This window comes from Williamsia sp. Y844 (assembly GCF_056786475.1).
The window spans coordinates 1,092,968-1,150,638 of the sequence record NZ_JBXCJB010000001.1; the positions used below are offsets into that span (position 1 = coordinate 1,092,968).

A 57,671-nucleotide genomic window follows, 5' to 3' on the forward strand; every position below is an offset into this window, starting at 1 on the left:
TAGTACACCCAGGTCCCGCGCCGCTCGCAGTCCAGGAGCCCGGCCTCGCGCAGCACCTTCAGGTGATGGGAGATGGTCGGCTGCGACAGTTCGAAGGATCCGGAGATGTCACAGACACAGGCCTCTCCCCCGGCATGGGAAGCGATCAGCGACAGCAACCGCAGGCGCACCGGATCACCGAGCGCCTTGAACATCCGGGCGAGGTCGGTGGCCCAGTCCTCGGTCAGCGGCTCCCGCACCAGCGGCGAGCAGCAGGCTTCATCCCGCGAACCTTGATTCGACATACGTCAATATTGACACATGTCGAATCAGCGTGGAAGTAGACCTCGGGTGGATGATGTTCCCGAGAACGGCACACCGCACACTCGGGAATGAAACGGACCGAAGTCCGGTTATATCGTGCGTACCGTCTCACCTGCTTCGAAGGAGCCAGCCATGCCAGCCGTGACCGCAGATACCTTGACCCTGCCCCGCATCGCCGGCTCCACCGCCGCCGACACCGAACGTCCGGTTCGGTCGGTGACCACAGGACCCCGTGGATACGAGGGCGAAGGGTTTCCCGTCGTCCGGGCTTTTGCAGGCGCATCGAAGACCGACCTCGATCCGTTTGTGCACATGGACCAGATGGGCGAGGTCGAGTACCAGCCCGGTGAACCCCGCGGCACCAACTGGCATCCCCACCGCGGCTTCGAGACCGTGACCTACATGATCGACGGACGTTTCCAGCACCAGGATTCGCACGGCGGCGGCGGTTTGATCTCGGACGGCGCCACCCAGTGGATGACCGCCGGTTCGGGCATCCTGCACATCGAGACCCCACCGGCACAGCTGGTGGAAAGCGGCGGTCTGTTCCATGGCGTCCAGCTCTGGGTGAATCTGCCTGCGGCCGAGAAGATGTCCGACCCCGGTTACCAGTCCATCGAAGGCAAGCAGGCCACCCTGCTCAGCTCCGCCGACGGCGGCGCGCTCGTGCGCATCATCGCCGGTGACATCGACGGGCATCGGGGACCCGGCTCCACCCGCACTCCGATCACCCTGGCGCACGCCACAATCGAACCGGGCGCCGAGCTCGACCTGCCGTGGAACCGCGACTTCAACGCACTGGTGTACGTACTGTCCGGGCGTGGCACCGTGGGTCCGGTCGGCAACCCGATCCAGCAGGGTCAACTGGCCGTGCTCGGTCCCGGCGACAGGATCTCCATCTCGGCAGCGGCACATCAGGATTCGAACCGGCCCGCGCTCGAGGTGCTGCTGCTCGGCGGACGTCCCATCCGTGAACCGGTGTTCCAGTACGGGCCGTTCGTGATGAACACCAAGGCGCAGCTGATCGAGGCGATGGACGACTTCAACGCCGGCAAGTTCGGTCAGATCCCACCCGGCGCATTGATGCCGCACACATCGGTCAGCCGACAGAACTGACGTACCGATGAGATCGTGGAACCCGAACCCGGGTTCCACGATCTTGTGCCGCGACCAGGCACCAGGAAGGACGTCACCGTGAACGACTCGACATTCTGGCCGGCGGTCGACAAGCACCTCATCCGCTACGGAGGGGCCTTCACGCCGCGGATCATCGAGCGCGCCAGTGGCAGTTACGTCTACGACAGCGACGGCAACGCCATCCTCGACTTCACCTCCGGCCAGATGAGTTCTGTTCTGGGACATTGCCATCCAGAGATCGCGGCAACTGTCGCCACTGCGATGACGGGCCTCGATCACCTGTTCAGTGGCATGCTCAGTCGTCCGGTGGTCGACTTTGCGCAAGCCCTGTCCGCCACACTCCCGGCCGGCCTGGACAAGGTGATGCTCCTGTCGACCGGCGCCGAATCGAACGAGGCCGCGCTGAAGATCGCCAAGCTCTACACCGGCAACTACGAGATCGTCTCGTTCGACCGGTCCTGGCACGGGATGACCTCCGGCGCGGCCGCGGCCACCTATTCGGCCGGTCGTAAGGGTTACGGTCCCCCGGTGCCCGGCAACTTCACCCTGCCGACACCGAACGCATACCGGTCGGTATTCCGCACACCGTCCGGCGACCACGACTGGCAGGCCGAGCTCGACTACGGCTTCGCCCTCATCGATCAGCAGTCCACCGACAGCCTCGCCGCCTGCATCGTCGAACCCATCGTCTCCTCCGGCGGACTCATCGACCTACCCGTGGGCTACCTCGCCGCACTGAAGACCAAATGCGTCGAGCGGGGCATGCTCCTCATCGCAGACGAGGCGCAGACCGGACTCGGCCGCACCGGCACGATGTACGCCTTCGAACGCGACGGCGCCGTGCCAGACATCCTGACACTGTCGAAGACTCTCGGCGCCGGACTTCCCGTGGCGGCGGTGGTCACCTCCGACGAAATCGAATCCTGTTGCCACGAGCGCGGATTCCTCTTCTTCACCACCCACGTATCCGATCCGCTGGCTGCGACGGTCGCAGGCACCGTCCTGGACATCGTGATCCGCGACGACCTGGTCGCACGAGCCGAAACCGCAGGCAAGCGCCTGCGTGATCATCTCCTGGAACTGCAGTCGCGACACGAGGTGATCGGCGACGTCCGCGGCCGAGGCCTGTTCTGCGGCATCGAACTGGTCGCCGACCGTGAAACCAAGGCGCCCGCAGATCAATTGGGACAGGCGGTCACCGACGCCTGCCTCGCCCACGGGCTGCACATGAACATCGTCCGGCTCCCCGGAATGGGTGGCATCTTCCGACTTGCGCCACCTCTGACCATCAGTGACAGCGACCTGGACCGCGGAATCGACATCCTCGACACCGCCCTGACGGAGACCACCCGCTCCCGGCAACAGTGACCAGCCGGCCGAAAAAAGGTTCGGGCAACCAGGCACCATGTGGTGCTGCCGCCTGTCCCACCAATCAACGGGAACGGGCGACAGCACCACACGCTTTTCACACTATGGAGTTGTCAAGATTGCATGCGCGGTCCCGGCGAAAAGCCGGGTGCGCCAGGGGAAGTCAATAGCGCCAGATCAGGCGGCGAGGGTCAAGGTTCGTCTGTTGTAGGCCGGTAGAGGTCTTCGCTGCGGATCGATATCAGCGGGCGGGATCAGCCACGGGTGTCCGTCGGATCCCATGATCACGTCCCAGCCGGTGTTGTGAACCGCCATATGGCAGGTGCGGCACAGCAGGCACCCGTTGTCGAGGGTGGTGAGGCCGCCGTCGGCGAAGTGCACGATGTGGTGACAGTCCGACCAGCCTGCCTTTGCACCACATTTCACACAGCAGGTGTCGCGGATGATGATCGCCTTACGCACAAGCCCTTTGAACAGCCGTTTCGGTGGACTCATATCGATCGGTACGTCCTGACCGTCGAGGGTGATCGAGCTGATTGACGAATCGCAGGCCAACGTTGCGGCGGTTGCTTCGGTGACCGGACCCATCCACGGTAACGAGGCGCCTTCGGGATGATCGGCGGGCACGGTGACCATCACTTCGGTCCGCGGCGCCGACACCAGTGTTTGTCCGCCACCACCACAATCCAACAGCTGGTGCAACGCATCGGCCCGGCGTTGGGTGGGGCTTCGACTGTCATCCGAGCCGTCGGGTTCGGGGCGTGCTTTGGACCAGAAGTCCAACGCGGAGAAGAGCTTTTCACCGATCACCGCATCCACATCAAACGTCCCGACACAGCGACCTTCACGGACTTTGTATTCCAGACTGTTCAAAGACCGGCCCTCGGCCGGCGGCAGACCACCAGTATCCCTGGCGACCTCGTTACCCAGCAATCGAGCGGCCGCACCGATCTCCGCCGGAGGCGCACCGGAAATGGCATGGCTCAACAGTTTCCGCTCGAACCCCATCCGCTGCTCGGCGGTGATCGGGTCCTGGGACCGGCCGACAACATGCTCCACACCCTTGATCACAGCGTCCACATGCTCAGACGAGAGAAACCCGTCCCGCGAATACCCGGCGGTGCGATCCAGGCCGACCAGACCTGGACCGATACGTAACCATCGATACGCCGATACCGGTGCTGCTCCGTTGGCCTGCAGCAACTTTGCCGTCGCCGACCCGGCCTTACGTGCGATGCCCGACTCATCGATCACACCAGCGCACACCGCGAGTTGGTGCTCGGTCGCGTTACGCAGGGTGATCAGATCCCTGGCCATACCCGGTACCGCGTGGGGATCATCGGGTAAGTCCAGGTCAACCAGGGAATCGACCGAATTGAGAAGCCGCATCACCAAACACCTCCAGGGCACGAAAGCAACAGGGAAGTTGATCAATTCTCGTGAAAGGCGATTTGCTCGACGTTGTCGTAGTCTCTGTGATCAACTGACCCCAGCCTACCGACTCGAACACGTGTTCGCAAGGGTTGATTTTTGCCAATCATGTTTTACTGCAACATCTTTCGATAGCCGAAGCAACTCACGGCGCCTCGGCTCGCCTCCAGGCAGGCTAACAGTCCGGTACGACACCCCTCCAGGAGCGGGCCTCACGCCAGGGCGAGAAAGAGTTTCTCGAGTTCGGCCTCGGTCAGTGGCGCCTGGGTGCCGTCCGCGGCGCTGAGGCACTGTCGCATCCCGGATGCGACGATCTTGAAGCCGGCGCGGTCGAGTGCACGCGAGACGGCGGCGAGTTGGGTGACCACGTCTTTGCAGTCACGCCCGGCCTCGATCATGGCGATCACTCCGGCCAGTTGACCCTGCGCCCTGCGTAGACGGTTCAGCACCGCCGACATCGTTTCTTCGTCACCGATCACTTTTTCACAAACCTTTCGTCTGGTTGCCCCACCACACGATACCCCAGGGGGTACGGCTCCGAGGCGGAGGCGTACTTGACCAAGCATACCCCCATGGGTATGTTCGAGCGCGTTCCTGCAATACCCATGGGGGTATGCAATCCGGACCCAAAGGAGTTCTCGCACCATGACCGGCACCACCCCGACCGAAACCAAGCCCGACTCCCCACCGACCCGGCCCTCCGGAGCCCTGGGACGCTGGGGCGCGACGATGGCGGGGCACTCTCGCCTGGTCTTCGGCGTCTGGCTACTGGTGTTGATCGGGCTGGGCGCGGCGGCTCCGTCGGTGTTCTCCTCTTTGGCAGGTGCGGGGTGGCAGGCCAATGGATCGGAATCGGTGCAGGTACGAGAGTTGGCGCAACAGCATTTCGGCGGGAACTCGTCGGCTGCGGTCCAGGTGGTTGTCCACTCTGACACCGACACCGTGACGAGCCCGGCCATGCAGGAGGTGATCTCCGAGGCGACCGCGGTCTTCGACGGCGACTCCCGGTTCGGCGAGATCATCCTGCCCGCGCCGGGGATGACGATCAGCCCGGACCAGCACACCGGCATTCTGCTCGCCGGTGCGAACGCGGACACGGACGACATGGTCCGGGCGGTCGATGACGTCAAGGAAGAACTCACCGGTCTCTCGGGTGACGGTATCGAGGTGTACCCGACCGGCGCCTCTGCGCTGTGGAGCGATTTCAACAAGGCCAATCACGACGCGATGATCAAGGCCGAACTGTTCTCGTGGCCGGTGACGCTGGCCATCATGGTCCTGGCATTCGGCTCACTGGTGGCGGCGGGGTTGCCCTTGTTGCTGACAATCGCAGGCCTGGTTGCTTCGGCCGGAGGGTTGGTCCTGCTCAACCAGATCACCCCGATCTCGGTGTGGGCCATGAACTTTGCGATGATGTTCGCCCTCGCTCTGGGTATCGACTATGCCCTGTTCATCGTGTCCCGATTCCGCGATGCCCTCAAAAACCACACGAACAGAGCGCAAGCGGTTGCCGAAACCATGGACACCGCGGGCAAAGCGGTTGTCCTATCCGGTATCACCGTCCTGGTGAGCTTGTCCGCGGTGCTACTCGTGCCGGCACCGGCGGTACGGACGATGGCCATCGGCATCATGCTCGCGGTGGCATTTGTCCTAACGGCCACCCTGACGCTGCTCCCGGCAACCCTTGGTGCACTCGGGACGAAAGTCAATGCCGCGTCCCTGCCGTATGCCAAACGCCAGCAACATCGTTCACCCCTGTTCGCGCGCTGGGGCAAGACCCTGCACAACCACCCCTGGCCTTTTGCCCTCGGATCACTGGTCGTGTTGATCGCACTGGCGATCCCGGTGATCGGACTGAAGGTCGCCATGCCCTCGATCTCCGTGGTGCCCGAGAATGCGCCGGTGCGGCAGGGATATGAACTGGTTCAACAGCAGATGGGCGAAGGCGCCCCTGGCATGCTGCAGATCGTCGCGCCGTCGGCCGATGCGCAGTCGGCGCTTGCGGCCGCCACGGCCACCGAGGGAATCGAGATGCTCACTCCACCACAACCCGCCGCCGACGGTTCTGACATCGTGATGCTGCAGGCACTGCCCTCGGTGGATCCCTCCGATGCGGCGCTGGGCACCATCGTGGACGATCTTCGCGATGCCCTACCCGCAAACGCATTGGTCGGCGGCGCGCCTGCAGAGAATCTCGATCTGCAACAGGCCCTGAACAACTACTTCCCGCTGATCGTCGCCGTGATCCTGATCCTGGGTTTTGTGCTGCTGCTCGTTGCATTGCAGGCCCCGCTCATCGCCTTGATCGGCACCCTCGTCAGTCTCCTGTCGACGGCTGCCGCGTTCGGGGTCGCGAAACTGATCTTCCAGGACGGCCACCTGTCCGGGTTGCTCGGATTCACCCCGCAAGGCTTCCTCGACGGCTGGGGACCGGTGTTCTTCTTCGCCATGATCTTCGCCATCGCCATGGACTACACCGTCTTCTTGCTAGCCACCGCCAAAGAACACTACGAACGAACCGGGGACCCCGACACCGCACAGATCGACGGGATGGCCCACTCCGGACGCATCATCTTTGCTGCAGCGGCGGTCATGGTCGCCGTGTTCTTCACATTCGCGTTCGCGGAGCCATTGCCTCCCAAGGAAATGGGGATCATCCTCGGAGTAGCGGTACTTCTCGACGCAGTCCTGATCAGGCTGATGCTGCTGCCGGCCCTGCTCCGACTGACCGGACGGGCGGCCTGGTGGTCACCGACCTGGCTGCGGCGCATCCTGCCCTCAATTTCGTTCTCCCACTGAGCGAATCGAAAGGATTGAAACGATGAACACCCCGGCAACGACCAGTCGGCCCTGGACGATCGAGCGGGTGGTTCCACTGCTCGCCGGCACCGTGGTCCTACTGAGTCTGGTGTTGGCCACCGCCTTCTCGACGTGGTGGCTGCTCCTGTCCGCCTTCGTGGCCCTGAACCTGGTGCTCTTCAGCGCCGTGGGCTGGTGCCCCGCCAGCCTGATCATGCATCGCCTGGGACTCCCCCGCCAGTGCGAACTGCGCTGAAGACCAACCCATCAAAGATCTGCAACCGATAGGAGAATTGTTGTGTCACTCGCTATTTCAACAGTCCTGCACGTCCCGTTCGACGAGGCGGTCGCCAAGACTCGAGCGGCGCTGGCCGATCAGGGTTTCGGCATCCTCACCGAGATCGACGTCAAAGCGACCATGAAAACCAAGCTCGACGAAGACATGGAGGACTACCTGATCCTGGGTGCCTGCAATCCCCAACTGGCCCACCGCGCCATCGGGGTCAACCGTCAGATCGGACTCCTGCTGCCCTGCAACGTCGTCGTCCGTGCGCACCCCGACGACGCGACGTCCTCGATCGTCGAAGCCATGAATCCGAATCTGATGGTCGACGTGTCCGGCGAGGCCGGACTCGTGCCCGTTGCCAAGGCCGCGACCGAGCAGCTACAGACGGCCATCTCCGCGCTCAACGGACAACCGGCAACCTGAGCCCGAAAAAGGCAAGATGTCGATTAACGGTTGACACTAGGCGGCCAATGTCTCACGCTTGAGACATGTCAAACAAAGTGTCGCACGCGGCGGGCTATGTGCTCCGTTCCGGCGACACTTGGCGCGATCCCTGGGAGATGTACGCCGATCTACGTGACCACGACCCCGTCCATCGCGTTCGATCAGCCGATCCCGACCACGACTTCTGGGTGCTGACGCGCCATGCCGACGTCTCGAACGCCGCCGACGACTGGCGGACGTTCACCTCAACTGGTGGCCTGACCACCACCTACGGCGAGCTGGAGAGCATCGGGCTGACGGACAATCCGCCGATGGTGATGCAGGATCCGCCGGTCCACACCGATTTCCGCAAGCTGGTGTCCCGCGGGTTCACACCCAAACAGGTCCACGAGATCGAGCCCGCAGTGCGCGATTTCGTCCGCTCCAGGATTGATGCGCTGATCGAATCCGGCGGCGGCGACATCGTCACCGATCTCTATAAACCGTTGCCGTCCATGGTTGTGGCGCACTACCTCGGTGTCCCCGAATCGGACCGGACGGCATTCGACGGATGGACCGAGGCGATCGTCGGCGCAGACACCTCCGACCTGGGCAAGGCCGGCGACACCGCCACCGCCGCAGTACTCGAGATGATGGCCTATTTCGGCACGCTCATCGAGTACCGGCGCACACACCCCGGAGACGACACGATCTCCCACCTGGTGGATGCGGGCGTGGGCGAGGACGACAGCACTGAGGGGTTGCTGTCGATCCTCGCCTTCACCTTCACCATGGTTGCCGGCGGCAACGACACCACCACCGGCGTTCTCGGCGGCGCCACCGAATTGCTCGGCGAGTATCCGGATCAGCGGGCAGCGCTCGTCGAGAATCCGGAACTCATCGATGATGCGGTCGACGAGTTCCTGCGCCTGACCTCACCGGTGCAGGGCCTGGCCCGGACCGCCACCACCGATGCCACGTTCGGCGAGCACACGATCCCGGCCGGACGCAAGGTCTTGCTCTGCTACGGCTCGGCCAACCGCGATCCACGAGCATTCGGCGACGACGCGGACCGCCTCGACATCACCCGACGCCCACGGCAGATCCTGACATTCAGCCGCGGCGCCCATTACTGCCTCGGGGCCGCGGCCGCACGGATGCAGACCCGCGTCGCCCTCACCGAATTGTTGGCCCGCGCTCCGGAGTTCACCGTCGATCCAGGATCGATCGCCTACGCAACGGGCAATTATGTACGTAGGCCGACCACCATGAACCTGACCGTCGGCCCATGAGCCGCAGATCTCCCGAGACCACTCGCCACCCCGAGAACGCCCAGGGCGCGGATTGGCTCGGTGCCAGCCGAACCGAAACCGCCGCGGCCCGCATCCTCGATGTCGCGGGCGATCTGTTCGTAACCCACGGGGTCGCCGCGGTGAACATGAACCAGATCGCCGCCACCGCCGGCTGCTCAAGGGCCACCCTCTACCGCTACTTCGCGTCCCGTTCCGATCTGCACCTCGCCTATGTCGAACGCGGGGCCCGCGCCCTGTCGGCGGCGGTGGCCGTACGCATCGCCGACATCGAGGACGTCGGCGAACGCATCACCGAAGCGATCCTGACCTCGGTGGAAGGGGTCCGCGCCGACCCTGTCATGCACAGCTGGTTCAGTCCGGAGGCCGCCGGACTCGCAGGCGCGATGGGCACCGAGTCGCCGGTAGTCAACCAGACCGCCGTCGAGATGCTGGCCGGTGAGACGTCCTCATCGGAGGCCGAGGTTGCCCTGCAGGCACGGTTCATCGTCCGAATCGTCATCTCGCTGCTGACGACGCCGGGCGCCGACGCGAACGAGGAACGCGAGATCGTCGAGCGGTTCGTCACGCCAGCGATCGTCAATCAGCACTGATTTTCACAAGTTGTCGGTAACGGTTATCATTAGCATCTGATAGATGGTCGCGCACCTCAGCCCTGCGCGGAACACCGTCCACCGATGCGAAAGGTCCTGCAATGGCAACCTGGTCCCGACTCCTGGGGGTCACCACCGCCCTGACCCTCGCGGTCGGCGTGGCCGCCGGCTGTTCCTCCGACAATGGCGGAACCACCGCGGACGGCAAGGTTTCCGTGGTCGCATCGACCAACGTCTGGGGCTCGGTCGCCGAGGCCGTCGGCGGTGAGCACGCCGAGGTGACGTCGCTCTACACCTCGCCCGACGGCGACCCGCACGAGTTCGAAGCGAGCGCCAAGGACACCGCCAAGGTTGCCGACGCCGGTGTTGTGGTCCTCAACGGCGGTCACTACGACGCCTACATGGAGGCCGCGGCGAAGAACTCGAAAGCGATCGTGGTCAATGCCTTCGACATCATGGAAGGCGACGAGCACGGCACTTCCGAACACACCGAGGACGATCACAGCCACGCCCCCGGCGCTGTCAACGAACACGTCTTCTACAACCTGACCGTCGTCGGTCAGGTCGCCGACAGCATCGCAAATGCGTTGTCCGAGAAGGACAGCGCCAATGCCCAGTACTTCCGCGACAATGCCGCCGCGTTCAACGAGCAGATCGACGAACTGCGCGGTGAACTGGCGGAGATCAAGGCCGCGAACCCCGGAGCGAAGGTCGTCCAGACCGAACCGCTGGCCGGGTATCTCCTGACCGAAGCCGGACTCGACGACATCACACCGGCGGGACTGCAGGATGCGGTCGAAGCCGGGCAGTCGCCGTCGGCCCGCGACGTCGCCGCGACCCAGGAACTGATCTCCGGCCGTGCGGCCCGCGCCCTGATCTACAACACCCAGGCCACCGACGACGGCACAAAAGCCCTGCTGGCGATTGCCGAGAAGGCAGGCGTCCCCGTCGTCGACTTCACCGAGACCTTCCCCGCAGGCACGACCGATTACATCGAATGGCAGCGGGCTAATGTTGAAGCACTGTCGTCGGCCCTGGCGGTCGGCGCAACCAGCACTTCTCGATAAGGCAATCCACCACATGACCCAGCCCGAACCGGCATCCGCGCCACCGCCCAGAGCAGCTGATCAGCGCGCTGCCGACGGCCTGAAAACCGTGCATCAAACCGCAGGCCGGGGTGCCGCGGTCACGATCACGGGCGCACGATTGTCCTTCGGCCAACGGGTCCTGTGGGATCACTTCGACCTCACGGTGGCGCGCGGCGAGTTCATCGCCATCCTCGGCCCCAACGGTTCGGGCAAGACGTCGCTGCTGAAAACGCTTCTGGGCAAATACACTTTGGACTCCGGCACGGTCACCGTCGAGGGTCGTGGACTGCGCAGCGGTGACAGCAAAGTCGGCTACATCCCCCAGCAACAGACCCACGATGAGGGCGTGCCACTGCGCGGCCGGGATCTCGTCGGTCTCGGTGTCGATGGCCAGGCCTGGGGTCTGGGGTTTCGCAATCGCAAGCGTCGCAATGCACTTGTCGACGATGCCATCGCCCAGGTCGACGCCCGCGACTTCGCCGACGCACCGCTCGGTTTGCTCAGTGGTGGTGAGCAGCAGCGTCTTCGAGTCGCACAAGCATTGTCGGGCAATCCCGCGGTACTGCTCTGCGACGAGCCGTTGCTGAGCCTGGATCCGGCCAACCAGAGTCGGGTCGCGGCGCTCATAGACCGCCGCCGCCGCGATCACGGCACCGCGGTGCTGTTCGTGACCCACGAGATCAACCCGATCCTGCCGTACGTCGACCGGGTCGTGTACCTCGTCGACGGCCGCTTCCGGATCGGCACACCGGCCGAGGTCATGACGTCGGAAACACTGAGCGAGCTGTACCAGACCCGCGTCGATGTCCTGCGCGTCCAGGACCGGTTGGTTGTTGTCGGGGCCGACGAATCGGCCTGCCATGGTGACCATTCGTCCACACCGTCAACCGAGGTACCCGAGTGAACCGCAGCTGGTCCGACCTCTTTGATTTCGCCGAGACCGCCAACCTCCTGTCGTACGGGTTCGTGCAGCAAGCATTGCTCGCCACCGCACTGCTCGGCATCCTCGGCGGGGTCCTGGGCCCGATGGTGGTCAGCCGACAGATGGCATTTGCCGTACACGGCACCGCGGAACTGACATTCACCGGCGCGGCCGGCGCGCTCTTGTTGGGGATCAGTGTGAACCTCGGCGGCCTGATCGGCGCGATCATCGCCTCGATGATCTTCGGGCTCCTGGGCAACCGTGTGCGCGAACGGGATTCGGTCATCGGCGTAGTGATGGCCTTCGGCCTGGGATTGGGTGTGCTGTTCATCGCCCTCTACGGCCGCACGGGTGCGGGCTTCAACCTGCTCACGGGACAGGCTGTGACCGCCGGAGCTCAGGGCGTCGCGGCCGTTGTGATCACCACGATCATCGTGGTTGTCGTGATGGCGATCATCTACCGTCCGCTGCTGTTCGCCAGCACCGATCCCCGGGTCGCCGAGGCCCGCGGCGTGCCGATGCGGTTGCTGTCGGTGGTCTTCGCCGTCCTGCTCGGTGCCGCGGTGGCACAGAGCGTCCAGATCATCGGTGCGCTGCTGGTGATGTCGCTGATCATCACCCCGGCAGCCGCCGCGATGCGGGTGTCGTCGAATCCGACCGCCGTCCTCGGGCTGTCGATCCTGTTCGCGGAAATCGCCGCGATCGCCGGGATCATCTTGTCGCTGGCGCCCGGATTACCTCCGTCGGTGTTTGTCACCTCGATCTCATTTGCGATCTACATGATCTGCCGAGTGGTCGGTTCGCGCCGTTCCCGCAACTCCGGCCGGCCGTCGACTCCGGCACCGGCCGACAACACATTCGCGAAAACCAAGGACACCGCGGAAAATTAGGCCAATCGGCCGTTCCCTTCGACCGCACGCGTCACCTAGGCTCTGAATTCACCGCTCTGAATCGCCCCCTACCCGGGTTCGATCAACACCCCGAGCGGGATCGGTGAGCGTCGAGTGGTGAAGGGCGGACATGCGCTATCAGCTACTCGGACCGCTCGCGGTACTCCGGGACTCCAGCGGCCACGCCGATGCACGAGTCGATCTCGGCTCTCCCAAACAACGAACCATCCTCGCGATCCTGCTGATCCACCGCGGCAAAGTGGTGTCGACGGACCGCATCTGCGACGCACTGTGGGGTGAGCAGGCACCGCCGAGCGCGACGTCGAGCCTGCAGGCCTACATCTCCAATCTGCGCCGCGCGCTCCGCAATGACGCGGGTACCTCTCCGATCCGGCGCCAGACCACCGGCTACGTCCTCGACGTGCCCGATTCCGACGTGGACGTCAGCGAGTTCCTCGATCTCGCCGACGTGGCGCAACGGCGGGCCGACAGCGAGCAATGGGCACCGGCTCTCGACGCCGCCGATCAAGCATTGAGGTTGTGGCGCGGGGAGTTGCTCGACGGTCAGGGCGACGAGGATTGGGTGCGCACGGAGGCGGCCGGGCTCGACGAGATCCGCAGTGGCTGCATCGAGAACCGGATCACCGCACTGCTCGCGCTCGGCAGGCTGTCACCGGCCCTTGCCGATGTCGTCGCCCTACGGAACCACCAGCCGTACCGGGATCACAGCTGCTGGCTGCACATGCTCGCGCTGCATCAGGCCGGGCGGTCCGCAGAAGCGCTCGACGTGTTCGGCGACCACACCCACCGACTCGCCGGTGACCTGGGCCTGGAACCGAGTACCGAACTCCGCGATCTACAGGGCGCGGTCCTGCGCCACGACCCCGAACTGATCGCGTGGCCACGCAAACCGATCTGGTCCGGCGCAGGCGAACTCCGCGCCCCCGACCACACGCATCCGGCTCCGGTCCCGGTCCCGGCCGAGAACGAAACCCCCACGCACCGCGGGCTGGTCGGGCGGGTTCGCGAACTCGAGCACATCGGCCGGGTGCTCGACGACGTGCTCGTGGGCAATACCCGCTGGCTGGTCTTCATCGGCCCTCCCGGCATCGGCAAGACCCGGCTCGCCGACGAGGCGGCTCACCTCCTGCAGTCGGCAGGCGGGCGGGCGGTGTGGGCACGTAACCCCGAAGAAGGCGCGCCGTCGTGGTGGCCGGCCCGGCAGTTGGTCGCAGCCCTCGGCTCCGATCCCCGCGAGGTCTTCACCACCACCGCCGACGTCGACGCCGACACCGCCCGATTCACGGTCTACGACCGGGTCCAGCGAATCATCGAACAGGCAAGTGGGACATGCCCACTCGCGGTGATCATCGACGACGCCCAATGGGCCGACTCGATGTCGGTCGGTGCTCTCGCATCGATGGCGACCGCCGTGCACCACCAGCCGATCGCGTTCGTCATCACCCTGCGCGACGGCGAACACCACCCGGCGCTCGGCCGCCTGCTCAGCGCTGTCGCGCGCGGTACCGGCAACCGACAGATCGTTGTCCCCGAACTCGACGAGGCCGAGGTGGGCGTCCTTGCCAACGAGATCGCCAGCGAAGAGCTGACCGCCGACGAGGTCGCCGGACTCGCCAGGCGCACGGGCGGAAATCCGCTGTTCGTCTCCGAATATGCCCGCCTGCCTGCCATCGAACGTAGTGCCGATGAACTCCCGATCGCCGTGAGGTCGGTCCTCGGACTGCGGCTTGCCGGTCTCGATCCCGCTGTGCTGCAGACGCTTCGGATGGCCGCGGTCATCGGCGACACCATCGACATCGCATTGCTGTCGTCGGCGACCGATCTCGATCTCGACACACTTGCCGACCAACTCGATGCCGCCGCCGATGACCGCATCATCACCGCGGCACCGGGTACCGACAGCTACGCATTTGCCCACGGACTGCTCCGCGAAGAGGTCCTGGCCCAGATCCCGGCCCTGCGGCGGAAGCGGGCACATGCCAAGGTTGCCGAGATCCTCTCCGATGCGGAAGGATCGGATGCACTCGGCAGGCGCGCACAGCATCTGATGGCCGCACTTCCCCTCGTCGATCCCGAGCATGCGGTCGCCGCCTGCACCGCAGCGGCGGAAACCTCTGCGGCACGCTGGAACTCAGAGGTCGCCGCATATTGGTGGCAGCAGGCCCTGACCGCCTACGCACTTCTGCCATCGGCCGAGCAGGTCGACGAACGACGCGACGAACTGACAGTCCTGCTGCTCGAAGCACTCTCACGGGCCGGCCGGGGTCAGACCGTACTGCAGACGGTCGAGGCGGCACTGACCACCGCCGTCCATGCCGAAAAGTCCTCCACGGTAGGTAGACTCGCCGGCTCGCTACTGCGGTCGGGTGGCGGATGGCCCTGGGTGTCGCCTGCAGAGGACCCCGCCCCGCTGCTGGCACTGCTCGCGCGCGCCGAAGAAGCCGTTGCCGACGACCCCGCCGAGCGCGCTCAGGTACTGGGTGCACTCAGTGTCGGACACAGTTATCATCCGGATCCCACCATTGCCCCGGAATTGATCGGCCGCGCAGAACAATTCGCGGCCTCGACCGGCGATCCTGACATCATTGCGGAAGTGATGATGGCCCGGCTGATCACATTCTCCGGAGTGGCCACGCATGCCAGGGAATCCGTCGTCCTCATCGATGAACTGCTGAGGCTCGATCATCGCCAGGCCCGCTTCGACGCAGTCATCGCCCATTCGATCGGAACGATGGCCACCTTCACGCTGGGGGACGTCGAGGCCGCTGAGCACCACCTGCGCCAGGCCATCGCGGGCAGCGAAGAACTGAACCTGCCGATCCTGCGCGCCCAGCTTCGCTGGATGGAGGTTGTGATGGCTGTCTGGACCGGTGATTTCGCACGGGCACAACAACATCAGGCGATCGCCAAACGTGTTCACGAACAGACCGAACTGTATGAGACCGGGCAGGCCGACATGTCCCTGATGTCGCTGAGCCGCGAACTCGGAAGTATCACCGACATCGGCGCCGGCCGCGCAAAGGAGTGGATCACCGGTGTTGCCGCCGCTGCTGAGGACACGAACATGCGCGGGGTGATCGCCGCCGGCACCGCAGGCATACCCGGCGCGCCGCTGGATCGAACACTCGCCGCTGCCCTTGTCGCGCAGCGGCAGGCCACCCGCGGTGCACATGTCTGGCACACCCTCGGTCACGCGGTGGCGCTGGCGCACGTGGTGGCCGACTTCGAATTGACCGAGTACGCAGACGAGTTCATCACCGAACTCGACCCGTTCACCGACCACATCGGCCTGATCGGACAGCTCGGCAACATCGGCCCGGTGGCCCTGGCCCTCGGCCGGTTGCAGATGCTCACCGGCAATCGCGCCGCGGCACGAGAATCAGTCGCGGTGGCAGCGGGTCTCGCAGCGCGGACCGGCGGACTGCCCACATTGCTGCGGTGCCGGGTTCTCGACTGGCAGCTACGCGGGCCGGACGAGCAGACGTCAGACGAACTCGACAACTTCGAGGAGCAGGCCGCACAGCTGGGCATGACCGGTGTGAAGAACGAATTACAGCGCTTGCGCACCGCGCGCTGACAACTGACCGTCATCCACACAGCCGATGCAGTCAGATAGCTCGCGCTCGATCGCGATCAACGCTCTCGGTTCTTGAAACATTCTTGAACGCCGACACCAAGAACCTCCCAAGTGCTCGCGCGCATGCTGACGCCAACAGTTGCCGATCTCGAGCGAAGGAACCAAACACGATGACCGTCACCACCCCTAACAACACAGGTACCGACCCGGCCGTGGACTTGCGGGCGGCCGTCGCCGGCGTGGTTGCCCGTCCGGGTGAGCCCGGGTTCGAACGGGCGATCCCGTGGAATGTCGCCGCCCAGACCGACCCCTATGCAGCGGTGTTCGTGGAATCGCCTGCCGACGTCGCAGCCACCCTGCGGATCGCCGCTCAGCACGGACTGACCGTCGCAGTCCACGCCACCGGCCACGGCGCACTTCCCCTTGACCAGGGCAGCATCCTGGTGCAGACCAGCGGACTGTCCGACCTGGTGATCGATCCACAAGCCCGCACGGCGCGCGTGGGTGCCGGGGTGAAATGGCAGCGGGTCATCGACGAGGCCGCACCGCACGGCCTGGCAGGCCTGGCCGGTTCCGCACCCGATGTCGGGGTGGTCGGATTCATCACCGGCTGCGGCATCGGACCATTCGTTCGGACCGTCGGTCTGTCCTCGGATCACGTGCGCTCCTTCGAGCTGGTGACCGGCCAGGGCGAGATCCTGCATGTCACACCAGAGAACCACGCAGAACTCTTCTGGGGGTTGCGCGGTGGCAAGGCCACTCTCGGCATCGTCACCTCGGTGGAGATAGACCTGCTGCCCATCGCCGAGTTCTACGGCGGTGCGATCTATTTCGACGGAGCCGACGCAGCGAAGATCCTTCACGCCTGGCGCGATTGGAGTATCGATCTGCCAGAACACGCCAATACTTCCGTAGCGCTGCTCCAGCTACCGCCGCTCCCGGAGGTCCCGCCGCCGCTGGCGGGCAAACTCACCGTTGCGGTCCGTTACGCTTCGTTGGCCGATCCGGCCGAGGCAGAGGCGCTCTTCGCACCCATGCGCGCGCTGGCAACTCCGCTCATCGATGCAGTTTCGGTGATGCCTTATGCCGCGATGGGTGCGATCCACGCAGACCCGGTCGATCCGATGCCCACGTTCGAAGGCAGCACGCTGCTCGGTGAACTCAACAACACGGCGCTCGACAGCTTGCTCGCACTGACCGGTCCCGGCTCACAGTCCCCGCAGGTGGTTGTCGAGATCCGTCGCTTGGGTGGTGCGATGGCCGTGCCCGCAGCGCATCGCAGCGCGTTCTGTCATCGCGGGGCCCCCTATCACCTGTTCGTGGTCGGGGCCCTGGTGCCGCCGATCGCCGAGCATGTGCCGCCGCACTCCGCCGCCATCACGGATGCGATGGCGCCGTGGGCCATCGGACAGCTACCGAACTTCGACCCGGGCAGCAGCCCGGAGCGGCTGGCCCGCTGCTACAACGAAGACACCCTCGCCTGGCTCGGCGCGCTGGCCGACCGCCATGATCCGGCCGGGGTACTGCGCGTCGGTCAGGTCGTCCGGATCCCGACACCGGCCTGATCCGAATCGAAAGGAGCGGAACAGCTTTTCACGGAATCGTCTCTTCCGCTCCACCCGGATTACACCGGTCGGCGATCATCTGGGCACCGGAGACCACCGGCCGCCAAGGCTCCAGATTCCAGCTGGTCTTCTCCGGTTCGACGAGCCTGGCAAATCGCCAGTGACAAGCGAATTGATCACGCATACCCGGACTGTCGGCGGTCTGGTCCAACGCGACAACTTCGGACCAGGCCGCACCGAGTTCGCTTTCGCCGGGTACGTATCGGCCCGATTCGGTGGGAAACACCTGCAGACTCGGCCCCTGATCAGTCTGCGCCCACGCCACCCGGCTGATGAACGGCGGCAGATATACCGAGGCCGGAGAGGTCTCGACCGACGGCTTCGCAATGCTCACAGAAGTCGTCGACGGCGACGTGGTGATGGCGACCCCGCCATCACCGGACGAATCAGCCCCGGAATCGGTACAGCCGACCAGCAATGCCGCGGCCAGCAGAATTCCTGCTGCTCCGCGGCACCATGCACCGGGCGTGCGCGTGACTGTCAAAAAAGAACCCGGACAACCATTTCCGCAACCAAGGCCGGCTTGGTACCGCCCTCGATTGCCAGGCTGTGACCGAAGACAACCTGCACACCGCCGTTGGGCAGTTCGGTTGCATCCGCAAGCGTGGTGGTCAGCTGCACCTTCGAACCGACAAGAACCGGCGACGGGAAGCGAACCTTGTTGCTGCCGTAGTTCAGTGCCATCTTCACGTTGTCGAAGCCGTAGATCTGGGCGCCGAGCATCGGGAGCACGGACAGGGACAAGAAGCCGTGTGCGATCGTCCCTCCGAAGGAGCTCGCCTTGGCCCGCTCGACATCGACGTGGATCCACTGGTGGTCGCCGGTTGCGTCCGCGAACAAGTTGACTCGATCTTGCGTGATCTCGAGCCAATCGCTCTTGCCGACTTCAGAACCGACCGCCTCCAGAACGTCAGCGACCGAAGTGAAAACTCGCTTCATACCTTCTCCATTGTCTCCGTGGCCTTCTGCGCTCCCGAAATCGTGGCCACATAATCACCGAATCCGGCCCACGCCTCACGACGGGCGCGATAGGGGTCGATTTCCACATATGAATGTGTGTCGAAGATCCTGGTGGCGCGGACCTTCGGAGTGTAGCGCGGCCAGGATTCCAGCGGCTCACCGGTTTTGGCGAATGCCAACCACTGATCCTGCATCTCGTTCGTGACGCGCAGAGCGTTCCGCCGATCGCCGCCCCGTGCGAGCAGTCGGCCGGCCTTACCGCGATAGATCCCGAACACGGCGAACAGTTCGGTCGCATGTGTTGCACCGAGTCCCAACAACTTCAACAGGCGCGGGGCGTAGTCGTACCGATAGGCATAGGTGGGTGCATGTTGCGCGTGACCCTCGGTGGCCGCGATCGTGCCCACCCAGAAGATGTAGTCGCCGCCGAACTTCACCATGGATCTCGGATGCGGGAAACGGCCGTAGGCCGCGGTGATGCGCTCCTGCGCGTCGGGTTCGGTGGCCGCGAACATTGCCGTGATCGATTCCTCGGTCGACAGCAGCCCCTGCGGCAGCCGCTTGAACAACGTGCCCTCATTGCGGTTCGTCCCGATGATCATCGGGACCCGATGCGCCGTTCCCTTGGCAAAGGCGTCGACCGGGGCCAGTGGCAGATAGTCGCCGTCGACCACCGGACCAAAAGGCAGAAGTCCCGGGGTATCGGTTGTCACCCAGCGCGCCAGACGATGCCCGGCACGGCCGATCTCGGCGAGCGAGGCATCCACGAGCGCCTGCGCCGGATCGTCCACGCCCATGTCGGCACACAGGAGTTCGGTGAGCTTGCGAGCCCACTTGTGCGCAAAGTGCTGGTGCAGCGTGAGTATCGGTGCCGAACTCTCGGCGATCGCGCGGTGGAACAGTCCACCGGCCGCGGGAGTGGCCATCAGTGTCGTGACGGCGTTTCCGCCTGCGCTCTCGCCAAAGATGGTGACATTGCCGGGATCTCCCCCGAACTCGGCGATGTTGTCTTGCACCCACTGCAGTGCGGCCACCTGATCACGCAATCCGAGATTGGACTCGAACGGCCGCTCGGGCGTGGACAGTTCGGTGAAATCGCCGTATCCCAATGGGCCGAGCCGATAGTTCATCGACACGAAGATGACGTCCCCGCGCCGAACGAGGTCGTGACCGTAGTAGAGCGGCGTGGCCGTCGACCCGAGAATGTAGGCACCACCGTGGATGAACACCATCACCGGGCGGGGCTCGGTCGACGCCTGCTCCGGCGCCACGACGTTCAGGATCAGCGAATCCTCACTGACCGGCTGCTTTTTACCCCGCTCGACGAGCGCGTACTTGGGATTCTGCGGCGGCGCGTTGCCAAAACTGTTCGCCTCCAGGACCCCCGTCCAACCGATCGCGGGCTGCGGAGCACGCAACCTCAGGTCGCCCACCGGCGGCGCGGCGTAGGGGATCCCCCGCCAGCGGATGATGTCGCCGTCGCGAACGCCGGCGACAACACCATCGGAAAGAGTCACTGTTGTGTTTGCACTGGCCATGTTTCCGACCCTAGCGGCCAATAGCGGACACTCGCCCGCCATCGGTGTGATTCGTCACGCCGATCCGTTCGTCGTCTGGGATGCTCATGGCCATGACCACGGACTTCACCGGATATGTCGATATCAGCCATCCCGTGCCCGGCACCGCGATCTGGCACCAGGTCGCGGGCGACGGTGAACCCGTGGTCCTGATTCACGGTGCTTTCTCGAGCGCGGCGGACTGGGGCGGCCAGTTCGGGCCGTGCGTGGATGCCGGGTTCAGGGTCTATGCCCCTGAGCGACACGGTCACGGGCACAGCGCCGACGTCACCGAAGAGTTCCATTACGAGACGATGGCGCAGGAGACCATCGTCTACCTCGACGAGGTCGTTGGTGGCCCCGCCCATCTCGTCGGCTGGAGCGACGGCGCCGTCATCGCGTTCCTGGTGGCCCTCAAACGGCCGGATCTGGTCAACCGCATGGTCGTTCTCGGTCAGTACCTGAACCCGTCCGGCCGGGCGACTGGTGGAATCCTCGACGCCATCAGCGACATCGACTCCGACATCGTGCAATTCCTCCGCGCCGACTACGCCTCGGCCTCACCAGACGGCGATGATCACTTCCCGGTGGTGTTCGACAAGACCACTGCGATGATCGCGACTGAGCCCGAGATGGATCTGTCCGTGCTGACCGCGGTGAGCGCCCCGACTCTGGTGATGCAGGGAGACCACGACGAGGTGCTCATCGAGCACAGTCTGGCGATCGTGGACCAGCTCCCTGCTGCGCGATTGGCCGTGCTTCCCGGAACGCACCTCGTCCCGATCGAGACACCGGCAGTGGTCAGTTCGGTGATCATCAATTTTCTCCTGGGCGATCCCGCTTGATCGGTCACCCGCCATCGCAGAACATATCGATCGGCGATTACCGAAACTTTCAGTGATCGCTAATACCCCGGTCAATTAATTCAGCGATCCATTTCACGTGTGGCACAGGCAATTAGCGGCTAGGATCACGGAGCATATTCCGCCGACAGAAGATTGGCATCTCGTGACAAACAATTCTGATAATACGGCGACGACCCCTGCCGTCGTCGAGCTGTCGAAAACCCGGCGAATACTGACCGCATTTTTGAACTCTCCATTCGCGGGAATGTCGCCGTGGATTCTGATGGCGCTGATCGTGGGCCCGGGACGGTTCGAAGAAGCTGCGGCCTCGGCATTCGGCCTCTCACTCCTGCTCGTCCTCGGCAGCCATCGGCGCGGCAGCAAACTGAAGTTCCTCGAGGTCTTCGACCTCACCTACTTCGCCGCGATGGTGGTCCTGGCGCAGTTCGCCTCAGCCGACGTCGTGAAGTGGCTGGAGCACTGGGGTGGCGAGATGACCAATATCGCCCTGGTGGCCTTTGCTCTCGGATCCATCCTCATCCGGCAGCCGTTCACCTTGCAGTACGCCAAAGAAGGCACCCCGGAAGAACTCTGGACCCAGCCGCTGTTCCTGCGGATCAACTATGTGATCACCTGGGCCTGGGTGTTCGGATTCGGAGTGGCCGCAGTCGCCGGATTCATCGGTGATGCAGTCCTCGACAACAACAACAACTTCTGGACCGGCTGGATCATCCAGCTCGCCGGCACCTTCTTCGCAATCGCATTCACCGAGTTCTATCCCGATTACGCGACCGCTCACGCAGCCAGGGAAGCCGGCGAAGATGTGAAGCCGCCTTCTCTCATCCACCTTCTGGGCTGGATCCCGCTTTTCGTGATCGTCACCGGTGTCGCCGGTCTGATCACCGACGCGCTGACCACCATGGTGAGTCTGATCATCATCGCCGTTGGCATCGTGGGACGAGTCGCGATGGACAAGCTCCTACCCTGACAGAGCCTCCACCGCATACCGAAAATGTGCCCTTTTGGCGAACAAAACCCCAGGTGGGGCCCGCCAAAAGGGCACATGATCGGGAGAGCTGAGGGGTCAGGAGCGGCGCTGGCGAGCGAACTCGGCGAGCACAACACCCGCGGCGACCGAGGCGTTGAGGCTCTCGACATCACCGGCCATCGGGATCGACAGGATCGAGTCGCACGATTCGCGCACCAGACGTGACAGACCCTTGCCTTCGGATCCCACCACGATCACGGTGGGTCCGGAGCCGTCGTACTCGTCGAGGGTCACGTCACCATCGGCGTCGAGACCAACAAGCTGAACCCCCGACTCGGCCCAATCCTTCAGCGTCCGAGTCAGATTCGTGGCCTGTGCAACGGGCAGACGCGCTGCGGCACCGGCACTGGTGCGCCATGCCACCGCGGTGACCGAGGCGCTGCGCCGGGCCGGGATCACCACACCGTGGCCACCGAATGCGGCCACCGAGCGGATCACCGCACCGAGGTTGCGCGGGTCGGTGATGTTGTCGAGCGCGACCAGCAACGGCGGGCGACCACTGTCGATCGCCAGCTGCATCAGGTCGCTGGGATGGGCGTAACGGTACGGCGGTACCTGCAGGGCCAGGCCCTGATGCATGCCGTTGGCACTCATCCGGTCCAGTTCGGGACGCTGCACCTCGAGGATCGAGATGCCGGCGTTGGCGGCCAGCTGCACCGACTCGGTGACCCGCTCGTCGGCCTCGCCTCCGAGGACCACATAGAGCGCGGTGGCCGGGACCCCGGCACGCAGGCACTCGACAACGGGATTGCGTCCGAGAACGTACTCGGGACCATCGGTTGTCGGCTTGCCGCGCGGCGCACGTCCACCGGTGGATCCACCTGAATGCTTCGCAGCGGCCTTGGCCTTCTTGTGCGCCGCGTGATACGTGCGCTCAGTTGCCTTCGGGGTTGCACCCCGGGCCTCGAGTCCACGACGGCGTTGTCCGCCCGAACCCACTGTCTGTCCTTTTTTGGTGCCGCCCTTGCGGACTGCACCCTTACGTTTTGAATTGCCGGCCATCAGGCCACCCACCTTACGCGAAATGCGCTGTAATCCCCGGTGACCGGTTTACCCGGTACCGCGTTCATCGGTCCGTCTCCACGGATTCTCTTGTTTCGGACATAGACCACTGCGGGCCGTCCGGTGTATCGGTGACTTCGATCCCGGCCTGCGCCAGCCGATCACGAACCTCGTCTGCGGTGGCCCAGTCCTTTTCGGCACGGGCCGTGATCCGGCGCTGCAGCTCGGCCCGGACGAGCACGTCGAGCGCGGCCTTGGTGTCGGCGTCTCCACCCGATTCCGCCCAGTTCTGCGCCAACGGGTCGACACCGAGCACACCCATCATCGCGCGGACCGATGCGGCTGCTTCCACGGCAGACTGATGGTCGCCCGACTCGAGCGCCGTGTTGCCGGTCCGCACCACACCGTGTATTTCGGCCAGTGCAGAAGGCACGCCGAGGTCGTCGTCGAGGGCAGCAGCGAATCCGTCGGTGATCTCACCGACTGGGACTGCTCCGGCACGCGAAACCGTCCGTTGCACAAAGGATTCCACGCGCCGGTAGCCGGCGGCGGCCTCTTGCAACGCACCCTCGGAGTATTCGAGCATCGACCGGTAGTGGGCGCTGCCCAGGTAATACCGCAATTCGACGGCGCGCACCCGCTGCAACATGGCCGGAATGGCGACCACGTTGCCGAGCGACTTCGACATCTTCTCGCCGCCCATGGTGACCCAGCCGTTGTGCATCCAGTACCTGGCGAACGGGTCGCCGGCGCCATGGCTCTGCGCCTGCTCGTTTTCGTGATGCGGGAAGATCAAATCCATTCCACCACAATGGATATCGAAGTCCGAACCCAGGAGCGACGTGGCCATGGCCGAGCATTCCAGATGCCAGCCGGGACGCCCTCGACCCCACGGGGTCGGCCAGGACGGCTCACCGGGCTTGGCGCACTTCCACAGCGTGAAGTCGCGGGGGTCGCGCTTGCCGGTGCCGACACTCTCACCCTGATGGACGTCGTCGAGGCGGTGCCCGGACAACGATCCGTACTCGGGCAGGCTCAAGACGTTGAAATACACGTTGCCGTCGGCGGCGTAGGCGTGGCCGCGCTCGATCAGCCGCTCCATGTACTCCACCATCTGCGTGATGAAGCCGGTGGCGCGTGGTTCGGCCGATGGCGGCAGCACTCCGAGCTGGTCGTAGGCCTTGGTGAACTCTCGTTCGTGGGTGGCGGCCCATTCCCACCAGGGACGACCGGCATCGGCGGCCTTGCGCAGGATCTTGTCGTCGATATCGGTCACATTGCGCACGAATGCCACATCGAGGCCCTTGTACGCCAGCCAGCGCCGCAGGACATCGAAAGCGATACCGCTGCGGACGTGCCCGATGTGCGGAACACCCTGGACGGTGGCGCCACACAGGTACACCGAGGCATGTCCGGGTCGGATCGGCGTGAATTCACGCAGATCTCGGGCGGCGGTGTCGTAAAGGCGCAGGGTCACGATCGGCAATCCTACTGGTCAAGCAACAGTGCAGTGGCGACGGCAGCAATGCCCTCGCCCCGTCCGGTCAATCCGAGACCGTCCGTGGTGGTGGCGGAGACCGAGACCGGCCCTCCGAGAAGGTCGCTGAGTACCTGCTGGGCTTCGGCGCGGCGGGGCCCGATCTTGGGCCGGTTGCCGATCACCTGGACGGCGGCGTTTCCGACGACGAAACCCCGGCCTTCGTAGAGTTCACGCACGTGGGCGAGCATCCGGGCGCCACTGACGCCCTCCCACTGCGGCTGCCCGGTCCCGAATACCGAACCGAGGTCTCCGAGGCCCGCCGCGGACAGCAGCGCGTCGCAGAGCGCATGGACGGCCACATCGCCGTCCGAATGCCCGGCGCATCCGTCGGCGTCGGCAAAGAGGAGTCCGGCCATCCAGCAAGGCCTGCCGGCTTCGATGGGGTGAACGTCGGTACCGATGCCCACCCTCATGCGTGAGCCCGATCCGTGAGCAGCCAGGTGGCCAGGTTCAGATCCCAGGCAGTGGTGATCTTGAAGGCCAACGGGTCGCCGGGGATGGTCTGCACAGCAAAGCCCTGGGATTCGACGAGACCGGCGTCATCGGTGAAATCGGTCTCGGCGGCGGCATAGGCAGCGACGAGCACGGAGTAGTCAAAACCTTGTGGGGTCTGCACCGCGCGCAGCAGTGACCGGTCGACGGTCCCGGTGACGATGCCGGAGGGGTCGACGGATTTGATGGTGTCTGCCACCGGAAGTGTGGGGACAACCGCGGACGCGCCCGATCGGACAGCGTCGACAACGTCGGAGAACAACGATGCGGGTGTGAGACAGCGGGCGGCGTCATGCACCAGCACCACTTCAGAATCGGACGGCGCGGCCGACAATGCGGCCTTCACCGAGTCCGAACGTTTCGAACCCCCGGCCACCACGGTGACCTCAGGGAACTCGGACCGGACCTGGTCAACCAGATCGGCGGGAACCGAGATGACGATACGATCGACGACCCCGCTGGCCAGCGCACCCTGCACACAGTGGTGCAACATGCTCTGACCTGCGAGATCGACAAACGCTTTGGGTAAACCCATGCCGAGTCGCTCTCCGCGACCTGCGGCCGGGATCAATGCAACCGTAGACATTCAGTGAATCAAGCGACGCGCTCAGGAAGCGGCGGCAAGAACCTCGTCGAGAATGATCGAAGCCTTCTCGTCGTTGGTGTTCTGTGCCAGAGAGAGCTCGTCGACGAGGACGCGACGAGCGCGGGTGAGCATTCGCTTCTCACCTGCGGAGAGTCCACGATCCTGTTCACGACGCCACAGGTCGCGAACGATTTCGGCAACCTTGATGATGTCGCCGGAGATCAGCTTTTCCTGGTTTGCCTTGAACCGGCGAGCCCAGTTGGTGGGCTCCTCGGTGTGGGGCGCCCGGAGAACGTCGAAGACCTTGCCCAGACCTTCTTCTCCGACTACGTCGCGGACTCCGACGTACTCGAGTTTCGTAGACGGAATCTGAACTGTCATGTCACCATCAGCCACCTTGAGAACGAGGTACTCTACTGCCTCGCCTTTGATGGTTCGGGTCACAATGTCTTCGACCAGTGCGGCACCGTGATGGGGGTAGACAACGGTGTCACCAACTTTGAAATTCAATGTTCCATGCCCCTTTCGATTTCTCCAGTCTAGCACGGCGCGTTCCGCGCCATCAGTCAACTCCGCAGGTCAGCGGCATAGCGGCAGGATCCGAAGTCTTGACGACGCCCGAAATGTGTGCTGCCGCACCGCTCGAACTCCGAAGGCTCCGGCACTCGAAGCCCCCGTCTGCCAACCGATTTTGGGAACCGGTTCACCACGCCTGCCACCGGGGTGGATGCGGTCGGCTCGACCGCCCTGGACCCCCCTTGACCGCCTATGGCTTCAAATGTTGCCGAAGTGTGACCGTCGTGAGTGCGAGCACGGTGTCGCCGTTCCCCGCATCGACCAACCGGACATCCACGACACTGTGATCGCCGGCGTCGCGGACGACCTCACCGCCGGCTCGCGCCGGGCCGACCCGAACCTGCGACAGATAGTGGATCTGCATGTCGCAGGCCACCATTCCCGGTCGCATCGCGCAAGCCGCGGATTCGGCCAGCACCGCCAGCGCGCCACCCTGGATCGTTCCGATCTGGTTGACGACGAAGGGCGTGAGGTCGAGTTCGAGGACACCGGCACCCGCATCAACGACCCGCATGCCGAGCCTGGAGTAGACGGTGCCGTCGACCGGGATCGGCGTGCGTTCCCGGATCGTTCCCACCGTCTTCGCGGGTGAATACAGATCGGCATCGACGGCGGCGGTCCGCGGGATGCGGGCGAACACCACCAGGGCCCGTCCGGCCCGAGTCAGCCCATGGGCACCGCGATCGATGTCATCGGTCAGTGCCCGTAGATCGGTGACACCACATCCGTCGTAGACGTCGACCGAGATGACCACCACTTTCTTGCCTGCCCGCACCAGCCTGGCGTCTGCGACGATCGGCCCGCGGGTGATCGGGTCGCCTGCATAGAGCGACAGGTCCTGGGTTGCGGTCCAATCCGGGGAGGCGGCGATCAGCGCCGGATCCGACGCGACGATGTCGACAACGGTCATCAGAACCCCGGTCGAGGCCGCCCCACCGGAGTCCCGCAGTTTGTCGGTCAAGGTCGCCCGGAGCACCGAACGTTCCGGCGACGGCTGAAACGACGTCAGCCCGAAGTCCGACGCAAACGACACCGGGCCCGGCAGGACCATCCCCGGCCGTCCGCCCACCTGGGCCGGACGCGGGGTGGAAATCAGATTCTCGCTCATGAGAATCATCATGCCAGTTGTGCGGTCGATGTGAAACGGATCGTTTTCGCGACCCAACCGGGATTTCCTGACGGTCGCCCACTACGCTGCGTAGTGCACGCATTGTGGATCTGGTGTGCGCCGGTATTCCGTACCTGCGCCGGCCGCCACACAAGGCGCGCGTCGCATCAGGACCTATCTCGGAGGAAAACCGGTGTCAGTGCAGAAAGAATCGGCCCGGCGTGGTCGAGTGGGAACGATCCTCGCCACCGCAGCCATCGCCGCAGGCCTGCTGATCGGCACCACCGCGTGCGGCGCGGGCCAGATCGCCCAGACGCCCGATCAGGCGCCGGCCATCAACGGCAACGAAATCGACGCCGGATCGATGGCGTTGCGCAACGTGCACGTCATCTACCCGAAAGGCGGAAGCACCGAAGAGTTCACCAACGGTGGACCGCTCGAGTTGGCATTCCTGATCGCCAATGAGTCGCCCGACACCCCCGACAAACTCGAGAGCATCTCCTTCCCCGACGGCAAGGGCACCGTGACCATCGAGGGCGAGACCGCGATCAGCCCCCTCGGCGTGCTGCGTGCGGGCAACCCCGACGTGGTGCACAACACGACCCTCGAACCCGTCAACTCGAACGAGAAGTGGGTCGAGGTGACCGTGCAGGGTGAGCCGAAGAAGCTCACGCCCGGCCTGACCTTCCCGTTGGTCTTCAAGTTCGAGAAGGCCGGCGAGACCACCATCGAGGTCCCGATCGACGCGGGCCCCATCCTGCCGCGGCAGGATCATCCGCGCGGCATCGACGCGGACAACGCAGAAGAAGGTCACTAGCCTCCGAAAGAGGGGCCACGGCGATTGCCGTGGCCCCTCTTTCGTATCCGGGTCTGCCGCAGCCGCATCCGGGTCTGCCACAGCCGTATCCGGGTCTGCCGCAGCACTGTCGGACCCGCTGGCTAGAGTCAGCCGGTGGCCAAACAGAAGTCGACATATCGTTGCAGCGCCTGTGGATACCAGGTCGCCAAATGGGTTGGCCGCTGCCCGGAATGCGGTGAATGGGGCTCGGTGAGCGAAGCCGCCCTGGCAACCGTTGGCAGCTCCGGGATCGGCGGCGGTAAATCCGCCACGGTCTCAACCATTCCCAGCCAGCCTGCTCGTCCCATGACGCAGATCGATGCGACCAATGCGGCCGCATTTCCCACCGGTATCGGCGAGTTCGACCGAGTGCTCGGCAAAGGCATCGTTCCCGGCTCGGTCCTACTCCTCGCCGGAGAACCCGGTGTCGGCAAGTCCACCCTGCTGCTCGAGGCCGTCAAACAGTGGGCGCTGCAAGGCCGCCGGGCGCTCTACGTCACCGGCGAAGAATCCGCCGGACAGGTTCGACTCCGCGCCGAACGTACCGGCGCCGTCCACGAAGAGATCTACCTCGCTGCCGAAACCGATCTCGGTGCCGTCCTCGGTCATGCAGAGGCGGTGATGCCGTCACTGATGGTGGTCGACTCCGTACAGACGATGATCGCCCAGAACGTCGACGGGGTGAACGGCGGTGTCACCCAGATCCGGGCGGTGACAACAGCTTTGACATCCCTGGCCAAGAACGCCGGGATCGCTGTCATCCTCGTCGGCCACGTCACCAAAGACGGCACCGTGGCCGGACCCCGCTCACTGGAACATCTGGTGGACGTGGTGCTGTCCTTCGAGGGCGACAAACACTCACCCCTGCGCATGGTCCGCGGAATCAAGAACCGTTTCGGATCAGCCGACGAGGTGGGTTGTTTCGAGCAACGCGAAGACGGCATCCACGAGGTCACCGATCCGTCCGAACTGTTCTTGCACCACCGCGACATCGGGGTCGCAGGCACCGCCATCACCGTGGCGATGGACGGGAAGCGGCCACTACTCGGCGAGGTCCAGGCACTGGTCTCGAAATCGAGCCTGGCAAATCCGCGTCGAGCCGTTGTCGGGCTCGATTCGGCAAGGGTGGCAATGATTCTGGCCGTCTGCGCAGCGCGAGCCAACCTCCCGACCTACGACCAGGACGTCTACGTCGCCACCGTCGGTGGCATGAAGATCAGCGAACCCGCCGCCGACCTGTCGGTGGCACTCGCACTCAGTTCCATTCTCGCCCAACGCTCGTTGCCGGGTTCGATGGTGGCCCTCGGTGAGATCGGTCTGGCCGGCGAGGTGCGCCGGGTGGCCGGGGTCGGACGGCGGGTGGCAGAGGCAAAGCGACTGGGCTTCAAACACGCGATCGTGCCGGCCGGATCCCTGGATCTGCCGTCGGGCATCAAGATCACGCAGGTCGCCGATCTTCAGACGGCCATGCGCGCGGCGCTCAAAGGACCGGCAGGCCCGTTCTCATTCTGACGGCTCGGTAATCCGGCTGCGCTCTGCCTTACGCGCCAGACTTTCGGCGAACTGGTCCGCCGCACCGCTGTCGGCATAGCTGTCCTTGAAGTGCTCGGCCGGATCGATCCGGACGTAGATCGCGTGCGCGGACGCGACGGGCTCGGTGTTGTCGCCGAGATACGCGATGCCGCTGGTGTAGATCTTGCGCCGCACGGTGCCGTGGGCCACCGCCTCGATCCGCAGTTCGCAGCCCAGCGGGATCGGCTTGGCGAAGTCGATCTCCAGGTGCGCGGTCACCGCGGCGAATCCCACCATCCAGTGCGTCATGCCGAGCGCTTCGTCGAATGCGGCCGAAAGGATGCCACCGTGGATGACGCCGGGGCCACCCTCGAAACGGGGGTCGACCTGCATACGCGCGGTGACCGCGGCACCCTCACCCGCGGTGGCAACCATGTGCAGCCCATGCGGCACGGTCTCACTGCAGCCGAAGCACATGGGGTAATGAGCGCGCAGCTTCTCACCGAACGCCGGGGCGCGGGGCGACCGGACTGCGGCGACGAGCTCATCGGGCAAAACAAAAGATGTTTTCACAGACAGCTAATCTAGTGTGCACTTGCGTTACTACAGAAAGGCGCCTCATGCCAGAGGTTCCGGCCTCCGATCTGCTCCGCACCACGATCGCCCGGCTCGCACCCGGCACTCCCCTACGAGATGGCCTCGAACGCATCCTGCGTGGCCGGACCGGCGCTCTCATCGTCATCGGGCACGATCCCGAGGTCGAGAGCATCTGTGCAGGCGGCTTCGACCTGGACGTGGCGTTCGCGCCGACCAGGCTGCGAGAGCTGTCGAAGATGGATGGCGCGGTGGTTCTGTCGACCGACGGCGCCCGGATCGTCCGGGCAAATGTGCAGCTGGTTCCGGACCCGTCGATTCCGACCGAGGAATCCGGTACCCGGCACCGCAGTGCCGAGCGCACCGCCATCCAGACCGGGTATCCGGTGATCTCCGTGAGTGCGTCCATGTCGATCGTCTCCGCGTACGTCGACGGGATCCGGTACGTGGTCGAGGGTTCCGATGCCATCCTCTCGCGCGCGAATCTGGCGGTGGCAACGCTCGAGCGGTACAAGACGCGCCTGGACGAGGTCAGCGCACAGCTCTCGCGTTCGGAGATCGAGGACTACGTCACCCTGCGCGATGCGATGACCGTGGTCCAACGCCTGGAGATGGTCCGCCGCGTCTCCGAAGAGATCGAATACTACGTCGTCGAACTCGGCGTGAACGGCCGACAGCTCAGCCTGCAGCTCGAAGAACTCGTGGGCGACAACGACTCTGCGCGCGAACTCGTGGTTCGCGACTACTTCGCCAGCCCGGAACCCGCAAGTACGCAAGAGGTCGAACAGGCACTTGCGGCCATCGAAAAGCTCACCGACGCCGATCTTCTCGACCTGACCGCACTCGCTCGCGCATTCGGCTACCCGGACACGGTCGACGCACAGGACACCGCGATGAGCCCGCGCGGTTACCGGCTGCTGGCCCGGATCCCCCGCTTGCAGTTCGCCCACATCGATCGACTCGTCCGCAGCTACGGCACCCTGCAGGCGCTGCTCGCGGCGACCGCGGCCGACCTGCAGGCCGTCGAGGGGATCGGCAGCATCTGGGCCCGGCACATCCGCGAGGGACTGTCCCGGCTGGCCGAGTCGAGCATCGAACGTTTCGACTGAGGTCCGAGGCAAACGCCTCACCTGGTTTCCTTCGGCACCTACCCTGGATCCATGGCCACCATTGCGGACACAGTCGTCGACGTCATCCATTCATCCGGTGTCGAGCGGGTCTACGGCCTGCCGGGAGACTCGCTCAACGGGTTCACCGATGCCATACGCCGCGCCGGGACCGTCGAGTGGAAGCACGTACGGCACGAGGAGGCGGCTGCGTTCGCGGCGGCCGCCGACGCCGCACTCACCGGCGAGTTGGCGGTCTGTGTGGGTAGCTGCGGGCCCGGCAACCTCCACCTGATCAATGGGCTGTTCGACGCGAACCGTAGTCGCGTGCCGGTCTTGGCCATCGCGGCTCAGATACCGGCTGCCGAGATCGGCAGTACCTACTTTCAGGAGACGCACCCCGAACAGCTCTTCAACGAATGCAGCGTCTACAACGAACTCGTCAGTGTGCCGGAGCAGTTGCCCCGAGTGCTGGAGATCGCGATGAGAACCGCCATCGAGAAGCGCGGAGTCGCCGTTGTCGTCATACCCGGTGAGATCTTTCTGAAGAAGAGCTCCAGGCGCAGGCGTTCGGCTCCGATCCGCTATATCCCCCGCATCACGCGTCCGACCGACGATCAGCTCCGCGACGCGGCATCCATCCTCAACTCGGCCCAGCGGGTGACCATCCTCGGGGGCGCCGGCGTCGAAGGTGCGCACGAGCAGTTGCTCGCGATCGCCAAGACCCTGCAGGCACCGATCGTGCATGCCCTGCGAGGCAAGGAGTTCATCGAATACGACAATCCGTACGACGTGGGCATGACCGGTCTACTGGGGTTCGCCTCGGGCTATCGCGCAATGGAGAAGTGTGATGCCCTGCTGATGTTGGGTACAGACTTCCCGTACCAGCAGTTCCTTCCCGACAAGGCCAAGATCATCCAGGTCGACATCCGCGGTGAGCAACTGGGGAGGCGTACCCCGATCGACGTCGGATTGGTCGGCAGCGTCAAGGACACGATCGACGCCTTGCTGCCGATGCTCGCGAAGCACGCCGACACCGAACATCTCGAAGCTTCGGTCGCCCACTACCGCAAGACCCGCACCGATTTGGACGCCCTCGCGACGAACGACCGCAACCGCAGGCCGATTCATCCGCAGTACCTCGCAAAGCTGGTGAACGACAACGCCTCCGAGGATGCCGTGTTCATTCCCGATGTCGGGTCACCGGTGGTCTGGGCGGCGCGTTATCTGGCGATGAACGGACGCCGCCGCCTCATCGGTTCATTCGCCCACGGCACGATGGCCAACGCGATCCCCCACGCGATCGGTGCCCAGAGCGCGTTTCCTGGGCGTCAGGTGATCACGTTCTCCGGCGACGGGGGCCTGGCCATGCTGCTCGGTGAGCTCCTGACGATCCGCCAGCACAAGTTGCCCATCAAGATCGTGGTGTTCAACAACTCGTCGCTCAACTTCGTGGAATTGGAGATGAAGGCCGCCGGAATCGTGAACTTCGGTACCGAGCTGGACAACCCGAACTTCGCGGAACTTGCTCGGGCACTGGGCATTCACGGTGTCAGGGTCGAACAGCCCGAAGACCTCGAGGCCGCGGTCAAAGAAACCCTTGGCCACGACGGACCCGCATTGCTCGATGTGGTGACCGCCCGCCAGGAGCTGTCGATACCGCCGACCGTGACGGCCGCACAGGCGAAGGGTTTCACACTGTACGCGCTGCGAACCATCCTGTCGGGTCGAGGTGATGAGGTGCTGGATCTGGCTGACACCAACGTCTTCCGGCGTTTGTTGGACTGACGAGCACTCGTCGCGGCGCAACAACACCCTGGACGGGCTGGATTTGTCTGCGCTACTGCGCGTTGACCCGATCGATGTTGAATGTGATTGGTGCGCTGGCCTTCTCGCCGATCCTGGCGACAGCCTGGTAGGCACCCGGAACCACCGGCTCGCGGGGGCTCTCACAACCAGGGGTACTGGTGGTGCCCGACCACTGGACGGTGTCCTGCACCTGCTGGCCCGGCTTGAGGAGCTGGTTGTTGACACCGGCCACCGGGGCACAGTCACCTGACGCCCAGATCCGGCGATCACCGGCGAGGTTCAGGACGGTCACGCTCTGCATCGCCTTGCCGACATCCCGCGTGCACTCGGAGAGTCCGGCGTTGGTCACCGCGATCGTGAAGATCGGTTGTTCGCCCTCGGTGTATGCGGGCTTGTCGGTGTAGAGGACCACCGAGATGTTCTGGTCTGGGCACAGGCCGCTGGCCGGTACCGGAGCCGGGGTCTCACCGGCCGGGGTGCCACCGGGCGCGCCGGGCGCTGCCGGGGCATCCGTTCCCCCGGGCGCGGCCTGGCCGCCGCCACCGGAACCGCCACCAGAACTCGGGCTCGCCGATTCCGAACCCGAATCCTTGTAGGCCGACGGCAGGACGTAACTCGACGAGCTGGTGAGGTCGGTGCCGTTCGCGGTGTTCTTGTTGCTGTCGTCGCCGCCCGTGACCAAGAAGATCAGACCCACGATGACCGCGAGCACAACCACCAGCACACCGACTGCGAGTGCACGTCGACGCCAGTAAATTTCCGGTGGCAGGGGGCCCTGAGGATCCAACACACCCCGACGCTAATGGGAGTGTGCCACCGGCTGTCTGACCTCGGGCGGCGTGTCGCGAGACGATGCTGTGCGCGAGGTCTCAGTTGACCGCCGGACCGCCGGTCAGGAAGCCAGGCTGGGCATGGCCGGATCGTCGCCGACCTCGCCGAGTGTGCCCCGCAGGCTGACCGCGCCCTCGGCGAGCTCGTAGGTGAGGCCGACGATGCCGAGTCGGCCGGCTTCGACCTTCTCGGAGATGATCCGGCTGCGCTGGATCAGCAGTCGGCCGGTCTCCTTGACGTGACGCGCCTCGAACTCGTCGACGCGGGTGAGCCCTTCCTTACGACCGGCCAGGATGCTCGGGGTCACCCGTTCGACCACATCGCGGATGAATCCGCCCGGGATCTGCAGGTCGTCGAGGGCGTCGAGCGTCGCCTGGACCGCGCCGCAACTGTCGTGTCCGAGGATCGCGATCAGCGGAACGTCGAGCACCTCGACGGCGTATTCGATCGAACCGAGAACGGCCGAGTCGATGACGTGCCCGGCGGTGCGGACGACAAACATCGAACCGAGGCCCTGATCGAAGATGATCTCTGCCGCGACGCGCGAATCGGCACATCCGAACAGAACTGCCTGCGGGTGCTGCCCTGCCGCCAGACGCGCACGGTCCTCGATACCCTGATTGGGATGATTCGACTTGCCTGCCACAAAACGATCGTTGCCTTCGCGCAGGTTCTTCCATGCTTGAGCCGGAGTTGTTGAGGACATGACTGACATTCTGCCCCTGTCCGGTTCGGTTCCGCCGGGCAAGCTCCTTTCCTGGTTCGACCTGGCCGAGCGGGACCTCCCGTGGCGGGCGCCGGATGTGAGTGCCTGGCACATCCTGATCAGCGAAATCATGCTCCAGCAGACCCCGGTGTCGAGGGTGGCTCCGATCTGGGAGCAGTGGGTGGCGCGGTGGCCGGTGCCCTCGGCGATGGCCGCGACCCCGGTGGGCGAGGTCGTGCGGGCCTGGGGCAAGCTCGGCTACCCGCGGCGCGCGATGCGACTGCACGCCTGCGCAGCCGTGCTGGCCGCCGAACACGGGGACATCGTTCCCGCCGACGTCGACGTCCTGCTGACACTGCCCGGCATCGGCGACTACACGGCGCGAGCAATTGCGTGCTTCGCGTACGGGCAGTCGGTGCCGGTGGTCGACACCAATGTCCGCAGAGTCATCGCGCGAGCGGTGCACGGACGCGCCGAACCGGGCAACCCGGCACGATCAGATCTGGTTGATGCGCAGGCACTGCTGCCCGACGACGGTCGGGCACCCAGGTTTTCGGCAGCCTTGATGGAGCTGGGTGCGTTGGTGTGCGTCGCCAAGAATCCGAGATGCCAGAGTTGCCCATTGACAGACTGCCTCTGGGTGGCGACCGGATCGCCTGCCCATACCGGCCCGGTGCGCAAGGTCCAGAAATTCGCGGGCACAGACCGGCAGGTTCGCGGGCTGTTGCTGGATGTGTTGCGCGACAGCACCATTCCGGTACCCCGCGCCTCACTCGACATCGTGTGGACCACGGACACCGCTCAGCGCGACCGCGCCCTCGATTCCCTCCTGGTCGACGGCCTGGCCGAGATCACCTCCGACGGCCGCTATGCCCTGGCGGGCGAAGGGACCTGAACTCCCGGGCGACGACCGATCTCTGTGCTCTGCAGACCACAGAGAAAGGCCTCGACCGCGCCGCGGTACTCGTCAGGCGCGGAGTCGTGGACCAGGTGGTCGGAGCCCGCAACCTGCAACAGGATCGAATTGTCCACCGCGGCAGCCATCTTCGCCATCTGACCACTCGGGGTCACGCTGTTGCTCGCCTCGATCAACAGCGCCGGGACCTCGACGGCCTGCCACTGTTGCCAGAAGTCCCGTCGTCCCCACTCCTCGGCGATCTGTGCCCACACCTCCAGATGGCCATGTAGGACACCGTCGTCGAATGCCTCGTAGAAGTACCGGCCCGCGACCTCGCCGAACATCGTCTGCGCCTGATCAAGTGAATCGAAACGCTGCGGCCAGGACGAGAACCACGGCTCCCAGCCGGCGGTGGTGCGGCCGCGGAAGTCGGGCGCCATGTCCTCGATCACCAACGCCGACACCAATTCCGGGTACTCCGCCGCTGTGCACCACGCATGCAGCCCGCCCATCGAATGGCCGATCAGGACTGCCGGACCCATGTCGATCCAGGTGAGGATCTCCGCCAGATCCGCGACAAAACGTTCCGTGCACAATTCCTCGGGACCGGCAGGCACCGCTTCGTCGGCACCACGGTGACAGGCGGCGTCGTAGGTGAACACCCGGCCGTAGCCGCGCAACCACGGGATCTGGCGCCGCCAGGTTCTCCCCCGCCCCATGAGTCCGTGTAGCAGGACTATCGGCGCGCCATCCGGCCTTCCGCCGTAGTCGATGAATCCGATGTCAGCGCTCACGAGGTAGAACATTAGCTGCGATAGCCGCCCTGTCCGGAATATCCTCAAATGCCGCTCGCCCGATTGTGCCGGCTGCGCGTTCACTGGGGGTTCAACCCCGCGATCCACGGCAGTAGGGTGAACGACATGGCAATTGTGAAGATCAACGCGATTTCTGTCCCCGAGGGCGCAGGCCCCGAACTGGAGAAGCGGTTCGCCCAGCGCGCCCACACCGTCGACGGGTCGAAGGGCTTTCTCGGATTCCAGCTGCTGCGGCCGATAAAGGGCGAGGACCGCTACTTCGTGGTCACCCAGTGGGAGACCGAAGAAGATTTCGCGGCGTGGGCGGCCGGACCGGCCCGTACCGCCCACGCAGGCGAGAACAAGAATCCGGTGGCCTCGGGCGCGAGCCTCCTCGAGTTCGAGGTTGTCATCGACGCCCGCCCCACCACCTGAGCGCACCAGATTCTCCTGCCGCAAAACTGGAACGTGTTCTACCATTGGTCCCCAGAGGCAACCACCAACTGGAGGACCAATGACGGACACCGCCAACGCGGCACCAACCACTTCGCGCGACTACAGCGAACTGCTGATCGGCGGACGCTGGACCCCGGCCCACTCTGCTGACATTCTCGAGGTCTTCTCGCCGGCCACCGGGCAGCGCGTGGGCAGCACGCCACTGGCCGACGCCACCGACGTCGACACCGCGGTGAAAGCCGCGCGGGCCGCGTTCGAATCGGGTGTCTGGCGCAACACCTCTCCGCAGGATCGTGCCGCCGTCGTTGCCAGAGTCGCCGATCTGATCGACGAACGCGGCGCGGAGATCGCCGAACTCGTCGCATCGGAGATGGGCGCGCCACCGATGGCGGTGAGCACTCTGCAGCAGCTGCCCGCGACCGGGGTGCTCCGCGAATATGCCAAGGCCGCAATCAATTACAACTGGCTCGAGTATCGCGACGGATTGTTCGGCAAGTCGCAGATCACCCGTGAACCCGTGGGTGTGGTCGGTGCGATCACCGCATGGAATGTGCCACTGTTCCTGATCTGCAACAAGCTCGGCCCGGCCCTGTCTGCCGGATGTTCCGTGGTCCTCAAGCCCGCACCCGAAACCCCGCTGTCGGCCAATTACATCGCCGAACTGTTCACCGAGGCCGGGTTGCCCGAAGGGGTGCTGTCCGTGGTCCCGGGCGGACCGGAGACCGGAAAAGCGCTTGTCGCCCACCCGGACGTCGACAAGATCACCTTCACCGGTTCGACCGCGGCCGGGCGGGCGATCGCCGCCGCCTGCGGTGAGCAACTCAAGCGCTGCTCGCTCGAACTCGGCGGCAAGTCCGCGGCCATCGTGCTCGCCGACGCGAACCCGGCCGAGATCGCCGGCATGCTCACATTCACCGGGCTGATGAACACCGGGCAGGCCTGCGTTGCCCAGACCCGAGTCCTGGTCCCGAGCGCCAAGCGCGACGAGATCGTCGCCGCCATGGTCGAGGCCGCCAAACTCCTCAAGCCGGGTCTGCCCGACGACCCGGAGGCCCAACTCGGACCACTGATCACCGAGAAGCAGCGCACCAAGGTCGAGGACTACATCCAGCAGGGCAAGGATGCCGGCGCCACCGCCGTCCTCGAGAGCACCCGACCGGAGGGACTGGAATCGGGTTACTTCCTGAGCCCCACCATCTTCACCGGCGTCACCAACGACATGACCATCGCCCGTGAAGAGATCTTCGGCCCGGTGATCTCCGTCATCGATTACGAGACCGAGGACGAGGCGATCGCCATCGCCAACGACTCCGACTACGGCCTCGCCGGGACCGTGTGGACGGCCGATGTGGAACGTGGACTCGCGATCGCCGCCCAGATCCGGACCGGGACCTACGGGGTGAACTGGTACGCCATCGATCCCGGGTCGCCGTTCGGCGGCTACAAGAACTCCGGCATCGGCCGCGAGAACGGACCCGAGGGCCTCGCGTCCTACGTCGAACACAAGTCCGTCATCCTGCCGATGGGTTACGACCCCACCGCCTAGGCCTTCCCCCGCAAACGATCCACCTATACGAAGACGAGCCACAAATATGTGGCTCGTCTTCGTATTACCGGATCGTTTGTGAAGGAGTCAGGGGGTCGGGGCCGGGGCAGGCGCCGACGATTCCGTTGGTGCGGGGACCGGGACCGTGGAGGCACCCGCCTTGTCGGCCTCGGTCGCGAGCTGAGCCTTCACCGAATCGTCGGTGATGATGTCGATGTTGGTGACCAGCCACCGCTCGCCCGACCGCTCCATCGAATACTGCAGGCGACTGGGGTTGATCGCGACCACATCCTTGCCACCCTTGGTCACCGACTGGTTCATGAAGATCAGGATCAGCGCGGTGTCGCGGGTGTTGGTGACAACCCCGGCCTCCTGGATCGTCACCTCGGATTTGACCTGCTGATCCTTCACGGCGACAACCAGATTCGAGTCGGTGATGATCTGGTCGTATTCCTTTGCGGCAGCACCGGTGACCAGCGTTTTTGCCTGCTCCACCTGCTGCGCGACATTGTCCGGGTCGTATCCGAACATCACTGTTGCCGTATGGGTTCCGGCATCCAGCGCTTCACCACGGGCATCCTCGGTCGCCTTGGTGTCGCGGTAGTTCAGACCGGCGATCGTTGTGATGACCACCCCGGCAACCAGGATTACGACGGTCAGCACCGAGACGGCCCACCACCAGAATTTGCGGGACATCTACGTCACCCACTCGAAGTTGGTCAGCTTGAGTTGTCCGTTGATGCGGGTCATGTCCAGCTTCCATCGGAATGTCTGCAACACGGTCTGCTGCTCAGGAACGTTGGGCTGGTTCATCTCCCAGCTCGACACCAGGATCACCGATCCGGCATTCGGATCACTGGCGGTGACGGCCTCTGAGATGACGGTGCCCTTCGTCGACACATTCTCGGACTTGATCATGTTGACGGTCTGCTCCATCGACTGGCTGGTCTGCTCCATGGCCTTGCCACTGGTGCTGTCCTGAAAAGTCTTGATGGCGCCGTCGATGTTCTCGGGGTTCAGCGTTGTCAGGTTCGTGATCATCTGGCGGGCGAAAGCCGAATACTCGGCGCGCAATTCGTTGCGCTCGTCGATCTTGTCGGTGCCCAGGATGAACAGGGTCGACGCGACGACCATGCCCGCGATCAGGCCGATCGACACAACGGCCGCCAGCACGATTCCCAGTCCACGCAGATTCCCACGGCCACGGGGCGACCCAGCCGTGCCGGCAGCACCTTTCGCACCCGAGCGCCGACGCCGGGGCTTTCTTTCCTTCGCATCGGCATCGCGGACGCCGCGGCGCCGGTCGCGGTATGACACTCCAGCCGAAACCGACGTCGACCCGAACGAATGCACCGCGCCCGAATCGGTTTCGGTCTCGGTCGCGCTCCCGGTCGGCGCGGTGTCGGACCCTGCGGCCTCGATCTCGGGCTTGTCCAGGTCCACCAGCGGCTTCACAGCCGCGGCACCGGTCGACTTCGACTTCTGCTTGCGACCGAGCGGCGCCGACTTCACCGGTGAACCGGCGGGCTTGCGCGCTTTGCCACTCGGTGAACTGCTGCGCGCCGACGACTCCGGCGCATCCTGCGGCGGACCGGCGGGCCTGCTGGCCCGACGACGTCGTGGTTTCCGTGGCGCGGGTTTCTGTGGTGCGGGTTTCTGTGATGCTGGTATCTGCCGTGCCGCTTCCTGTTCTATTGATGTCTGTTCGGTTGGTGTCTGTTCAATTGGTGTCTGGGCCGTCACTGAACGGTCCCCGTGATCAGGCTCTGCCATTGACTGTTGTCTTTCTGCTGTTCCCCGCTACCACCTGTACCAGATGTGCCAGACGGTACCGCGGTTCCGGCGTTGTACGTCTTGCCGTCCGGGCCGATGTAGTCGCCGCTGACGGGGTCGTAGCTGGTGGCGTAGACGGCGGGACTGCCGTCGTCCGCGCCGGGTGCGCCGTTGGTCAAAAAGCCTTGTGGCAGATCAACTCCCGGTAGCCCGTTCGGGAAGGGAACGTTCTCGCCGATCGGCGTGTAGCCGGTTCGACATTCGGCCGGGGTCGACGCGCGGCGCCCGGGTATCTCCATACACGGGAAGTTGCGGGTTCCGCGGACCGCGACGTTGGAATCCTGAGGGACGCGGCACAACATCCCGGGAGGGAGATCACGCGGGGTCTGGGCCGACGCATCCCGTTCCGGTGTCATCGGCATGAAGCCGACGGTGCACGTGCCGGGATCCTGGAACCCCAGCGCAAAGTCGACGTTGGCGCCGTTGCGGTAGTCCTCGCTGTTGAGCGCTGTGATCAACGCTGCTATCAAGCGTGGGTAGATCACCACGATCTGCTGCAGGTTCGGATGGTAGATCGCCAGGGTCCGAGCAGTGGTGTTGAGGTTCGAGAACAGCAACGGCAGTGACTGATTCATCGAGGCGAACAGCTCTTGACTCTGCTGCGCGACACCGGGCCCCTGGTCCAGGATCCCCTGGATCTGCGGGTCGTTCGCCCGGAGCTGATCGGTGACCTGGACCAGATTCGCCGTCCACGCGCGAATGTCACCCACCGTGGCGGTCTGCGTCTCCAGCAATGGGGCCGCCTGATCGATCAGCTTGACGATGGCGTCCGAGTTCTTGTTGGCATCACCCACCAGCAGGGTCATCGAATCGAAAAGCCGCTGCAGATCTTCTCCGGTGCCATTGAACGCGTTGAACGCCTCGTCCATCACCCGACGCAACTTCGTGTCCTGAATCTGCGCGAGCAGAGCATCGGCCTGATCGAGCAACGTCCCGACCTCGACCGGAACCGTCCCGTTCTCGACCACCGACCCATCCTTGAGGTTGCCGGTGGACGATGTTTCGGGGTCAGGCGTGAACTCGATGTACTGCTCACCGACCGCCGAGACACTACGTACCGCGGCGATCGAATTGTTCGGGATCTTGGTGTCGCTGTTGATCGACACCGTTGCCAGGACACCGGTCTCGGTCAGTGCCACCGTCTGAACCTTGCCGACATCGACACCGCGGAAGCTGACATTGCCGTTCTGGTAGAGGCCACCGGTACTGGGCAGGTCCACCTTGACCGTGTACTCCCCGATCCCGACCATCGCGGGAACCCGGATGTAGAAGACCGCGACGGCGAGCATCGAGACGACCGTGATGATGCAGAAGATGATCAACTGCATGCGGACGAACGGTGTGATGCTCATGAGCCTCCCTCCGCGTTCGGCATCGGTGAGGGCTGATTGTTGTCGACCGGCATCTCGGTGGTCAGCGGACCGGTGAACGGATCGCTGCCACGGGCCGCGGCGCCGGCCGGTGCGCCGAGCAGCCCCTCGGGACCATAGAGCTGACTCTGCCCACCGAGGCTGGCCAGCGCGCCTCGCTGCAAACGCCCGAATGTGAGGTCGAGGTTGATCTCACCGTTGAGATAGTCGCCTCGGACCACCTGCGGGATGACCTCCTCGGCAAACGGGAAGGTCAGCAGGATGCCGAGCGACTGGGTCAGGGCCGGTCCGGTGGACTGCAGTTGGTCGAGTACCGGCACCAAGTTGCTGACCAGCACCGTGATGTCTTCCGAACTCGCGTTCAAGATGTCATCGGTGGTGCGGCTCAGCGTGCTCAGCGAAGCCAGCGCATCGGTGAACTGGACCCGCTGATCGGACAGCAGTGTCAGGATCTTCGGTCCGTCGGCCAATGCCTTCTCCACCACCGGTGTCTGCTCGTTGATGCGCGCGGTCATCCGGTCCAGCCCCTCCATCGCACGAATGATGTTGGCCCGCTGACTGCTCAACTCTTCTACCAGGGTGTCCAGGCGCGGAATCAGTTCCCGCAGCACATCTTCGCGGCCGGCCATCGAGTTGTTGAGCTCTTTGACGATGTCACCGACCTGCGCCAGACCACCGCCGTTGAGCACCACCGACAACGAACTGAGCACCTGTTCGGTGGTCGGGTAGGTGCAGGCGGCCACCTGCTGTGCCGAGTTGATGTCGGGAATCGGTTGCTGGTTCTCCGGATCCGGAATGTTCTCCGGCTCGGGGCACCCGGCGGCCGGGATCTCATCTCCCGCTTGCAGAGTGCCAGAATCCGCGCTCTCGGGCTGCACGATCTCCAGATGCAACGAGCCGAGCACACTGGTCATCCCGACCATCACATGGGAACCGACCGGAACCGCAGTCCCCTCGTTGAGCCGCAGCGTCACCTGCGCCTGCCAGTTCTTCACCGAGATCTTTCCGACGCTGCCGACGGTGGCGTCATCGATCATCACCGGCGCGTTCTGAACCAGGTTGGCGGCATTGGGAATAATGGTCGTCAGCTCGTAAGAGCCACGGCCGGTACCGTCCGCACCGGGTATGGGCATCGAGTTGAGCCCGTCGAATCCGCAGCCCGATGCCACCAGCGCCACGCCGATCACTGTCGCTCCGACCATGTTGCGGGCGAGTACCTTTCGCCTCAATGCTCTGCGCATCAGCCCTCACCCCCGAACGGCACCAACAACTGAGCCAAACCGGGATTTGTGTACTGCGAGCGGGTTGCCGCATCCTGATCGCGAATACCCTGCTGCGCCCGCGCTTTCACGCTCGAGTTCTGGTACGAGATCTGATCAGGTGTGGCGTTGACACCCGACACCGGGTTGGACAGGAACGGCGGGTAGTTCATCCCGATCGTCCCGAAGATCGGACCCAGGACGTCAACACACTGTTCGACCAGGTCTTCCTGGCCCGGACGGGCGGCACCCGCCATCGAGCCACAGAGGAGATTGATCAGGTTTCCACCCATGCCCAGGCCGAAAATGCCCGACAACGACCCTTGCAGCGGGTTGTAGATGTTGTAGAAGTTCGACAGCTGGGTCGGACCGGAATGTAGTAGACCCCGGATCTCTTCGTCTTTCTGCGCCAGCACATTGGTGGCTTCGGAGAGATCGCCGACCGACTCACTGAGGGCCGCCCCATTGGTGTCGATGAACGTCTTGATGTCGGTCAGCGCGGTATCGAGATTGGTCAATGCACCGTTCAGATTGTCGGTGTTGTCGGCCAGGACCTGACTGACCGAAGCGATCCGGCCGTTGAACTGCACCAACTGCTCATGACTCTGTGACAGTGCCTCGGTCAGTGTCTGGAGGTTGCGAATCGACTTGAAGAGGTCGCCGCTGCCATCGGCCAGTGTGCCGGTGACATCCGACAGTTGCTGGATGGCCTGGCGGATGGCCGTGCCGTTGCCATCGAGGTTCTCGTCGAAGACATCGACCGCGCGGGCAACCGATCCGGGGTCGGCGCCCTGCGGACCGACCGCCTCGGTCAATCTGCTCAGCTCGGCCTTGATCTCATCCCACTCCACCGGAACGGCTGTTCGCTCCATGGGGATGTCCCCACCGCCACCCAGCGTCGCACCACCGTCGTACACCGGGGTCAACTGAACAAAACGTCCCGAGACCAGGGACTGCGCGACCACGATCGCCTCGACGTCTTCGGGTAGCTTCCGGTCGCGGTCGACCTTCAGCTCGACCCGAACATCGTTGTCCCGCGGGGTGATCGAACCGACCGAGCCGACGTTGACGCCGAGGATCTTCACCGCGTCACCCTCGTAAAGAGCATTCACAGTCGAGAAATACGCGGTGTAGGTCTTGTAGTTCGCCTTCTGGTAGCCGTAATACACCGCCACGACCGCCACCACGACAGCCACGATCACCGCGGCAACCTGCCAGAACCTCTTGCTCAGCCGTCCCATTGCCATCACCCTGCCGGTCCGGTCGGATACGAAGGCGCAGGCGCCGGTTTGCTGGAGTCCGGCGAGTTCGCCATGTCCGGACGCGTGGTGATGGCCGGCGGAATCGCGAACGCGTACTTGGTGAACGCCGCGAAGGCTTCCGGGTACTTCTGCTGGAACACTCTCATGAACGTGGCGGTGAGGTCACCGAACGTGGTCAGACCCACCAGTGAAGAGAAGTACGGCCCACTGGACACGGCCTCTCCCAACACGTTTGCGTAAGGCCCGAGTTCGTCCAGGGTCACCGCCAGATTCTCTTGGTTGTCGACCAGAATCGCGAGCACTCCATTCAACTGATTGAGCACCGGCGTGAGCTGCGCGTTGTTGTTGTCGATGAACAAGCTGATCTGTGCGGTGACGTTCTGGGTACCGGTGATCAACTGCCCCAACGCATACCGGCGGGCCTGGACCTCCCCGAGCAGAGAGTTCGCGTCGACGAGCAGCGTGTTGATCTGACCGCTGCGCTTGGCCACCACGTCGGTGACATTGCCCGCGCGGTCCAGCAGTTGTGACAGCGACTCGTCGCGATCGGCAATCGCCTTGGACAGGCGCGCCACCCCGTCGACGGCGGACCGCACTGATTCCGGTGTGTCCGAGAAGGTGTCAGACAACGTGTTGAGTGCAGCATTGAGCTGGTCGGTGTCGGTTTCCTGAATCGTATCGGTGGCACCTTCGAGCGCATCGGTGAGCGAATACGGTGCCACCGTCCGCTCGACCGTGTCACCCGGCATCAGCTTTCCGGTGCCCTCTGGAACCAGGGTCAGGTTGCGGCGGCCGAGTACCGTCTCGGTCTTGATGACCGCTGTGCTGGCCTCCGGGACGCGAACCGTGTCGGCCATGTTGAAGGTGACCTTCGCCTTGGTGCCGTTGTCGGTGTCCGCCAGCGAGATCCCCTGAACGGTACCGACATTCACGCCGGAGACGATCACGATGTCACCGGTGGCCAGACCGCCGGCATCGTCGAAGAGGGCGGTGTAGACACTACCGTTCGACAGGAACGGGAGCTTGTCCATCTGCAGGGCCACGATCACCACCAACACGGCGATCACCACACCGATGAAACCCACACGGGCACGGTCGGGTTCGCCACGCTTGCGGCGACGGGCCTCGTCGGCCTGGTCGGTGGCGGTTCGCTCACCCTTGAACAGCGCAGACATCACAGCGGGTTACACCTCCCTCCGGGGTTGGTATTCGGTCCGGTCGCGTCAACCGATTTCCAGACGATCTCCTGCCCGTCGGGGCCGGTGAACATGAGGTTGACCTGGCAGAGCCAGATCTGCAGCCACGCACCATAACTACCGAGATTGGACAGTGCCTTGAAGTCCGACGGCAGACGGCCCAGCAGGCCTCGCACGTAATCTTCACCCTTGAGCACTTCTTGTGACACCTGACCGGTGGCGGTGATGAGCGACGTCAGATCGGACTGGTTCTCGGCCAGCACATCGTTGAGGTCGTTGGTCAGCTCCGAGGCGTTGGTGATCGTGTCACCGATCACGCCGCGTTGCGAGTCGAGTCCCGAGATCAGCTTCTGCAGCTGATCCAGCGAGGTGTCCAACCCCTCATCGTCGGCCTCGATGGTGCCAAGGGTGGTGTTGAGGTTGTCGATGACCTGCCCGATCAGCTGATCCCGATCGGCCAGTGAATCCGTGAAAGTCGCTGTGTTCGTGAGTAATTCGTTCAACGCCGGGCCCTGACCCTGGAACACCTTGACCAGCGACACGGACAGCTCGTTGACCTCTTTCGGATCAAGTGTCCGGAACAGCGGCTTGAAACCACCGAGGAGGTTGTCCAGATCCAGCGCCGGTTCGGTCTGGGTGACCGGGATCGACCCGTTGTCCTTCAAGAGCCGACCCGGGTCGCCGGTGCCCTCTTGCAGCTCGAGAAACCGGTCGCCGGTGAGGTTTTCGTAGCGGATCAGCGCCTGCACCGAGGTGGGCAGCCGGTACTTCTCGTTGACGTCGAACTCGACGACCGCCTTGTTGTCGGGGTTCAGTCCCACCGACCCGACCTTGCCGACCTCGACGCCGGCGATGCGCACCTTGCTGCCCGACTTCAATTGCGAGGCACTGGTGAACGTCGCCTTGTAGGCGAAGCTGGAACCGCTGCGGTACTGACTGAAAACGACCACCAGACCGATGAAGATCAGCACCATCACCACGGCAAAGGCCCCGAGTTTGATGACGGTGGCGCGAAACGCGCGCTCTCTGGATACTGCCATCTCACACCTCCCCTTGCTGACTGTTCATCGGTTGTTCCTCATCCACGCGGCGCCGGCCCGAACATCACGTCGAACAATTTGGACGCATCCAACTTGGGCGTGGTTCTCGGTTGGTATGGGACCGCGGCGTTGTCGCCGACGTAGAATCCGGCGTGCTCACGAGAACTGGGATCGCTGAGCCCGTATTCACAGGTGGGTGGCCCGTCCATGTTGACCCTCGGCAGATCCTCGGGGTAGCGGTACGGTTCCTTGCCCGGCAGCAATCCCGCGTTCAGATGTACACGCGCGTCGTCGACGCCGAACACGGGCAAGGCCTTCTGTCCGGCACTGGCGGTGGCCGTGATGAAGCAGGCCAGGCCAGGCGCCTGGTATCCGAGCAGTGTTGCGGTCGGGTTCAGGTTCGCCAACGTCGAGATGATGTTCGCCTTGGACGGCGCGATGACACCGTTGATCGTGTCCGCCATCCCGGTCACGTTCACCAGTAGCGCGTCGAGGTCGGATGAGTTGTCCACCAACGTATTACCCGTGGCCGTGAAGTTGTCGACGATCTTGAGCAGGTCGGGCATCACGTCGGCATAGACGTTGGTGAACTCAGCCGTGGCCTCGATGTCGCGACCGAGTTCGTCCAGATGCGGATTGACCTTGCCCAGCAGTTCCGAGAGGTCGGCGAAACCCTGACCGATCTGATCACCCCGGCCGGAGAGTGCGGTGTCGATCGCACCGATGGTGGCGTTGAGCTTCTCGGGCTGGACCGCAGCCAGCACGTCCACCAACCGCTGATAGATCGTGTTCAGTTCGACCACAACACGATCGGTCCCGATGGCCGAACCGCTGCGCAGTGTCTCCTCGCTGGGATCCTCGGGGATCTCGAGGTTGACCGACTTGGCACCGAATACCGTGTTGGATTTGATGTCTGCCCGGACGTTGGCCGGAATGTACTGGAGTTGGTCCGGATTCATGTCGAGGACGAGCTTCACACCGTCGGGCGACTGCGTGATCGCACCGACGCGGCCGACCACGACACCACGCAGCCGGACCTTCGCGTCCGGGCTCATCACCAGTCCGGCACGATCGGCGGTCAGTGTCACCGGCACCGTCGAGGCGAAGGAACCGAGGAACTGCAGGGATGCCAACGCGCACGCCATTATCAGCGACACCACCAGCACGGTGGCCGCGATCTTCTTCGCCCAAGCGGGGCGTTCGGTTTTCTGTGACATGACCTACCCCGAGAGGTTGAACTTTCCGTCGACGCCGTAGATGGCCAGCGAGAGCAGCAGCGTGATCACGACGACCACGACCAGCGAAGCCCGCACCGCGTTACCGACCGCGATACCCACACCCACCGGACCACCCGAGGCGTTGTATCCGTAGTAGGTGTGAATCATCATGACCGCCACCGCCATACAGATCGCCTGAACAAACGACCACAGGATGTCCGTCGGGATGAGGAATGTCGAGAAGTAATGGTCGTACACGCCGGACGACTGGCCGTAGAGGAACACCGTCGCAAAGCGACTGGCCAGAAAGGAGGCCACCGACGCCAGTGAGTACAGCGGGATGATCGCGATCAGACCGGCCACGATCCTGGTACTGACCAGGTACGGAATGGATTTGATCGCCATTGCCTCGAGGGCGTCGATCTCCTCGCTCACCCGCATCGCACCGAGCTGTGCCGTGGCACCGGCGCCGATCGTTGCCGCCAGGCCGATTCCGGCGATGACCGGCACCGCGATTCGAACGTTGATGAATGCCGCGAAAAATCCGGTGAGTGCCTCGACGCCGATGTTCGACAAGGAGCTGTAGCCCTGGACGGCGATGGTGCCGCCGGTGAAGAGCGTCAGGAACCCGACGACCACAACGGTGCCACCGATCATGGCAAGTGCACCCGAACCCATGCTGATCTCAGCGATCAGCCGCAGCGTTTCTTTCTTGTACGCCCGCACCGCACGGGGGATGTTGATGAGACTGTCCCAGTAGAAGAATGCCTGATCACCTATGCGATCCCAGCCGGAACCAGCTCGTTTGAACGCCACACGCGTTGAGCGTAGTCGGACGGTATTAGGAAGGATCATTTGCGCTACCCTGCAGTCGCTTTGAGGCCGACCGCGGTGACCACGACGTTCACGACGAACAACGCCATGAACGAATAGACCACGGTTTCGTTGACGGCATCGCCGACACCTTTGGCGCCACCGGCCACGTGCAGGCCGCGGTAGCAGCCGACCAGGCCGGCGGCGAGGCCGAACAGCGCGGCCTTCACCATCGAGATCATCAGTTCGGGAAAGCCGGTCAGCAGCGTCAGATTGGCGATGAACGCGCCCGGATTCACGTCCTGCAGGTACACCGAGAACACGAAGCCACCACCGATACCGATGGTGCACACCAGAGAGTTGAGGAGGATCGCGACCAGCGTCGAGGCGATGACCCGGGGCACCACCAGGCGGTGGATCGGATCGATGCCAAGGACCTGCAGGGCGTCGATCTCCTCACGGATCGTCCGGGCTCCGAGGTCGGCACAGATGGCGGTCGCGCCGGCTCCGGCAACGATCAGCACCGTGACGATCGGGCCGATCTGGGTGATGGTGCCCAGTGCGGCGCCTGCGCCCGAGAGATCCTGGGCGCCGAGTTCGCGCAACAGGATGTTGAGGGTGAAGCTGACCAGAACGGTGAACGGGATGGCAACGAGAACGGTGGGAACCATCGATACACGCGCGATGGCCCATGACTGCTCGACCGTCTCGCGCCACTGGAACGGTGCCCGAAAGAGCTCCCGGGCCGCGCTGACACTCATGGCAACGAAATCCCCGACGCCCTCGAACGGACCTGCCAGCCTGCGGTTCACCAACTCTCCTTCAGCAAAAGACTTCCCCCCGGACCGGACTGAGCTGTCTGATCATAACGTGTTCTAGTTCTGAATTCGGTGATTCGTAGTACTTGCCAACAGGAACTTTTCACTCGAGACGTCCGTCCAGAAGCTTTCAGATTGAAACACGTTCCACACTCGCAAGGCCCTACGTTCCCCTAACGGGGGCCTGCCAGTTTGACCGCGAACTTATCACACGTCCAGTTCACTCAACGGGAAGAAACGGCCAACAGTAAGGTCTCGAAATGGCTACCCGAACAGGGCTTTACCAGCAGAGAACGTGTCTGCAGGATCGCGGTCGACGAAGTACTCGGCAAGACTCTTCGTCAAATCGCCTCGATCCCAGGCGTCGCCGGCTGCGACAAAGCTCTGCTCCACCGTCGGCGCCGCCATCAACGTCACCTTGGGTCCGTAGACCACGAACACCTGACCGTTGACGCCGTCCGATTCCGGACTCGCCAGGAACTGCACCAGCGTGACGACGTGATCGGTCGACAGCGGATCGACCGAGCCCTGCGGCGCATCGCCAAAGGTGCCCTCGGTCATCGCGGTACGCGCACGTGGGCAGATCGCGTTCGAGCGCACGCCGTAGGCGGCCAGGCCGCGCGCGGCGGTCAACGTCAGCGACGTGATCCCCGCCTTCGCCGCACCGTAGTTGGCCTGCCCCACCGGACCCGACAACCCGGCCTCGCTGGAAGTGTTGATCAAGCGGCCGAACACCGGTCCGCCTGCCGCCTTCGACTGCGACCGCCAATACGCGGCGGCATTGCGGCACATCAGGAAATGCCCACGCAGATGCACCCGGATCACCAGATCCCAGTCATCGTCGGACATGTTGAAGAGCATCTTGTCCCGGACCAGGCCGGCGTTGTTCATCACCACATGCAGACCGCCATGCGATTCGGTGGCAACTCGCATGATCTCGGTGGTGGTGGCCGAGTCCGAGATGTCGCCTGCCACCGGCACGCCGACACCTCCGACGGCCTCGATCTCGGCGAGGACATCACTCGAATCGAGCGCACCGGCGAGGTCGTTCACGATCACCGTGGCGCCGAGGGCGCCGAGTCCGATCGCCTCCGCCCGCCCCAATCCGGCTCCGGCACCGGTCACCACCGCCACTTTTCCGGCGAGTTCCGGCCCGGATTCAGATTTTGCGCTCACAGATCCTCCACTCGATGTCACCAACCCGGATGAGCCCTCACGGGCACACACCGGGTGCGTCGAGTCAAATGTAGAACGTGTTCTCGATTTAGGGCAACTGTCGGATCTGCAATCCCGGGTTCCGGCACCCGGTGCGCCGCAATTCGACGCACCGGATCACCACCCTCAATCCTCGACGGATAACGCCGACTTGGGGCAGCTGCTGACCACCTGACGCATCTCCTCGCGCCGCTCTTCGGGCACATCCTCTTGCAATATGACCAGGTAGTCGTCGTCATCGAGATCGAAGACGTCTGGCGCCATGCCCACACAGACACCATTGGACTCACATAGGTCGAAATCAGCCTTGATCTTCATCGCCACGAGCTCCCTTCCCTTGCCGTCCCAGGACGGCCCCAGTATTGACGGACACCTACCAACAGGTTAGAACGTGTTATAGAAGGAGTCGACCGGGATCCCCCGCCCCGACCCCCTCTTTCCCACCCGAAACCCCCCTGGAGCACCGATGCGCATCGCATATACCGACCAGCAGCAAGAGCTTCGGCGCGAACTCCGGGCGTACTTCTCCCATTTGATCACGCCCGAACGTCGATTGGCACTGTCTTCCACGAGCGGAGAGGTCGGTGAAGGCAACGTCTATCGCGAGGTCGTGAGTCAGATGGGCCGCGACGGCTGGCTCGCGCTCGGCTGGCCCAAGGAGTACGGCGGCCAGGAACGGTCGATGATGGATCAGTTGATCTTCACCGACGAGGCGGCCATCGCCGGTGCACCTGTCCCCTTCCTCACGATCAACTCCGTCGCGCCGACGATCATGCATTTCGGTACCGATGCGCAGAAGGCAAAGTACTTGCCCGCCATCGCATCCGGTGATGTCCACTTCGCCATCGGCTATTCAGAACCCGGCGCAGGCACCGATCTGGCGTCGCTGCGCACCTCGGCGGTCCGGGATGGCGACGACTTCGTCATCAACGGCCAGAAGATGTGGACGAGCCTGATCCAGTACGCCGACTACATCTGGCTCGCGTGCCGCACCGATCCGGACGCGAAGAAGCACAAGGGCATCTCGATGCTCGTCGTGCCGACCGATGTCGAGGGATTCTCGTATACGCCGGTGCACACGATGGCCAGTGTCGACACGAGCGCCACCTACTACCAGGACGTGCGCGTACCCGCCGATTCCCTGGTGGGTGAGCTGAACGGCGGCTGGCCGCTGGTGACCAACCAGCTCAACAACGAGCGGGTGTCCCTGTGTAGCGCCGCACCGATCCAGACCGCCTTGCGCGAGACGATCGAGTGGGCCCAGAACACCAAAAACGCCCGGGGCGTAACGGTCATCGATTCCGAATGGGTTCAGATGAATCTGGCCAAGGTCCATGCCAAGGTCGAGTTCTTGAAGCTGATCAACTGGAACATCGCCTCCGACGCAGACGAAAAGGGGGCAACCGGCGGTGGATCTCCCTCACCGGCCGACGCCTCGGCCACCAAAGTGTTCGGTACCGAGTTCGCCACCGAGGCCTACCGGTTGCTGATGGAGGTGTTGGGCCCTGCGGCCACACTGCGGCCGGGCAGCCCCGGCGTCCACCTCCGGGGCCGCCTGGAACGCTTCCACCGTTCGTCGCTGATCTTGACCTTCGGCGGCGGAACCAATGAAGTCCAGCGAGACATCATCGCGATGCTCGCCCTGGGCCAGCCCCCGGCCCGACGCTGATACCGCCCGCTGATCCCGGACCAAAGGAACCTTCACCATGGACTTTCACCGCAGCGAGCAGACCGCCGACCTGGCCGGACTCACCCGCGACATCACCAAGAAGTTGGTCACCACCGACCGGCTCGAGGCCCTCGAGCATCGCGGCGGCGAACCCGGCGCCCACCAAGGGAGCTTTGATCGCGAGTTGTGGACCCAACTCGCCACCTCCGGGCTTCTTGCTCTCGAACTCGACGACGATCTGACCGTGCTCGACAATCTGGCGATAGCGGAGGAATTGGGCCGGGCGTTGGCACTCGTCCCGTTTGGGCCGTCGGCCTTCACCGCGGTCCCGGCCATCGCCCTGTTCGGCACCGAGGTGGTCAAGGCGCGCTGGATCGAGGGTTTGTCGGACGGCACCGCGATCGTCACCGTCGGTCTCGACGAAGATCTGGCGGACGATCCGCTGGCGCCGGTGGCATCGGCGACGCCCACTGATGACGGGTGGGTCCTGGCAGGCGCAAAACTGAATGTGCCGTATGCCGAGTACGCCGACGCCATCATCGTGAATGTCGCCGGACCACAGGGTGCGGCAGTGTTCATCGTGCCCACCGATCGGGACGGCCTCACCATCACCCCGGCCTTGACGACGGGTCAGGGACCCGGCGCGTTTGTCGAACTCGACGGCGTCCGCGTCACCACCGACGACCAGCTCGGCGAAGCAGGCACCGCGGTGATCGACTTTCTCCGCGATCGGATGACCCTCGCTTTGTGCGGCGAACAGACCGGTATTCTCGAGCGCGCGCTGGAGCTTACCGCCGAATACGGCCGGGACCGTGAACAATTCGACCGCAAGATCGGATCGTTCCAGGCGGTTGCACAACGACTTGCCGACGCCTACATCGACGTGCGGGGCCTGCGTCTGACCACCCTGCAGGCCGCCTGGCTCCTGTCCGAAGGCCTCGAGGCAGCCAAAGAACTGGCGACCGCGAAATTCTGGGCGGCTGATGCAGGCCACCGCGTCGCGCACACCGCCGTCCACATCCACGGTGGTGTGGGTATCGACGTCGATCATCCCGTGCACCGATACTTCCTGCGCGCCAAGCAGAACGAGTTCAATCTGGGGTCGGCGCCAGTACAGCTACGTCGGATCGGTTCGGCACTTGCCAGCGAACCCGCCTGAGGCCATGACCATCCCGGATCAGATCGCACCGGCTCCGGGTACGGTCGGCGCACTCCTGGCACCGTTGACCGACTCTGTCGACTCCGGCCTCTACTTCGAAGACGAGTTCGTCTGTTGGCGTGATCATCTGAGATTGTCGGCGACTCGGGCAGCCGCGCTGGGCGGTCTGATCGACGCCGACCGCCCGCCGCACGTGGCCCTGCTCCTCGAGAACATTCCCGAGTTCAGTTACCTACTCGGAGCCGCCGTCCTCGGAGAGCTTGTCGTGGTCGGACTGAACCCGACGCGCCGTGGATCGGCCCTGGCGGCCGACATCGCCACCGCCGACTGCCAGGTCGTGATCGTCGAGAACTCGACGGCGCACCTGGTCGATGACCTCGTCACACGGAATGTGCTGGTGCTCAACGTCGAGGATTCACAGTGGGAACAGCTACTCGCCCCGCACCAGGGCACCGAGCCCCGCTTCCGAACCGGCGATCCCGAAGCACTGCTGATGCTGATCTTCACCTCCGGCACGAGCGGCGACCCGAAAGCTGTGCAGTGCAGCCACCGGAAGCTGGCGGCCAGCGGCGTGATGCTCTCGAAGCGGTTCGGGTTGGGCACCGAAGATGTTGCCTACCTGTCGATGCCGCTGTTCCATTCGAACGCGATCATCGCCGGCTGGATGGTGGCGGTCGCCGGGGGTTCATCGGTTGCGTTGCGGCGCAAGTTCTCGGCAGGTGCCTTCTTCGACGATATCCGCCGATTCCGCGCGACCTACGCGAACTATGTCGGCAAACCGTTGTCGTACGTGCTGGCCACCCCGGCCCGGCCCGACGACGCCGACAATCCGCTCCGGATCCTGTACGGCAACGAAGCCTCCGCGGCCGACATCGTCGCCACCACAGCACGTTTTGATGTTCGGGTGGTCGACGGTTTCGGTTCCACCGAGGGTGGGGTCGCCATCACCCGCACCACCGATACGCCACCGGAGGCCCTCGGCCCACTGGTCGCGCCGAATCAGGTGCGCAACCCCGACACGGGCAAGGTCTGTGCCGTCGCCCGCTTCGACGCGTCGGGACGGCTCACCAACGCCGACGAAGCCGTTGGTGAAATCGTCAACAGCTCAGGCGGCGGACTGTTCACCGGCTACTACCGCAATCCGGCCGCTGATGCCGAACGGATGCGCGACGGTATCTACCACACCGGTGACCTCGGTTACGTCGACGAAGACGGATACGTGTATTTCGCCGGGCGCCTGGGTGATTGGGTTCGGGTGGACGGAGAGAACATGGGCACCGGACCCATCGAACGGGTGCTTCTGCGACATCCGTCGATCACCATGGCCGCGGTCTACGGTGTCCGGGCCGAGATCGGAGACGAACTCGCTGCGGCGCTTGTCGCCCCCGGCCTTAGCGCCGATCAGCTCACGGATTTCCTGTCCGCACAACCGGATCTGGGTCCCAAGCAGTGGCCCAGTCGAATTCACGTGGTCGACGACCTCCCCCGGACCGACACCTTCAAGATCCTCAAACGCAACCTTGCCGCGGACACCAGCGCACCCACCTGGATTCGCCCCGACCGGACCCTCGGATACGTTCCCGCTCCCCGATGATGTGCCCTTCTGGCGAACAAAAGCCCAGGTGGGCGCCGCCAGAAGGGCACATCATCGGGTCTGGGGGTCAGCTGCGGTTGACCCGGTCGAGGTATTTGGCCCGCTCGGTCTCGTCGAACTCCATGAACATGGTGTCGAAGCCGAAGTACTTGCCGTAGAGGTTCTTCATGAACCGCGGCGTCACCATCCAGCCGAGGACGGACATGCTCTGACGCGGGATCACCACCCGGTCCCGGTTGGTCTCGATACTCCGAACGATCTCCCGCGCAACATCATCGGGCTCGATGGGCGGCATCATCTTGGTGGTCTGCAGGCCGTCGATGAGCCCGGTCTTGGTGAAGTTGGGCATCACCGCGAGCACCCGGACACCGCGAGAGCTCAATTCGCCATCCAATGCCTCGGAGAACGCGATCACGCCGGCCTTGGCCGCGCTGTAGATACTCAGTCCAGGAAGGGGTACGAGTCCGGCAACCGAGGAGACGTTCAGGATCTGGCCCGAACCCCGCGCCACCATGCGACGGGCGGCCAGTCGCGTGCCCCGCACCACCGCGAGCAGATCGATTTCGAAGTTTCGGGTGATCACCGCGTCGGAGAAGTCGAGGAACGGCCCGGTCGGCATGATGCCGGCGTTGTTGATCAGCACGTCGAACGTGCCGAACTCGGCGTCGACCCGATCGAGGAAGGCGGCAAACGATTCATCGCTGGTGACGTCGAGGGGGTAACCCTCGCATCCGAGGTTGGCCGCGGCCTTGGCGACAACTTCTTCGTCGATGTCGCCGAGTACCACCTTGGCACCCTTTGCCTGTAGCTCTGCGGCGGTGGCGAGCCCGATTCCGCGCGCACCACCGGTGATCACAACCACCTTGTTCTGCAACGACACTGCAGCACCCTTACGGCTCCGCACCACCGCTCGCAGACTTCCCGACTTCCCCATCTGATCCCTCACTTCATCTGTTCGCGGCCACGATCGATGACCTTGTCCCGCGCCTGTTCGACGGAGGCCGGATCAAACGTGGACATCCAGGCGGCGGAATGTGTTGCCTCGGTGTCCAATACGGGCCCCAGTACGTGTTGCTGCGCTTCGCGGTAGGAGGCGAGCAGCGCCGCGACGGCCGGGGTGTTGTTTCCGGCGATGTCGGCGGCCAGAGCCATCGCGGTCGGCATCAGGGCGTCATGCGCGACGACCTGGGTGACCAGGCCCACCTCCAGGGCCTTCCTGGCGTCGATGAAGTTGCCGGTCAGGCTCATTCGACGGGCGAAACCCCAGCCGACCGCGGCCGATAAACGGCCGGTCAGACCCCACGCCGGCACCATCCCGACCCTGGCGTGTGTATCGGCAAAACGAGCCAGGTCGGAGGCGATCAGGAAATCGCAGGCCAGCGCCAGTTCGAGTCCGCCGGTGACCGCGGCGCCGTTGATCGCGCCGATGATCGGCTTACGGAGTGGAATCCACGGGTAACCGGTGGGCGCACCGGGGACGTTGACGTCATCCCAGCCGCCCTCTGATCCCAGTGCCTTCAAGTCGACACCCGCAGAGAAGGCCGGATCAGAGCCGGTGAGAACCACCGCACCAACGGACTCGTCCGCATCGGCGGCGGCCAGGGCGGAGCGCAGCGATCTGACCACTTCTCCGGTCAGGGCATTGCGCGCCTCCGGGCGATTGAGCGTCACCACCACCACGGTTCCGCCTGACTCGGTGTCGACCCGCGCCGTGAGCACCACGTTCGCATCATGCTCGGCCATGCCCCCACCTCCTGCCCTGAGAATTTGCTCGACGGCTGTGACCATATCTGATCACAGCCGTCGGCAAAATGGTCCTGCGCTCGACTAGCGGGCCTTCTGCATCCGATCCACGGCCACGTCATACTCGCTGACCAGGTCGTCGATCAGGTCAGCCGTGGGGGTGATCGCGTTCATCCGCCCGACGATCTGTCCGGCAGGCATCGCCACGACACCGGGGTCGTCGGCGGCCGAGATCCGCGCGTGGGCTTCGGCGACCAGGATGTTCTGCAACGGCATCGGCAACGCCTCCGGTGCGTCGGCGGCGTCCCAGGCGTCGGTCCACTTGGTCTTGAGCAGGCGGGCGGGCTTACCGGAGTAGATCCGCCTGCGCACGGTGTCCTTCGAGGTGGCGTTCAGGATCGCCTGTTGGATGACCGACGGACCCGCACCGCGTACACCGAGCTGGTATTCGGCTGCGGTGAGCCAGTAGGTTCCCATCCACACACCGCTGGTGCCCATGGCCAACGCGGCAGCGATCTGACGACCGCTACCGACCCCTCCGGCCGCGAGCACATGTGCCGAGTCCCCCACGGCATCAACAATTTCCGGCCACAGGATCATCGACGTGACCTCACCGGTGTGACCACCGGCCTCATAGCCCTGCGCAATCACCAGATCCACCCCGGCGGCCACATGCCGCAACGCATGCTCCTTCGCCCCGGCCAGCGCCGCGACCTTCACGCCGTGCGCGTGCACGTTGGTGATCACGTCATCGGGCGGTGAGCCCAGCGCGTTGGCGATGAGTTTGATCTGCCCGTACTTGTCGGCGTGTGTCATCGCCACATCGACGTGGGACCGCGCGACCGAATGCAGCCATCCCAGGACACCGGCGTTGACGCGGTCACCGTCGGGCAGCGGCGGTACACCG

55 protein-coding genes (2 of these 55 running past the window's edge) are annotated in these 57,671 nt (G+C 64.3%); 24 read left to right on the forward strand and 31 right to left on the reverse strand.

Features of this window, described 5'->3' with window-relative positions:
- Positions 1-284, reverse strand: partial view of an ArsR/SmtB family transcription factor gene (locus AC1TQG_RS04825; RefSeq protein WP_482135790.1) — the 5' portion only. It extends 100 nt beyond the left edge of the window; 284 of the gene's 384 nt are visible here — the first part of the coding sequence; its start codon is at positions 282-284; its stop codon lies off the left edge, out of view.
- Positions 285-435: 151 nt separating this feature from the next.
- On the opposite strand from AC1TQG_RS04825, the gene AC1TQG_RS04830 reads away from it, so the two are divergent.
- Positions 436-1,419, forward strand: coding sequence for a pirin family protein (locus tag AC1TQG_RS04830; protein ID WP_482135791.1), 984 nt, complete (start codon positions 436-438; stop codon positions 1,417-1,419).
- A gap of 78 nt (positions 1,420-1,497) precedes the next feature.
- Positions 1,498-2,808 (forward strand): aspartate aminotransferase family protein, encoded by a 1,311-nt coding sequence (locus AC1TQG_RS04835; protein ID WP_482135792.1) that lies wholly within the window; start codon positions 1,498-1,500, stop codon positions 2,806-2,808.
- A 177-nt stretch (positions 2,809-2,985) separates the two neighbouring features.
- Here AC1TQG_RS04835 and AC1TQG_RS04840 read toward each other — a convergent pair whose 3' ends face one another.
- Together AC1TQG_RS04840 and AC1TQG_RS04845 are read right to left on the reverse strand one after the other, a co-directional pair.
- Entirely contained in the window at positions 2,986-4,197 is a 1,212-nt protein-coding gene (locus tag AC1TQG_RS04840; protein WP_482135793.1) for an HNH endonuclease, read from the reverse strand.
- A gap of 254 nt (positions 4,198-4,451) precedes the next feature.
- Positions 4,452-4,718, reverse strand: coding sequence for a metal-sensitive transcriptional regulator (locus AC1TQG_RS04845; protein WP_482135794.1), 267 nt, complete (start codon positions 4,716-4,718; stop codon positions 4,452-4,454).
- Positions 4,719-4,884: 166 nt separating this feature from the next.
- On the opposite strand from AC1TQG_RS04845, the gene AC1TQG_RS04850 reads away from it, so the two are divergent.
- From AC1TQG_RS04850 to AC1TQG_RS04895, 10 genes are all read left to right on the forward strand, one after another.
- A complete protein-coding gene (locus AC1TQG_RS04850; RefSeq protein ID WP_482135795.1) occupies positions 4,885-7,038 on the forward strand; it encodes an MMPL family transporter in 2,154 nt (717 codons plus the stop codon).
- Between the two features lie 22 nt (positions 7,039-7,060).
- Positions 7,061-7,294 carry a YgaP family membrane protein gene (locus AC1TQG_RS04855; protein ID WP_482135796.1) on the forward strand — a complete coding sequence of 78 codons (234 nt, stop codon included), beginning with the start codon at positions 7,061-7,063 and terminating at the stop codon, positions 7,292-7,294.
- 42 nt (positions 7,295-7,336) lie between these two features.
- On the forward strand, positions 7,337-7,747 hold the full coding sequence (locus tag AC1TQG_RS04860) for a DUF302 domain-containing protein (RefSeq protein WP_482135797.1): 411 nt from the start codon (positions 7,337-7,339) through the stop codon (positions 7,745-7,747).
- 65 nt (positions 7,748-7,812) lie between these two features.
- Complete coding sequence (locus AC1TQG_RS04865) at positions 7,813-9,039, forward strand: cytochrome P450 (RefSeq protein ID WP_482135798.1); 1,227 nt, start codon at positions 7,813-7,815, stop codon at positions 9,037-9,039.
- A complete protein-coding gene (locus AC1TQG_RS04870; protein ID WP_482135799.1) occupies positions 9,036-9,650 on the forward strand; it encodes a TetR/AcrR family transcriptional regulator in 615 nt (204 codons plus the stop codon). The genes AC1TQG_RS04865 and AC1TQG_RS04870 overlap by 4 nt, the downstream gene beginning before the upstream one ends.
- A gap of 101 nt (positions 9,651-9,751) precedes the next feature.
- A complete protein-coding gene (locus AC1TQG_RS04875) occupies positions 9,752-10,717 on the forward strand; it encodes a metal ABC transporter solute-binding protein, Zn/Mn family (protein ID WP_482135800.1) in 966 nt (321 codons plus the stop codon).
- A gap of 13 nt (positions 10,718-10,730) precedes the next feature.
- Positions 10,731-11,642 carry a metal ABC transporter ATP-binding protein gene (locus tag AC1TQG_RS04880; protein ID WP_482135801.1) on the forward strand — a complete coding sequence of 304 codons (912 nt, stop codon included), beginning with the start codon at positions 10,731-10,733 and terminating at the stop codon, positions 11,640-11,642.
- The gene (locus AC1TQG_RS04885; protein WP_482135802.1) at positions 11,639-12,550 is read left to right on the forward strand and encodes a metal ABC transporter permease; all 912 of its coding nucleotides are present in this window, start codon (positions 11,639-11,641) and stop codon (positions 12,548-12,550) included. Before AC1TQG_RS04880 ends, AC1TQG_RS04885 begins: the two co-directional genes overlap by 4 nt.
- Before the next feature lie 130 nt (positions 12,551-12,680).
- Entirely contained in the window at positions 12,681-16,148 is a 3,468-nt protein-coding gene (locus tag AC1TQG_RS04890; protein WP_482135803.1) for an ATP-binding protein, read from the forward strand.
- A gap of 170 nt (positions 16,149-16,318) precedes the next feature.
- Positions 16,319-17,713 carry an FAD-binding oxidoreductase gene (locus tag AC1TQG_RS04895; protein WP_482135804.1) on the forward strand — a complete coding sequence of 465 codons (1,395 nt, stop codon included), beginning with the start codon at positions 16,319-16,321 and terminating at the stop codon, positions 17,711-17,713.
- A gap of 28 nt (positions 17,714-17,741) precedes the next feature.
- Here the strand turns inward: AC1TQG_RS04895 and AC1TQG_RS04900 are convergent, their stop codons facing one another.
- Genes AC1TQG_RS04900 through AC1TQG_RS04910 form a run of 3 tightly spaced genes read right to left on the reverse strand, consistent with a single transcriptional unit; the run spans position 17,742 to position 20,271 of the window.
- Positions 17,742-18,257 (reverse strand): DUF2599 domain-containing protein, encoded by a 516-nt coding sequence (locus AC1TQG_RS04900; RefSeq protein WP_482135805.1) that lies wholly within the window; start codon positions 18,255-18,257, stop codon positions 17,742-17,744.
- Positions 18,254-18,712 carry a MaoC family dehydratase gene (locus AC1TQG_RS04905; RefSeq protein WP_482135806.1) on the reverse strand — a complete coding sequence of 153 codons (459 nt, stop codon included), beginning with the start codon at positions 18,710-18,712 and terminating at the stop codon, positions 18,254-18,256. The genes AC1TQG_RS04900 and AC1TQG_RS04905 overlap by 4 nt, the downstream gene beginning before the upstream one ends.
- Positions 18,709-20,271 carry a carboxylesterase/lipase family protein gene (locus tag AC1TQG_RS04910; RefSeq protein ID WP_482135807.1) on the reverse strand — a complete coding sequence of 521 codons (1,563 nt, stop codon included), beginning with the start codon at positions 20,269-20,271 and terminating at the stop codon, positions 18,709-18,711. The genes AC1TQG_RS04905 and AC1TQG_RS04910 overlap by 4 nt, the downstream gene beginning before the upstream one ends.
- 92 nt (positions 20,272-20,363) lie before the next feature.
- Between AC1TQG_RS04910 and AC1TQG_RS04915 the strand changes: the two genes are divergently transcribed.
- Together AC1TQG_RS04915 and AC1TQG_RS04920 are read left to right on the forward strand one after the other, a co-directional pair.
- A complete protein-coding gene (locus AC1TQG_RS04915; RefSeq protein WP_482135808.1) occupies positions 20,364-21,134 on the forward strand; it encodes an alpha/beta fold hydrolase in 771 nt (256 codons plus the stop codon).
- A gap of 163 nt (positions 21,135-21,297) precedes the next feature.
- Entirely contained in the window at positions 21,298-22,122 is an 825-nt protein-coding gene (locus AC1TQG_RS04920) for a hypothetical protein (protein WP_482135809.1), read from the forward strand.
- Positions 22,123-22,218: 96 nt separating this feature from the next.
- Here AC1TQG_RS04920 and rlmB read toward each other — a convergent pair whose 3' ends face one another.
- From rlmB to AC1TQG_RS04950, 6 genes are all read right to left on the reverse strand, one after another.
- The gene (rlmB, locus tag AC1TQG_RS04925; protein WP_482135810.1) at positions 22,219-23,184 is read right to left on the reverse strand and encodes a 23S rRNA (guanosine(2251)-2'-O)-methyltransferase RlmB; all 966 of its coding nucleotides are present in this window, start codon (positions 23,182-23,184) and stop codon (positions 22,219-22,221) included.
- Between the two features lie 64 nt (positions 23,185-23,248).
- Complete coding sequence (gene cysS / locus AC1TQG_RS04930) at positions 23,249-24,661, reverse strand: cysteine--tRNA ligase (protein ID WP_482135811.1); 1,413 nt, start codon at positions 24,659-24,661, stop codon at positions 23,249-23,251.
- An 11-nt stretch (positions 24,662-24,672) separates the two neighbouring features.
- Positions 24,673-25,137, reverse strand: coding sequence for a 2-C-methyl-D-erythritol 2,4-cyclodiphosphate synthase (gene ispF / locus AC1TQG_RS04935; RefSeq protein WP_482135812.1), 465 nt, complete (start codon positions 25,135-25,137; stop codon positions 24,673-24,675).
- Positions 25,134-25,802 carry a 2-C-methyl-D-erythritol 4-phosphate cytidylyltransferase gene (gene ispD / locus AC1TQG_RS04940; RefSeq protein WP_482135813.1) on the reverse strand — a complete coding sequence of 223 codons (669 nt, stop codon included), beginning with the start codon at positions 25,800-25,802 and terminating at the stop codon, positions 25,134-25,136. The genes ispF and ispD overlap by 4 nt, the downstream gene beginning before the upstream one ends.
- Before the next feature lie 21 nt (positions 25,803-25,823).
- Positions 25,824-26,312, reverse strand: a complete 489-nt coding sequence (locus AC1TQG_RS04945; RefSeq protein ID WP_020107769.1) for a CarD family transcriptional regulator — start codon at positions 26,310-26,312, stop codon at positions 25,824-25,826.
- 256 nt (positions 26,313-26,568) lie between these two features.
- Positions 26,569-27,486 (reverse strand): PaaI family thioesterase, encoded by a 918-nt coding sequence (locus AC1TQG_RS04950; protein ID WP_482135814.1) that lies wholly within the window; start codon positions 27,484-27,486, stop codon positions 26,569-26,571.
- A 193-nt stretch (positions 27,487-27,679) separates the two neighbouring features.
- Here AC1TQG_RS04950 and AC1TQG_RS04955 point away from each other — a divergent pair, with 193 nt between their 5' ends.
- On the forward strand, positions 27,680-28,303 hold the full coding sequence (locus AC1TQG_RS04955) for a copper chaperone PCu(A)C domain-containing protein (RefSeq protein ID WP_482135815.1): 624 nt from the start codon (positions 27,680-27,682) through the stop codon (positions 28,301-28,303).
- Positions 28,304-28,438: 135 nt separating this feature from the next.
- Positions 28,439-29,836, forward strand: a complete 1,398-nt coding sequence (gene radA / locus AC1TQG_RS04960; protein ID WP_482135816.1) for a DNA repair protein RadA — start codon at positions 28,439-28,441, stop codon at positions 29,834-29,836.
- On the opposite strand, the gene AC1TQG_RS04965 is transcribed toward radA, so the two are convergent.
- Positions 29,828-30,409, reverse strand: coding sequence for a PaaI family thioesterase (locus AC1TQG_RS04965; RefSeq protein ID WP_482135817.1), 582 nt, complete (start codon positions 30,407-30,409; stop codon positions 29,828-29,830). The genes radA and AC1TQG_RS04965 overlap by 9 nt on opposite strands.
- Positions 30,410-30,456: 47 nt before the next feature.
- Here AC1TQG_RS04965 and disA point away from each other — a divergent pair, with 47 nt between their 5' ends.
- A complete protein-coding gene (gene disA, locus AC1TQG_RS04970; protein ID WP_482135818.1) occupies positions 30,457-31,539 on the forward strand; it encodes a DNA integrity scanning diadenylate cyclase DisA in 1,083 nt (360 codons plus the stop codon).
- Positions 31,540-31,590: 51 nt separating this feature from the next.
- The gene (gene poxB, locus AC1TQG_RS04975; protein ID WP_482135819.1) at positions 31,591-33,324 is read left to right on the forward strand and encodes a ubiquinone-dependent pyruvate dehydrogenase; all 1,734 of its coding nucleotides are present in this window, start codon (positions 31,591-31,593) and stop codon (positions 33,322-33,324) included.
- Between the two features lie 52 nt (positions 33,325-33,376).
- Here the strand turns inward: poxB and AC1TQG_RS04980 are convergent, their stop codons facing one another.
- Together AC1TQG_RS04980 and AC1TQG_RS04985 are read right to left on the reverse strand one after the other, a co-directional pair.
- Positions 33,377-34,135 (reverse strand): hypothetical protein, encoded by a 759-nt coding sequence (locus AC1TQG_RS04980; protein WP_482135820.1) that lies wholly within the window; start codon positions 34,133-34,135, stop codon positions 33,377-33,379.
- Positions 34,136-34,237: 102 nt separating this feature from the next.
- Entirely contained in the window at positions 34,238-34,882 is a 645-nt protein-coding gene (locus AC1TQG_RS04985; RefSeq protein WP_482135821.1) for a carbonic anhydrase, read from the reverse strand.
- A 16-nt stretch (positions 34,883-34,898) separates the two neighbouring features.
- On the opposite strand from AC1TQG_RS04985, the gene AC1TQG_RS04990 reads away from it, so the two are divergent.
- Positions 34,899-35,777 carry an HhH-GPD family protein gene (locus tag AC1TQG_RS04990; RefSeq protein WP_482137264.1) on the forward strand — a complete coding sequence of 293 codons (879 nt, stop codon included), beginning with the start codon at positions 34,899-34,901 and terminating at the stop codon, positions 35,775-35,777.
- On the opposite strand, the gene AC1TQG_RS04995 is transcribed toward AC1TQG_RS04990, so the two are convergent.
- Positions 35,750-36,574 carry an alpha/beta fold hydrolase gene (locus tag AC1TQG_RS04995; protein WP_482135822.1) on the reverse strand — a complete coding sequence of 275 codons (825 nt, stop codon included), beginning with the start codon at positions 36,572-36,574 and terminating at the stop codon, positions 35,750-35,752. The two genes, AC1TQG_RS04990 and AC1TQG_RS04995, sit on opposite strands and share 28 nt — an antisense overlap.
- 126 nt (positions 36,575-36,700) lie before the next feature.
- On the opposite strand from AC1TQG_RS04995, the gene AC1TQG_RS05000 reads away from it, so the two are divergent.
- Positions 36,701-37,009, forward strand: coding sequence for an antibiotic biosynthesis monooxygenase family protein (locus AC1TQG_RS05000; RefSeq protein WP_482135823.1), 309 nt, complete (start codon positions 36,701-36,703; stop codon positions 37,007-37,009).
- A 79-nt stretch (positions 37,010-37,088) separates the two neighbouring features.
- Entirely contained in the window at positions 37,089-38,576 is a 1,488-nt protein-coding gene (locus tag AC1TQG_RS05005; protein WP_482135824.1) for an aldehyde dehydrogenase, read from the forward strand.
- 87 nt (positions 38,577-38,663) lie between these two features.
- Here the strand turns inward: AC1TQG_RS05005 and AC1TQG_RS05010 are convergent, their stop codons facing one another.
- The 12 genes from AC1TQG_RS05010 to AC1TQG_RS05065 form a co-directional block, all read right to left on the reverse strand.
- The gene (locus AC1TQG_RS05010) at positions 38,664-39,272 is read right to left on the reverse strand and encodes a hypothetical protein (protein ID WP_482135825.1); all 609 of its coding nucleotides are present in this window, start codon (positions 39,270-39,272) and stop codon (positions 38,664-38,666) included.
- Complete coding sequence (locus tag AC1TQG_RS05015; RefSeq protein WP_482135826.1) at positions 39,273-40,088, reverse strand: hypothetical protein; 816 nt, start codon at positions 40,086-40,088, stop codon at positions 39,273-39,275. It lies immediately after the preceding gene.
- A gap of 227 nt (positions 40,089-40,315) precedes the next feature.
- The gene (locus AC1TQG_RS05020; RefSeq protein WP_482135827.1) at positions 40,316-41,761 is read right to left on the reverse strand and encodes an MCE family protein; all 1,446 of its coding nucleotides are present in this window, start codon (positions 41,759-41,761) and stop codon (positions 40,316-40,318) included.
- Positions 41,758-43,020 (reverse strand): MlaD family protein, encoded by a 1,263-nt coding sequence (locus AC1TQG_RS05025; RefSeq protein WP_482135828.1) that lies wholly within the window; start codon positions 43,018-43,020, stop codon positions 41,758-41,760. Before AC1TQG_RS05025 ends, AC1TQG_RS05020 begins: the two co-directional genes overlap by 4 nt.
- Positions 43,020-44,285: an MCE family protein gene (locus AC1TQG_RS05030; RefSeq protein ID WP_482135829.1), complete on the reverse strand. Its 1,266-nt coding sequence runs from the start codon at positions 44,283-44,285 to the stop codon at positions 43,020-43,022. The genes AC1TQG_RS05025 and AC1TQG_RS05030 overlap by 1 nt, the downstream gene beginning before the upstream one ends.
- Positions 44,285-45,475: an MCE family protein gene (locus AC1TQG_RS05035; RefSeq protein ID WP_482135830.1), complete on the reverse strand. Its 1,191-nt coding sequence runs from the start codon at positions 45,473-45,475 to the stop codon at positions 44,285-44,287. Before AC1TQG_RS05035 ends, AC1TQG_RS05030 begins: the two co-directional genes overlap by 1 nt.
- Positions 45,475-46,536 (reverse strand): MCE family protein, encoded by a 1,062-nt coding sequence (locus AC1TQG_RS05040; protein WP_482135831.1) that lies wholly within the window; start codon positions 46,534-46,536, stop codon positions 45,475-45,477. Before AC1TQG_RS05040 ends, AC1TQG_RS05035 begins: the two co-directional genes overlap by 1 nt.
- A gap of 38 nt (positions 46,537-46,574) precedes the next feature.
- On the reverse strand, positions 46,575-47,753 hold the full coding sequence (locus tag AC1TQG_RS05045; RefSeq protein WP_482135832.1) for an MCE family protein: 1,179 nt from the start codon (positions 47,751-47,753) through the stop codon (positions 46,575-46,577).
- 3 nt (positions 47,754-47,756) lie between these two features.
- On the reverse strand, positions 47,757-48,608 hold the full coding sequence (locus tag AC1TQG_RS05050; RefSeq protein WP_482135833.1) for an MlaE family ABC transporter permease: 852 nt from the start codon (positions 48,606-48,608) through the stop codon (positions 47,757-47,759).
- A gap of 5 nt (positions 48,609-48,613) precedes the next feature.
- Positions 48,614-49,378 carry an MlaE family ABC transporter permease gene (locus AC1TQG_RS05055; protein ID WP_482135834.1) on the reverse strand — a complete coding sequence of 255 codons (765 nt, stop codon included), beginning with the start codon at positions 49,376-49,378 and terminating at the stop codon, positions 48,614-48,616.
- A 270-nt stretch (positions 49,379-49,648) separates the two neighbouring features.
- Positions 49,649-50,560, reverse strand: a complete 912-nt coding sequence (locus AC1TQG_RS05060; RefSeq protein WP_482135835.1) for a 3-oxoacyl-ACP reductase — start codon at positions 50,558-50,560, stop codon at positions 49,649-49,651.
- Positions 50,561-50,725: 165 nt separating this feature from the next.
- The gene (locus AC1TQG_RS05065) at positions 50,726-50,917 is read right to left on the reverse strand and encodes a ferredoxin (RefSeq protein ID WP_482135836.1); all 192 of its coding nucleotides are present in this window, start codon (positions 50,915-50,917) and stop codon (positions 50,726-50,728) included.
- Between the two features lie 148 nt (positions 50,918-51,065).
- Here AC1TQG_RS05065 and AC1TQG_RS05070 point away from each other — a divergent pair, with 148 nt between their 5' ends.
- Genes AC1TQG_RS05070 through AC1TQG_RS05080 form a run of 3 tightly spaced genes read left to right on the forward strand, consistent with a single transcriptional unit; the run spans position 51,066 to position 55,021 of the window.
- On the forward strand, positions 51,066-52,268 hold the full coding sequence (locus AC1TQG_RS05070; protein ID WP_482135837.1) for an acyl-CoA dehydrogenase family protein: 1,203 nt from the start codon (positions 51,066-51,068) through the stop codon (positions 52,266-52,268).
- Positions 52,269-52,305: 37 nt separating this feature from the next.
- Positions 52,306-53,427 carry an acyl-CoA dehydrogenase family protein gene (locus tag AC1TQG_RS05075; protein WP_482135838.1) on the forward strand — a complete coding sequence of 374 codons (1,122 nt, stop codon included), beginning with the start codon at positions 52,306-52,308 and terminating at the stop codon, positions 53,425-53,427.
- A gap of 4 nt (positions 53,428-53,431) precedes the next feature.
- Positions 53,432-55,021 carry a long-chain-fatty-acid--CoA ligase gene (locus AC1TQG_RS05080; protein ID WP_482135839.1) on the forward strand — a complete coding sequence of 530 codons (1,590 nt, stop codon included), beginning with the start codon at positions 53,432-53,434 and terminating at the stop codon, positions 55,019-55,021.
- A gap of 67 nt (positions 55,022-55,088) precedes the next feature.
- Here AC1TQG_RS05080 and AC1TQG_RS05085 read toward each other — a convergent pair whose 3' ends face one another.
- The 3 genes from AC1TQG_RS05085 to AC1TQG_RS05095 all read right to left on the reverse strand — a co-directional run.
- Entirely contained in the window at positions 55,089-55,955 is an 867-nt protein-coding gene (locus AC1TQG_RS05085) for an SDR family oxidoreductase (RefSeq protein WP_482135840.1), read from the reverse strand.
- 8 nt (positions 55,956-55,963) lie between these two features.
- Entirely contained in the window at positions 55,964-56,764 is an 801-nt protein-coding gene (locus AC1TQG_RS05090; RefSeq protein ID WP_482135841.1) for an enoyl-CoA hydratase, read from the reverse strand.
- Between the two features lie 84 nt (positions 56,765-56,848).
- On the reverse strand, positions 56,849-57,671 hold the 3' portion of the coding sequence (locus AC1TQG_RS05095) for an NAD(P)H-dependent flavin oxidoreductase (RefSeq protein WP_482135842.1). The gene runs 305 nt beyond the window's last position; only the last 823 of its 1,128 coding nucleotides appear in the window; its start codon lies beyond the right edge, outside the window; the stop codon is at positions 56,849-56,851.

Bases quoted from the DNA above. Each gene is read 5' to 3' on its own strand.
- poxB (WP_482135819.1), top strand. From the start codon at position 31,591: ATGGCCACCATTGCGGACACAGTCGTCGACGTCATCCATTCATCCGGT.
- AC1TQG_RS04910 (WP_482135807.1), bottom strand. From the start codon at position 20,271: ATGGCCAGTGCAAACACAACAGTGACTCTTTCCGATGGTGTTGTCGCC.
- AC1TQG_RS04905 (WP_482135806.1), bottom strand. From the start codon at position 18,712: ATGAAGCGAGTTTTCACTTCGGTCGCTGACGTTCTGGAGGCGGTCGGT.
- AC1TQG_RS05065 (WP_482135836.1), bottom strand. From the start codon at position 50,917: ATGAAGATCAAGGCTGATTTCGACCTATGTGAGTCCAATGGTGTCTGT.
- AC1TQG_RS05020 (WP_482135827.1), bottom strand. From the start codon at position 41,761: ATGAGCATCACACCGTTCGTCCGCATGCAGTTGATCATCTTCTGCATC.
- AC1TQG_RS04895 (WP_482135804.1), top strand. From the start codon at position 16,319: ATGACCGTCACCACCCCTAACAACACAGGTACCGACCCGGCCGTGGAC.
- AC1TQG_RS05035 (WP_482135830.1), bottom strand. From the start codon at position 45,475: ATGTCTGCGCTGTTCAAGGGTGAGCGAACCGCCACCGACCAGGCCGAC.
- AC1TQG_RS04875 (WP_482135800.1), top strand. From the start codon at position 9,752: ATGGCAACCTGGTCCCGACTCCTGGGGGTCACCACCGCCCTGACCCTC.
- disA (WP_482135818.1), top strand. From the start codon at position 30,457: ATGCCAGAGGTTCCGGCCTCCGATCTGCTCCGCACCACGATCGCCCGG.
- AC1TQG_RS05080 (WP_482135839.1), top strand. From the start codon at position 53,432: ATGACCATCCCGGATCAGATCGCACCGGCTCCGGGTACGGTCGGCGCA.
- ispF (WP_482135812.1), bottom strand. From the start codon at position 25,137: ATGAGGGTGGGCATCGGTACCGACGTTCACCCCATCGAAGCCGGCAGG.
- AC1TQG_RS05000 (WP_482135823.1), top strand. From the start codon at position 36,701: ATGGCAATTGTGAAGATCAACGCGATTTCTGTCCCCGAGGGCGCAGGC.
- AC1TQG_RS04840 (WP_482135793.1), bottom strand. From the start codon at position 4,197: ATGCGGCTTCTCAATTCGGTCGATTCCCTGGTTGACCTGGACTTACCC.
- AC1TQG_RS04855 (WP_482135796.1), top strand. From the start codon at position 7,061: ATGAACACCCCGGCAACGACCAGTCGGCCCTGGACGATCGAGCGGGTG.
- AC1TQG_RS05075 (WP_482135838.1), top strand. From the start codon at position 52,306: ATGGACTTTCACCGCAGCGAGCAGACCGCCGACCTGGCCGGACTCACC.
- AC1TQG_RS05090 (WP_482135841.1), bottom strand. From the start codon at position 56,764: ATGGCCGAGCATGATGCGAACGTGGTGCTCACGGCGCGGGTCGACACC.
- AC1TQG_RS05040 (WP_482135831.1), bottom strand. From the start codon at position 46,536: ATGGCAGTATCCAGAGAGCGCGCGTTTCGCGCCACCGTCATCAAACTC.
- AC1TQG_RS05025 (WP_482135828.1), bottom strand. From the start codon at position 43,020: ATGCGCAGAGCATTGAGGCGAAAGGTACTCGCCCGCAACATGGTCGGA.
- AC1TQG_RS04950 (WP_482135814.1), bottom strand. From the start codon at position 27,486: ATGAGCGAGAATCTGATTTCCACCCCGCGTCCGGCCCAGGTGGGCGGA.
- AC1TQG_RS04850 (WP_482135795.1), top strand. From the start codon at position 4,885: ATGACCGGCACCACCCCGACCGAAACCAAGCCCGACTCCCCACCGACC.
- AC1TQG_RS05005 (WP_482135824.1), top strand. From the start codon at position 37,089: ATGACGGACACCGCCAACGCGGCACCAACCACTTCGCGCGACTACAGC.
- AC1TQG_RS04985 (WP_482135821.1), bottom strand. From the start codon at position 34,882: ATGTCCTCAACAACTCCGGCTCAAGCATGGAAGAACCTGCGCGAAGGC.
- AC1TQG_RS04880 (WP_482135801.1), top strand. From the start codon at position 10,731: ATGACCCAGCCCGAACCGGCATCCGCGCCACCGCCCAGAGCAGCTGAT.
- AC1TQG_RS05045 (WP_482135832.1), bottom strand. From the start codon at position 47,753: ATGTCACAGAAAACCGAACGCCCCGCTTGGGCGAAGAAGATCGCGGCC.
- AC1TQG_RS04830 (WP_482135791.1), top strand. From the start codon at position 436: ATGCCAGCCGTGACCGCAGATACCTTGACCCTGCCCCGCATCGCCGGC.
- AC1TQG_RS05030 (WP_482135829.1), bottom strand. From the start codon at position 44,285: ATGGCAATGGGACGGCTGAGCAAGAGGTTCTGGCAGGTTGCCGCGGTG.
- AC1TQG_RS05085 (WP_482135840.1), bottom strand. From the start codon at position 55,955: ATGGGGAAGTCGGGAAGTCTGCGAGCGGTGGTGCGGAGCCGTAAGGGT.
- ispD (WP_482135813.1), bottom strand. From the start codon at position 25,802: ATGTCTACGGTTGCATTGATCCCGGCCGCAGGTCGCGGAGAGCGACTC.
- AC1TQG_RS04870 (WP_482135799.1), top strand. From the start codon at position 9,036: ATGAGCCGCAGATCTCCCGAGACCACTCGCCACCCCGAGAACGCCCAG.
- AC1TQG_RS04865 (WP_482135798.1), top strand. From the start codon at position 7,813: ATGTCAAACAAAGTGTCGCACGCGGCGGGCTATGTGCTCCGTTCCGGC.
- AC1TQG_RS05070 (WP_482135837.1), top strand. From the start codon at position 51,066: ATGCGCATCGCATATACCGACCAGCAGCAAGAGCTTCGGCGCGAACTC.
- AC1TQG_RS05050 (WP_482135833.1), bottom strand. From the start codon at position 48,608: ATGATCCTTCCTAATACCGTCCGACTACGCTCAACGCGTGTGGCGTTC.
- AC1TQG_RS05010 (WP_482135825.1), bottom strand. From the start codon at position 39,272: ATGTCCCGCAAATTCTGGTGGTGGGCCGTCTCGGTGCTGACCGTCGTA.
- AC1TQG_RS04890 (WP_482135803.1), top strand. From the start codon at position 12,681: ATGCGCTATCAGCTACTCGGACCGCTCGCGGTACTCCGGGACTCCAGC.
- rlmB (WP_482135810.1), bottom strand. From the start codon at position 23,184: ATGGCCGGCAATTCAAAACGTAAGGGTGCAGTCCGCAAGGGCGGCACC.
- AC1TQG_RS04915 (WP_482135808.1), top strand. From the start codon at position 20,364: ATGACCACGGACTTCACCGGATATGTCGATATCAGCCATCCCGTGCCC.